The sequence below is a fragment of the Streptomyces sp. NPDC004667 genome, from assembly GCF_040609475.1.
GTDB lineage: Bacteria > Actinomycetota > Actinomycetes > Streptomycetales > Streptomycetaceae > Streptomyces.
Window position 1 is genome coordinate 1 of sequence record NZ_JBEXKC010000028.1, and the last position, 55274, is coordinate 55274.

The window sequence follows — 55274 nt, forward strand, 5'->3', positions numbered from 1 at the left end:
CGTGAGTCACGCGTCCCTGTCACCCCATAACGGGGTGTCTGGACGGAGGAGCCAACCCAGCCGCCAGTTGGGCGCTACCTCCAAGCCCGGTCCTTTAAGGCCGGGTCAAGTTGACATATCTGCGCATACCCAGGTCCGACTGGGTGGAGCGTGAGGATCCGCTCGCGGAGATCTTGAAGGTCCAGGACATGCTGCTGGCCGAGGGCCGCCTGGTCTGGGGCGCCCTCGTGCAGGCGAACAACGATCTGTTCGGGCGCGGCTGGGTCGACCTCCCGGCCGCCGTGATCTACAGCCCTGACACCGCGGTGTTCGACGACAGCCCGGACCTGCTCCTCGACATCGCGTGAAAGCTGTACCGGCTGAAGGGGACCCGGCAGCAGGATCCCGAACTCGCCGCGTTCTCGCGCATGCTCGCCAGCGAGATGGACCGGGAGATGCGGTTGGAGGTTCCCCGGCGACTGACGGGAAGTGCCGCCGTCTACTGCACCGACGTCATCGTCGCCCGCAGGCATCTTCCGGGCCGCGTACTGAAGGACTCGCTCTTCCCCCTGCTCATCGCTCCGGAGCGCACTGCGATGACGATGATGCTGCCGAGCCGCTTCTGGCCATCGCCGGCCTGACCCCGCCCCACCGGGGCGGGGCCGCTTCCGTTCGCCCGGCCCTCCCCGGTCACGGCGGCTGCCCGGTTCCGGATCACCGGTGCGCCTATCCGGGTCACTTCCGGACGTCCCCCGAGCGGGAGGCGCTCGGTGGGGGTAGGTCGTTCCGGGCAGGGTGACCCCGGGACGCATGAGGAGACCAGCTGTGTACGCAGTGATTCGGCGTTACGAAGGAGTGACCGACTCCGCCGAGGCGGGACGCCTGGTGGACGAGGGGTTCGTGCCCCTGCTCCGCCGGGTCCCCGGTTTCGTGGCGTACTACTGGGTGGATGCCGGGGACGGGGTGATGGTCTCCACCGGGATCTTCGCGGACCGGTCCGGGGCCGATGAATCGGTCAGGCAGGCGGCGGACTTCGTAAGGGACAACCTCGCACCGCTGCTCCCCAACCCCCCTCAGGTCACGGCCGGCCCGGTCGTGGCCGCCGGGTAGCGACCGGCGAAGCGTGCTCCGGCGGCGGTTCCACTCGCCGCCGGGCGGCCCTTGCCACAGTTCTATCCGGTCGTGAGGCAGGAAGACGCGGTCGAGTCAGGACGACGTCGCCGGCCCTGGGGCAGGCCCGGATCGCCGGGCCCCGGTCGGCGCAGACCGGATCGCCGGCGGGGCTGTACGTGAGACTGCCGGGCCGCAATGTCCTCGGTCTGCCCGGTCGGCCAACGGCCCGCCCGTTCCTGTCCTCGGTCGTCCTCGCGGTGAGCCGCGACGCGGGGGTGGAGCGCCGGCCGTGCCGCACGGGTGGCAGCCGTGCCGCACGGGCGCCGGCCGGATCCCGCGCCGCGTCGGCACCGGCGGCGGCGATACCCGGTCCCCGTCGAGCACCCCTTCGCGTACGTGCCGTCGTCGGAACTCCGGGGGGAGGCGGCGACCGCATGGGCGGCCGATCCCGGCGAGCCACTGATCGGGGCCACCGATCAGGGCCACCGATCGGGGCCACGGTTGCTTCAACTCCCCTGAACCACTGTGAAGTTGGCCCACTCGCCAGTAACATCCGACCGGCCAGTAACCCGCCGGCCCAGCAGCCCCCCGCGAAAGGGTCTCCTGCATGCGCTTGACCTCCCGCGTCGTCCCCGCCGCCCTCGCCGTGGCCGCCCTCCTGCTCGGCGTCCTGCCCACACAGGCCCAGGCCCGTCCCGACCGCGCCCCCGACCGGGTCACGGTCGGCGACCGGACCTTCATCGCCGACGGCCAGGGCCGCGCGCTGCAGTGGCGCGGCTTCAACCTCGCCGACAAGAACAGCCGGGGCGCCGACGCGTTCGCCGACATACACGAGAGCGACCTCAAGGACATGGCCTCCCGGGGCTTCAACCTCGCGCGCCTCGCCTTCTTCTGGGACGACCTCGAACCCACCCCCGGGCACTACGACCGCGGCTACCTCGCCAAGATGCGCCGCATCCTCGACTGGGCCGACCGCTACCACGTCAAGGTCGTCCTCGACGCCCACCAGGACATATACGGACCCCACTTCGGCGCCCGCGGCATCCCCGACTGGGCCACCCGTGACGAGGGGCTGCCCTTCACGCCCATACCCGAGGACTGGTTCTCCGAGTACTTCGAGCCGTCCGTACAGACCGCATTCGACCACCTGTACAAGGACGCCGACCTGCGCGCCGCGCACGCCCGCATGTGGATGACGGTCGCCTCCGCCCTGGGCAGGCACCCGGCGCTGCTCGGCTACGACCTCATGAACGAGCCGTTCGCGAAGTTCCTCGAAGGCGAGGACCTCCCCGCCGCCGCGACCCGCTTCGAGGCCGGCGAGCTCACCGAGCTGTGGAACCGTCTCGCCCGGGCAATCCGCCTGGTCGACCAGAAGTCGTGGGTGTTCGTCGAACCGACCGTCATCGTCGGGCTCGGCGTCCCGACCCGGATGGGCCGCATCGACGACCCGCACGCCGGCTACGCGCCGCACTTCTACGAGACCGCGATGGAAACCGGCGCCGACTACGACCCCAACGGCACCTTCATCCCCGCCTACGAGGCCGCGATCAGCGACTACCCGACCCGTAACCGCATGCCGGTGATCGTGGGGGAATGGGGCGGCAACCCGTACGTTCCGCACGCGAGCCAGTTCGTCACCGACATGACGGCCTCCCTGGACCGCTTCTCCAGTGGCTGGACGTGGTGGCAGTGGTGCCGGGGCGGCGGCTACTGCTTCCTCGACCAGACGGGCGCGGTGAAGCCCAACGCCCGGCTGCTCGTCCAGCCGTACGCGCGAGCCGTCGCGGGCGACCCGCTCCGGTTCGCGTACGACCCGGCCACGCGCACCTACACGCTCACCTTCCGCACCCGCGACAACGCGGAGGGACCCACCCAGATCACCGTGCCCAGGGACACCTACCCGGGCGGCTACCGCGTCGACGTCCAAGGCGGAAAGGCCAGTTGGGACGACCACGGCCAGACCGTCTCGGTGAGCACGCGCGGCAGGGCCGGTGCCACCTACCGGGTCACGATCAGCCCGAGGTAGCCGACCCGGTCCGCTCGGCGGGGCCACGTCCTCACCGGCCGCGGATCCTGGCCGGTTTGCGGCCTGGACTGCACGCGCCGGGTGAGGTTCGCTCGTACACCGACCGGCCCCACCGGGGGGCCGGGAGGAAACGGGGAAACGTCATGGCCCGTTCGATCAAGGCTCTCGCCGCGCTCGTCATGGCCGGGGCATCCATCCTGTGTGCGACCTCGCAGGCCTCCGCCGACCCGAACCCCAACCACACCGGCTCCACCCCGCAGTGGATCCGGCTGAGCACCAGCCACTACGTGGGCGTCTACACCGCCCCCGACGCGGGATCCGGCAAGTACAACAACATCACCCTCGCGCCGGGCAGCGACTGGGTCTTCGCGGACTGCTGGGTGGCCGGCGGGTCCGTCGGCAGCGACGGCAACGTCTGGTATCGCACCGAGACCGTATGGCAGAACAACCGGTCGGTCGCTGTGGGGGTGAGCTGGACGTTCGGACCGTACGTGGACGGCGCGGCGCAGTTCCACAACGTGCCCGGCCTCCCCCACTGCTGAACCAGCCGGTGGACACACGGCGGCCCGCGCACCGTTCCCGGTGCGCGGGCCGCTCCTCGCTCGCGGCAGCCGGACCAGCGCCATGGCCGAATTACGCTCTGTCATTGAATGATCGCCTTCGGTAGCGTTCTGGGACTGGCAAGATCACTACTGAGGGAGTCCGATGAGCGAGACCACGGTGGCCCCTGTGCTGGGACAGCTGCTGACGGCCCTGTCGGCCGGGCCCGGTACGGCAGCCAAGTTCGAGTCCTGGACAAGCCAAGGCGCCAACGAGCCGCTGACCGGGGAGGAAGTGGCCGCTGCCGCTCCCGCCGGCATGCTCGAGCAGCTGGCCGAGCTGGCGCAGGTGAGTGAAGCGGAAGCCGCGGCTTCGCTGGCCGAGGAGATCCCCGCTCTGGTGGACGCGATTCCGGCCGAGACCATCGAGGTGTTCCGGGCGGCTTCGAAGATCGCGGCCCTGACGCCCGAGGAGGAAGCGGCTGCCGAACAGATCGTGGCCGAGACCCGGACTCTCGCGGCCGCCCTGCCGCAGAGCGGTTCCTGGCTCGGTTCCGGCCCCAACGAGCCCCTCACCGAGGAGCAGGTGGTCCAGGCCCTGGGCGAGGACAAGATCGCCGAAGCCGCCGCGGCGCGGGGCCAGGACAGGGCCGAGGTTCTCGCGGAGCTGACGCGGACCCTGCCCGTGTTCATCGACGCGATCTCCCCGTACGGCTGGGTCGATGTCGATGTCCTGCGGTTCGTCCTGGCCCAGGATGACGTGAACGTGACGTCCGCGTAGCTCTTCCCGACACCCCTACCGACCACCGACTGGGAATGATCACATGCTGACGCTCAACACCAACATCATGTCGCTCACCACGCAGAACTACCTCAACATCACCGGCTCCACCATGGGAGTCGCGGCCGAGCGGCTCGCCTCCGGCAAGCGCATCAACTCCTCGAAGGACGATGCCGCGGGCCTGGCCATCTCCGACCGGATGACCACCCAGATCAACGGATCCGTCCAGGCGCCGCGCAACAGCAACGACGCCATCTCCCTCGCACAGACCACCGAGGGCGCGCTGAAGGAGGTCACCAACAACCTCCAGCGCATCCGCATGCTGACCGTCCAGGCGGCCAACGGTATTTACGCCGTCACCGACCGCCGCGCAATCCAGCAAGAGGTCGCCCAGCGGCTGGAGGCCATCGACACGATCTCGCAGCAGACCCAGTTCAACGGGATCAAGGTGCTGGCGAAGGACACCAGCATGAACTTCCAGACCGGCGCCAACGATGGCGACATCATCGCCGTCGCCATGAAGATGCTGAACGTCAACACGCTCGGCCTGGAGTCCTACGACGTCTCCAAGACGCTCGCCTTCACCGACGAAGCCGACCCCACGAAGATCACCTACATCGGCCCGGACGGCCAGCCCGCCACGATCGGGAAAACCGACGCGACCGCGGCAGGCACCTTCCTCATCGACCCGTTGTCCCAGATCGACTCCGCGCTCGTGGAGGTCACCAGCCTGCGTTCGGTCCTCGGCGCCGTCCAGAACCGCTTCGAGTCCAACATCCGCACCCAGGACACCGGCGTGGTCAACCTCAGCGCCGCCCGCGAGCGCATCGAGGCCACCGACTACGCCCTCGAGACCGCGAACCACACCCAGGCCAGCATCCTCCAGCAGGCCGGAATCTCCGTCCTCGCCCAGGTCAACGCCCAGCCCAAGAACATCCTCCCCCTGCTCCAGCAGCTCGGCTGACTCCACCAGACCCTCACACGTACCCGTCAAGCACCCGAGACCGAGCCCCCGGGGCATCAGCGGTCCCGTCCGATGTCCGGATGGCGGGCCACCGGCCCCGGCACGATGCCGGGGCCGTCTTCCTCGTGATCCCAAAGGCGCACCGACCTCGCCCTGGACCTCTTCTGCGAACTCCTCACTCGTGGTCGCGCAGGAAGGCCGGGATCTCGTCGCTGGTCGGGTGGTTCGGCAGGGGTGCCGGCTCGTCCTGGAGGAACGCGGTGATGACGGCGGCGGCTCGGTCGTCGTTGTCGTCGAGGCCGTTCCACATGTGGTGTCCGACTCCGGGCATGTACTGCGTGCGCTGGATGGCGGGGTCATGGGCAAGGACGGCCGTGGCCCACTGACGGACCTGGGAGGAGCACTCGGCGATCATCAGCATCGCGGGGGTCCGGGACCGCCTCAACTGCGGTTCGATGGAGGGCGAGTCCTTGACCGTCTGCTGGACGCGGAGGCTGGCGGCGGGGCTGAAGGAGAAGTTCTGTGCGGTGTCCTCGGCGGGGATGCGCTGCGCGTCGCGCGCGCAGTAGGCGGATGCGGTGTCGCTGCCGAGGTCTGCGGCGGTGAAGGCGTTGTCGCCTTCGGCCTGGCCGATGAGTCCGGTGTCGGGTGTGAGGAGTCCGAGTCGCATGAGGCCGAATGCCACGGCGTACCGGAGGACGTGCGTCGATCGCGGTCCGGCCACGGGCGGCGCGAGGTCCCGTGCGGATTCGCGGCCCTTGTGCCCGGTGACGTGTGCGGTGGGGCCGTCCATGGGGCCCGGTTCGGCGATGATCGCCCGGTGCAGGCGTGCGGCCATGCTCGGGTCGGCCAGGGCTCGGGTGAGCACCGCCCCGCCCGAGGAGAATCCGAGGACGTCGACCTCGCCCCTGTTCAGGTGGTCGACGAAGGCGCCGAGGTCGCGGACCGACCTGGAGATCGTGTACTGGCCGATGGGGAGCAGGTCGCTTCGTCCGCCGCCGGCCTGTTCGTAGGCGTAGACGTCGTAGCCCTGGCGTGCCAGGAGTTGCAGGAACCGGTGGTCGAGCACCGAGATGCCTCGGACCGGTCCGCCGTTGAGGTACACGAGCGGAACGGGACGCCGGGTACCGGAATTGGCGGGCGGGTAGTGGTACACCGCGACCCGGCTGCCCGTGCTCAGGCTCCAGTGCTGCGCGGTCACGAACGGCAGGGCCGGCGGGTACCGCCGGGCAGTCGGCGCGGTCGGGATGCAGACCGCCGCCGTCAACGCCGCCGCGACCACCACCGGCAGGAACGGCACGAACCGCGCCGGCCGAGTGCGGTGCCGACCCAGCCACATCGCAAGGGCAGTTCCGGCTCCGAGGGTGGTCAACCACGCGGCGAGCCCCGAGCCCGCACCGTTCGTGAGGGCGATCAGTGCGACAAAGACGCCGCACAGCAACACGACCACGGCCAGGGCCAGCAGTAACCGACCGGTGAACCGGACAAGACGTATGGCGGACGGGGACACGGCGTACCTCCAGTTTCAGAACGTCGTTTCAAAACGACGTTATCAAAGAAGGTAGGATCCTGATCGTGGGTAGGCCAAGAACGAACGACGAGGCCGTCAAAGAGCGGCTCGTGGTGTGCGCGACCGAGATGCTCGCCACCCGTCCGCGGGAGTCGCTCACGGTCCGCGCTGTGGCCGCTGCCGCCGAGGCGTCGACGACGGCGGTGTACTCGTTGTTCGGCGGCAAGGACGGGCTGATCGGCTCGGTGCGCGACAGGGCCGTCGCCGGCCTGTTCCAGGACCTGTCGGCGGTCCAGACCTCTGCGGACCCTCTCGCCGACCTCTACGCGCTGGCCGTCGCCTACCGCCGCTGGGGGCGCGGACACCGCCACCTGTACTTGGTGCTGTTCGGTGGTGTGCAGTCCTTCGACCCGTCGGGGGAGGTCGGTGGCGGCGATCCGGTCCGTCCGCTCCTCGCGGCGATCGATCGCGCGTTGGAGGAGTCCGTCCTCGTCGGCGAGACAACGTCGATCGCCCTGTCGATCTGGGCCACCCTGCACGGGCTCGTGATGCTCGAACTGGCCGGTGCCCTCGACGCCGCCACGGCCGAGGCGGCATTCCGGTCGGCGGTTCACGCCACGCTGCGCGGATGGACGACCCCCGCGGCGTTCCGCAGTCTTCGCGAAGCCGAACTCGCCCCGTGAGAGGACGTTCCGAGCCGGTATGACCGTCTCGTAGTCAGCCGGGAGGTCCCCGTGCCGTAGCCCCGGACGCTGCGGGCCTCGCCGACGCCCGGCCCCGTCGAGGGGGCGAGCGCTTCCGGCCGACGTCGGGCTGGTCCGAATCCTCTTGGACGGCACGGGGACCGGCTTGCAGCCGCCGTCCGAGGTCAGGTGCTGTGCCTGATGGCCGTACGGATCCAGTCCGCGTAGGCGGGCACGTTGGTGTAGAGGCCCGGCCCGGCCGAGCAGGCGAACCCGGGGGCGCCGGGACCCGAGGTGGCTCCGATGAGCTCCCACCGCCCGTGCCGGCCCTTCTGGAGCTGCGGCCCGCCGGAGTCCCCGAAGCACGCCATGGCCCCGGGCGCACGGCTGATCGTGCACAACCGGGTCCGGTCCGCATAGCCGGGGGCGCACTCCGCATCGGCGCCCCTGCGCGTATCGAGCTCCTGCATCCGCTCCGCGAACTTCAGCTCGGTGTCGACGGTCGTGCCGAATCCCAGGATCCGGGTCGGGGTGCCGGGCCGCCCGGCCCGCTCCGCGATGTGGACCGGCTTCTCGGTGACCGGGCGGTCGAGGCGGACCAGCGCGAGGTCGTCCTTGTTGGCCGCCTTTCCGTCACCGTTGACGTAGCCGGGGTGGACGACGATCCGCGCGATGGCCCGGACGGTTCCCCCGGACTTCCGCTCCTGGCTGCCGATCCGGACGGTGCCGTCCAGCTCAAGGCCGTCGCCCTCCACGCAGTGGGCCGCCGTCAGCACCCACTGCGGATCGATCAGCGACGCCCCGCAGGAACCGTCGTAGAGCCCGTGCTTCGGGGCCGACTCCGGGATCGTCGCCATGAACGGGTAGCGCTCCGTGGAATCGGTCCCGCCCACGATCGCTCCGGCGCTGCCGGACATCAGGGTGGCGCACGTCGCGACCGCGAGAGCGCCGACGGCGGTGGTGCGCGCCGCCCGGCGGCGAGCTGACTTCGAGCCGAACACTGGGGGCTCCTTTCCTCGTGGAACAGGGTGTGTCCGTCCACCCTCCTTCGTTCAAGATCCACCGGACCATCCGGCTGGCGGGCCCGCGTGCGGTAGGGGTACCCCCACCCTTCGGCCGATCCCGCGGCGGTCGCCGGAATACCCCGACCCGTCGGCGGTTCGCCTGCATCGGGTGCGGGCATTCGACGTACGCGAAGACCTCCGAGCGGGGCCTGCGGTTCTTCGCGCACGCGCCGCACGCCCCGGACTGCGGGATCGCCCGCCAGGGGCATCCGAGGCCCACCACCTCCTCAAACTGGAGCTGGCCGACGCGGCCCGGGAGGCCGGAGCCCACGCCAAGTTGGAGGTCCGGTGCGCCGGCCGGGGGGGCGTTCCCGGCGGACGCAGCTCCGGCGGACACGGCTGTGGCGCCCGCGCCGCCACTCCGCCGCGTGAGCGGGAGCGGGACCGGCCGGACGGTGCGTCAGAGCATGGCGAGCCGGTCCACCAGCAGTTCCACCCTCCGCTCGGCGTCACCCGACGGCAGCCGTCCCGCGCGGGTCAGGGTCGCCAGCCCGTGCAGGGCCGCCCAGAACACCTCGGTGAACAACGCCGGGTGGACGCCGTCCCCGGCGACCTCGACGAGGCTCTCCAGCAGGGCGGCGAAGGCGTCCTTCAGGGGCTCCGGGGTGTCCTCCCGCGCGAACGCCAGGCCGCCGTCGAGCCGGAACATGGCGTCGTAGACCGCCGGGTTCCGTTCGGCGAAGCCGAGGTAGGCGCGGGCGAGGGAGGCGACCCGGGCGCGCGGGCCGTCCGCGGCGGAGGCCGACGCCCGCAGCGCCGCGGCCATCTCGGCCGCGCCTTCGAGGGCGACGGCGCCGATGATCTCGCGCTTGCCGCGGAAGTGGCTGTAGAGGACGGGCTGGCTGTACTCGATGCGCTCGGCGAGACGGCGGGTGGTGACCGCGTCCCAGCCCTGCTGCTCGGCGAGTTCGCGGGCCGTCGCCAAGATGAGGCGCTCGCGGCCCGCCCGCTCGCGCTCCTTGCGTTCCTGTACCGACATGATTCGATCCTAGCACCGCTAGACATTCGAGCGGCAGCAGTACTAGCGTTGCCTCATCATCTAGCGGCGCTAGATCCCAGGAGGGGTCATCATGCTCCATGCACTTGAGGTCTTCACCACCGTGGCCGTCGGCGTGATGGTGGGAGTGGAGTTCTCCGTCGCCTTCTTCGTCAACCCGATCCTCGACGGCCTCCCCGGAGACAACGGCCTGCGCGGCCGCACCCACGGGGCCCGGCTGCTCGGCGCCGTGATGCCGTTCTGGTACATCGGCTCGCTCGTCCTCGCCGCGGTCTGGGCCGTCGCCGGACGCAACCACCACGGCGCCGGCCTCGTCGTCACCGCCGCCGCGTTGCTGATCCTCAGCGTGGTCATGTCGATCCTGCTGCTGGTCCCGATCAACAACCGGGTCAAGACGTGGACCGCCGACGGCCTGCCGGCCGACTGGAAGCAGCAGATGAACCGCTGGGACCGCTTCCACTACGTCCGGGTCGCCGTCATCATCGCCGCCTTCGCCCTGCTGGTCACCGCCCTCGGCTGAGCCCGCGGGCCGGCCGGCATCCGCAGACGCGGCGGCAGGCTCGGCAGGCTCGGCAGGCTATGCGCCCTTGCGGAAGAGGCGGTTGAGGAGGAGGCCCACGCGGGGATCCCAGGTGGGACCCGGGGGCACGGCGATGCCCACCTCCTCGGCCAGTCTCCGCAGGTGGACGTCGACCGCGGCCTCCGCCAGCCCGGCGTGCGCCGCGGCCGCCCGGCGGCCGCGCCGCCAGGCGACGAGCCCGGCGGCGGCGCCTCCCACGGCGGCCGGCCACCAGAAGCAGCCGAGCACCAGGTAGCAGCAGGCCCACACCGATCCGGCCACCTCGGCATCGAACCGGGCCCTCGTGGTCCGCAGCTCCGCCCTGACCTCCTCCGGCAGCACCAGCCACAGCCCGGGCCAGCAGGCGGCCAGGTCGATGCCGTACTGGCCCCGCAGGCGGCCCTCCACCCCGGCGAACCGGTCACCGGTGTACGTGGGCCGGGCCGGTGAGGAGAGCCCCATCCGGTCACGGCGGGCGGTGAGGTCCGTGATCTGCCGCAGGTGCGCGTCGTCGCGGTCGTACGGTGGGTTGTCGCGGCGGATCCCGTCGATCTGCCGCTGCAGGTCTCCCCAGACCCCGGCCCGACGTGCGGTCACCCGCCGGGCCAGCCGGCGGGCCGGTCGTGGCCAGTCCCCCGTCCAGACCCGTGCGGCGCCCTCGCCGCACACGCGGACGAACATCCCCATGGCCACGGCCACGAGGAGGGCCACCGCCACGGCCGTGACCTGACCCACGACCGGCCGGTGCGCCACCGTCTCGGCCCAGTGCCGGGCCTTCTCGATCAGGAGACCCGCGTCGAGGGCATGGTCCTGGCCGAGTACGGCGGCGCAGGCGCTCGCCCCGACGAAGAGCAGCCCGGGCAGCGCCAGGGCGGAGACCCACTTCTCTGCCAGTTTCTCGCCGAGCTGGTCCAGGACGGGGGTCACCGGCTCACGCCTCCAGAACGCGCAGCGGCAGGTCCCGCAGCCGGCAGCGCCCGCCGGCCGGCAGCGCACCGCCCGGCTGCCGGACCTCCTTCAGGCCGCACCAGCCGTCGGGGCACGCGTACACCTCACCGGCGGGGTGCGGGGCCAGTCCGGGAACGTCGCCCTCGCCCTCCCCGCGTGTCGTACCCGTGGCGCCGGTCAGCACGTGCTCCGGGATGCCCAGTCCGTCGATCGCCTGCCGTACGGTCGTCGTACCGGCGCGGACGGCCCGCGCGGCGGAGTGGAGTTCCTCGCCCCGGCCCTCGGACGCCATGACGTCCTCCAGCCATGACATCGCCGCGCAGAAAGCCGGGCGCAGCGAACGGTCTTCCTCCATGGTCCTTCCCCCGTTCGTCGTCATGGTCCGCTGTGGATGACCGAAGCCCAGAACAGCGGGTCGTCGTAGTGACCGTGGGCGCGCAGCGCGGCGACCGCCCGGTGCAGGGCGTACGCCGGGCCGGGGCCGTCCGGTGCCCCGAGGTTCCGGTAGACCTCGCGGGCCAGGAGCGGCCCCATGTCGTCCTGGACCGTCCACAGGCTTCCGATCACGTGCCGGTAGCCGCACAGCTGGAACGCGGATGCCACGGAGATGACCTCGTCGGCCAGCTCCTCCCCGGCGGCCGCGCTGTGGCAGGCGGACAGGTAGGCGAACTCCGCGTCCGGCAGCCGCTCGGTGGCCAGTTCGCGCAGGGTCAGCTCGCCGCCGGACAGCAGGAGTCGGCTGCGGGAGGGGTCGCCCGGGTCCCGTACGCCGTGACAGGCCAGGTGGGCGTGGGTGTGCGTGCGCAGGGCGGCGAGCACGGCGTCGGGTGTGGCCTCGGTGTCCCGCAGCTGCTGTCGGCGCCCCGGCATCGCGCCCACCGCCGTCAGCTCGTCGTCCAGGGCCGCCAGATGCGGGTACGCCTGACCGGCGGCGTCGACGGCGACGGTCAGGAGCGAGGCCCGGTCGGGGCCCGGGGCCGGCCGGGAGCGCGCGTGCAGCAGGGAGCCGAGGGTCGGGACGTACGAGGAGACCACCCGGTCCTGGACGTACACGTCGGCGCGGTCGGCGCGGTCGGCGTGGTCGCCGTGGTTCAGGAGGGCCGCGTGCAGCGGCAGCAGGGACAGCGCTCCCGTCGGGCACCACCACAGCCGTGGCAGGGGCTCGCCGGGGAGCGGGTTCCGGCTGAGGCCCAGGCGGTCGAGGACGGGGCCGGCGATGTGTGCGCCCAGCCACCGCAGGGTGTCCTTCATGGCGCGGTCCTGCCGGTACCGCTCCGGGCCGGGGGTCGCCCGGTCGACGAGCGCCGCGACGGCGGTGCGGAAGGTCTCGGCACGGGCGGTGACGTCGTCCGCCGTGACCCGCAGTGGCAGATGCTCCAGGGTCCCCGGGCCGTCGGCGGAGGGAGTCAGCAGCAGGGCGAAGCAGGCCTGCGGCGACACGCTGATCACGACGACCGGCCCCTGCGCCGCCGCCTCGCGCAACTTCTCCCAGGTGGGCGGGCGTTGAAAATCCTCGAAGCCGGTCAGCGCCCGGATCTCCGCCACCAGGGAGTCGAAGTCGCCCGCCGACTGCCGGCGCTGCTGCGGGCTGCGGTGTGATGCCACCAGCTCGGCGCAGACCCGTTCGAAGCGGCCGGCGAGCCCGGGGGCCGCGACCGTGAGCTCGTCGTGCCGGCCGCGCAGTTCCAGTGCCTGGGCCAGCAGGACGCCGCGCCCCTGTTCCAGCCGGACGAGCGCCTCCCGCACCTCTTGGGCCCTGATCGACACGGTCGCGGCGACGGTGGCGAGGTAAGGCAGCTCGCGCAACCGTGCCTCCTGCGACTCACGGCCGAGCGCACGGCCCGTCAGCTTGGGCACGAGATCGCTCAGCGCCAGGTCGAAGGCGGTGCGGGACCGTTCCAGGTCGCCCAGTTCGGCGGCTCCCGCGCCCCACATGGCGGCGCAGTGCAGCCGACTGCGGATGTCCTGGGCGGGTGCCAGGGCGGTGGCCTCGTACTGGTCGACCGCGTCGGCGAGGTCCTCGACGCCGCCCAGCATCCGGGCCCGCGCCTGCAGGACGTGTCCCAGTTCCAGCCGGGCCATCAGCTGGTGGGGGCCGGCGTCCGACGGCTCCCCGGCGAGCGGCCGCAGGAGCCTCTCGGCCGCGTGGAGGTCGTCGGGCTCCTCGGCGTGCGTCCCTCGCTCGAGCAGGGCCACGGCGAGTTTGATCGCCATGACGGGGTGGTCGGGTTGGGACGGCGGCGTCGCCGACACCGCGAACGTCAGATCGTCGATGGCCTGTGTGATGTCGGCGAGGTCGTGGTGGCTACGGAAGCGTGCGGTGAGGACGGCGGCCCGGTTGGTGAGCCGCTGGGCGTGGTGGGGGGAGGCTGCCGCCCGTGCGACGGCCGGATGGTGGACGGCTGCCGCAGCGGCTTCGAGGTCGGCCGCCCGTTCGAAGGTGTGGTAGCGGTCCAGACGGGCCAGGCCCAGGAAGGAGGACGTCGCGGCGAGCGTCTCGTCGTCCAACGCCGTGTTCGGAAGGACGGTTTCGAGGACGGAGATCGACGCGTCGAGATCGGCGATCTCACCGGTGAGCTCGAAGCGCATCCTCAGCGCCTGCCCCAGTTCGGCGCGGCGTCGGCTGCGGTGCGGCTCTTCGATCCGCGGCGCTTCGACGGCCGCGCGCAGCATCTCGACGGCCCGGTCGAGCCGCTCCCGGCCACCGTCCCGCATGTATGCGGTCAGCTCGGCTTCCGGGCTGTCGTCGGGATGCACGGTCGGGGGCTCTTCGGCCAGCGCCCGCCTCAGTCCGGCCAGCATCCCGGCGCGGGCGGGGTCGCCGTCGGGCAGGAAGGCGAGGGCCCGGCGCATGTGGTCGATGCCCGCCCGCCGGTACTTGTGGGGCTCGCCCGCGACACCGGCCATCGCCAGTACGGCCGATCCCAGGTTGAACGTGATGTAGGGCTCGGACTGCGTGCCCTCGGCCCTCTCCCGCGCCCAGAGGAGGCACACGGTGGACGCGGTGATGCCTTCCTCGTGGCCCTCCTCCACGCTGGCGAGGAACAGGGCGACGCCCACGGCGTGCACGATCTCGTACACGGGGGCCACTCCCCGCGGATCCCCCTCGTGCAGGTCGCGCAGGTGCTCGGGCACGAGCTCGGGCCGCACCGCGTGCACGACATCGAAGAGGAACCGGGTGGCGTTCACGCTCCACTCGCGCATTTCCTCGGGCAGGTGGCGGCACCGGGCGAGGTAGTAGCAGGCGGCCAGGTAGACCTCGTCGAAAGCGAGGTCCCCGGCCGCGCCCGTCTGTTCCGGCGTCAGCCGGTCGCGCACGTCGTAGAGCGTCATGGCGACGTTGTAGTGCGTCCGGCCGGCCAGCACGCTGTCGCGCGCGTCGGCCGACCACGGCGCGGGTCCCTGCGGATCCGCCATCGCCTGACGGACGCGAGCACGCAGATTTGGATGTAATCCGGCCATTGCCGTTCCCCCGATCACCCGAAAACCCGCCCGCATCGGCTCCTGCGGTGACGGCAAACGCTAGCGAGCGGGGGTCGGGGGAGGGACGCGAATCCTGAAACATCCGCCTGCGAACGGTCTTTCGAGGGGCCCGGTCGGCGGGGCGGGCGGCACCGGTCGCTCCGGTGCGGGCCTCGTCCGCCCGGGACCGGGCAGCCGCCCCGTCACCGGACTTCTCGGCGGCGCTTCATGTACGAGAAGGTCACGGCCGCCAGCAGCGCGGGTATGGCGGCGAGCGGGGCGAAGAGGAAGGCCCAGACGACCTGGGCCGGACCGTTCGACAGGTACGTGTGGCTCTCGACGGTCAGGGCGACCACGACCTGCCACAGTGCCACCGCGACCAGGACGGCCGCGGCCGTGCAGGCCGTCGCGGCAAGGGTCCGGGAGCGCAGCAGCCGCTGGCGCCCGCTCACGAGCAGGAGCGGGAAGAGGGCGGCCAGTTCGGCGAGGACGGACAGGCCGCCGACGTACGCGATGCCCCACCCCGGGATGGCGTAGACATCCCGCAGGACCTCGTCGCTGTAGCCGACGATCGCGGCCACGTCGCCGGTCCCGGTCCGACATCGGCACTCCTCACGCCCGGTTCCCGCCGGGCGGCCGGGTCGCGTTCCGCGATGTGCCGGGCGGGGTGCCGTCCTGCGCGTCGTGGGTGGGGACGGCGTGGCGGAGCCGGTGGAGCGTCCAGCCCTCCAGGCCGGCGAAGTCTTCGGGGCCCGCGAGGGGGTTGGCCAGCAGCCGCGTGCTCTCCTCGAAGATCTGTTCCGCCCGGCGGTAGGACAGCCTGGCGCGGCCGGTCGTCGGGCAGGTGTCCGGGACCGGGGTGCGGGCGGGGGCCTTGCGGTCGGTGAGGAAGAGCGGGCCGTGGGCGCGGCCGGCGACGAGCCGGGGCAGGAGCCGGGCGGTGCCGGACCGCCAGTGGATCCACTCGGGGGTGCCGCCCTCGGAGACGACCCGGCCGCGCTTGTCGGCGGGCGACAGCTGCTCGACGTTCAGGCGCAGGATCTCCTCGGCCCGTGCGGCGCTCTCGTAGAGGAGCAGCCAGAACGTCTTCTCCCGTAAGGACGCCTCCAGCGCCCACAGGGCGGCGATCTGAGGCTTCGTCAGCCCCTTCTCGCGCGGCGGCACCGGGCGACGTTCGACCCCGATCGTCGGGTCTGCCTCGATCCACCCCTGGGCCTGCCACCAGCCGATCGCCTTGCGCGCGATGGACACTTCGCGGTTGACGGTGTCGGCGTCCATCTCGTCCGCCCGCGCCGCCGCGAGTTCGGCGAGTACGGGCGGCAGCCCGGGGTCGTCGATCGCCGCGAGGCCGAAGGGCGGGGGCGTCGCACGGCGGCGGGCCGGCCCGGTCGGGGCTCGTTCGCCGCGCAGCATCCAGCCCCAGGTGGTGAGCGAGATCCGGTAGATCCGTACGGAGGAATCCGCGATGCCCGCACCGGTGAGGTAGCGCTCGACTGCCGCGGCGTACGTCTGCGGCACGGCCGCTCGTTCGATGGCCACCCGTCCGCCCCTTCCGGTCCTCTCCCAGTGAATGTGCACACCTGGCCCCGGGCGAGAATATCGGCACTGCCGCAGTAAATCCGGCGTTTACTGCGACAGCCACTGAATACTCACACCAAGTCCGGCTTTCCTTGGCGCACTTGACTGGATATCGATCTTAAAGGTGCGCTACTTTCTAAAGGCCCTTTAGTTCAGGGGTTGACCAGTTGACCAGTCGTCCCGGATACGGGGAGGAAAAAGTGGTGGAGCTCGGGATCCTGGCGGCGGCAGCGGTCGGCATCGCGGGGGACTTCCTGTCCGGAGTCCTCCAGAACATGGCCGCCGGTTCCGTCACCGACCTGGTGAGGCAGCGCCTGCGGTCCACGGCGGACGGCGCGAGGGTGCTGGAGCGGTTCGAAGGGACTCCGCAGGATTCAGGGCGCCGGATGGAGGCCGCGGGCCTGCTCGCCACCTCCGCTCGGAGCGACGCCTCGTTCGCGCGGGAACTGGAGGACGCGGTGAAGCTCCACCAGCACAACACCCACCAGGGCACCGCCACCTCCGGCTCGTCGCACCACCAGGTCAACATCAACGGTGGTGGCGTCAGCGGGAAGAACGCCCAGGTCGCAGGCGGCAACATCGACAGCAGAGGAAACGCACCACCCGCATCGGTTTCGGCGCCCTCGCCGTCCTGGCCGTCGTGCTCGGTGGCTACGGCGTCACGCAGTGGGTCGGCGGGGATGACGGCGCCGGCCCGGGGCAGGTCGATGCGCGTGGTGGCGGCGGAGGCGGTCGGATCTCCACGCGCAGCGTGGCGTCCATCGGCGCGGACCCGGGGGAAGACGGCGTGAGGGAGACCTGGGACGCGTTCGGCGCTGCGATGAAGGACCGGGACTTCGCTCGCATGTGCGCTTTGTACACCCCGGAGGCGCGGCAGACCCTGGAACAGGCGAACGGGGACTGCGCCACGTACATGGAGACGGCCTCACAGAGCTCCGACGCGGACTTCCTGACGGACAGCGGCCGCAGGATGCTGGTGAAGAAGGTGCAAGTCAAAGGAAAGGCGGCACAATTGACCCTGAATCCGCAGGGAAAGCCCGAGGACGTCAGCCATACCTTCATGGATCGGTTCGTGGACCGCTGGCGGATCTCCGCCAAGGACCACCGCGCAGAATTCCCCGACGAGGGATGACGTAGCGTACTCCCCGAGGTCGGGGCGCGAGGAGGGCGAGCGGATGGCGGCATCGGGGCGTCGTGAACGGCAACGGGCTCAGATGTCCGCGGAAGTGCGCTCCGCCGCCCGCCAGGTGATCACCCATCAGGGCGTCGAGGCCCTCACCCTGGCCGAGATCGCCCGGCGCGTCGAGGTCACCCCCGCCGCCCTGTACCACCACTTCGAGGGCGGACTCCCGGAGATCGTGTACCGGGTGGCGGATGACATCGTCGACGATCTGGTGAACGAGCTGCAGGCCGCGGCCCTCTCCCATCCCGCGGACAATTTCGCGATGCGGATGATCGAACCGGTGCGTGCGCTGCGCCATTGGGCCATCACGCACCAGCCCGAATTCAACCTGCTGTTCGGCACGCCGGCCACGGCCGCCGGCGACGCGCACCGCGAGCTGACCAGTTCCTGGGTGCGGCGGCTCGCCGCCCTCTGGGGGCCGGTCTTCGTGCGGCTGTGGGCGGAACGCCCGTTCCCGGTTCTCGCCGAGGACGAGATGGATCCGCGCCTGCGGCAGCAGATGCTGGACTACCGGGCGGACACCGGCGTGGACCTTCCTCCCGGCGCGATGGTGGTGATGCTGAGCTGCTGGCGGTCGCTCTACGGCCAGATCGCACTGGAGGTCTTCGGGCACTTCGCTCCGCTCTTTTCCGACCAGGAGCCCATGTTCGAGCTGCTGATGCGGGAGCTGGTGCGTGGCATGGGCCTCGAAGGGCAATACGAGCCGCCGACTCGATGAGCCGGCGGCCCGGAACGGGCACCGTCGCGGGGGCGGGGCCGGAAACCCAGGTCGTGTCCCGCCGCGGGACGCGCGTCCGGACGCGGTTCGCCGCTCGTGCTGAGCGAGCGCCGACACCGCCCGTCACGAGGAGGCTGAACGATGTCCACGTGGTTGATCATCTCGGAGGAGACGAGCACGGCCGAAGGAGCGGCACCGCACCGGCAGGTCACGCTCGTTCGGACCGTCAACGGCAAGACCCGCGAGCAGGCGCTCGTCGAACTGCACGACGTGGCGAAGAAGCACAGGCCCGACTCGCTGAAGAGCGCGTCGACCGTGGTGGGCCGCGACAGCGACGGATCGTTCTGGGTGCTGGCGAAGAACAGCAGGGGCCAGGCGTCCTGCAACCTCCGCCTCATCGAGCGGATAGGTTCCTGAGGCATCAGCTTGTGCCGGTCCCGGAACCGCGTCCGGTGGCGGGGGTCGGTACGGTCCGGGCCGGCGGGGCGTCCCGGGCGTCCTGGGCGTCCTGGGCGTCCTGGGCGTCCTGGGCGTCCTGGGCGTCCTGGGCGTCCTGGGCGTCCTGGGCGTCCAGCCTGAGCAGGCTGTAGCGCCGTTGTACGACGGACAGGCCCGCGACCGCCGTTCCGAGGGCGAGCCATCCGGCCGGTCCGGCCGTCATCACGGCGCCCGTGAGCAGCAGCGGCCCGGCGGACTTCTGTACCGACTGGGCCATGCCCGCCACCCCCAGGTAGGACGCCCGCGCCTCCTGGGGCGCGAGGGACACCGCCAGCTCCCAGGAGCTCACCGACCGCATCAGCTCCGCCAGGGTGACCAGTACCGCCACCGCCAGCAGGACGGCCGAGGCGGTCCAGGTCCCGCCTCCCGTCGACAGCACGAGCAGGGCGCAGCAGGCGAACATCGTCAGCCCGTACAGGCGGACCGCGCCCGCCGCCTGGCGCGGCTCCTCGACCCTGGCGGACACCCGCAGTTGCAGGACGACGACGAGCACGGTGTTGATCACGAGGAAGGCAGGGACCAGCGTGTGGGGTGCGTCCGTGTGGTGGACCAGCCACAGCGGCAGCCCCACGTTGAGGACGGAGTCGTCCAGGTTCATCGGCACGTCCAGCAGGACGAACCGCAGGTATCCGCGGTCCCGCCAAGGGCTCGGTCCGGGCTGCCGCCGCCCGGTCGGTCCGCAGGCCCCATCCCCCTCCCGCGCCTCCTGGCCGGCTTGTCCGGCCGGGCCGCCCGTGCGGGCCGTGCGGGCCGGCACCCGCGGGTGGCCGCCCGCCTCCCCGGTGCGCCACACCAGCGTGGCGGCCGCGACGAAGGACAGGGCGTTGGCGAGTATCAGCACCTGGTAGGCCTCGCGGCTGCCCACCGCGAGGCCGATCGCGGCGAGGCCCGCGCCGAGCGCGTAGCCGGCGTTCGCGGAACTGCGCGACAACGCCTGGTAGGTGGCGCGCCGTTCGCCCGCGACCCGTGTGGCGAAGAGCATCTCCAGGGTCTTGGCCGCCCGGTCGCCCAGGTTGGTGAGGGCGACCACGAGCAGCAGCGCTTCGAAGCGCGTGACGACGAGCAGCGCGCACAGGGTCGCCAAGCGCAGCAGATGACAGCCGATCAGCAGCGAGCGCACCGGGAACCGGCCGGCCAGGTGGCCGGCGAGCGGCGAGCCGGCGATGCCCGCCACTCCGGCTGCGCCGAACAGCAGGCCCAACTGCCCGGCGTCCAGACCGACGACGAAGGTGAAGTACAGGACGGAGGCCGCGGCCCACACCCCCGAGCCGGTCCGATCCAGCAACAGGGCGAGCAGCATGATCCGTGCGGGGCGGCCCCCCGGCGGCCGGCGCAGCTGCGCCAACAGGCCGGCCCCACCGCGCCGACCCGGCCCGCCCTCCCGGCCCAGCCGACCCTGCTCACCTTCACTGCCGCGCCGACCCTGCCGGCCCTTCCCGCTCCCCCGGCCGTCCCCGCCCCGCCACATCCCGAGCCCCCGAATCCTCAGCGAAAGTATCTCGATGTCGAGATATCTGGCGGTCAGCCTGCCCGACATCAATCTCGACGTCAAGATACTTAAGGGGTCGTACAACCGGCCCCACCAGCACTGGTCCCCGGACCGCCGGCCCCTGCCGGCCCCTGCCGGTCGACGGGCGGTCGACGGGCGGGTACCCGGCCGACGGGTGGCGCACGGCAGGACCTCTGCCACCATGGCCCCATGGACGCACCGACCCGTGGCGCGTGGCTCCGCGCCGGAATCAGCCGTGACGGCGGCCCGCTCGAAGAGACCGGGCACATCGTCTGGCTCCAGAGCGGCACCCTGTACGCGGACAGCCGCGGCTTCGCCGGGAGTACCTCCTACGACGGCGAGCAGGTCACCTTCCACCACGACGTGGGCTCCCCCGGCCACGACATCGGAAGCCTGCGGCCCGAGGGCACCGGCATGATCGAGACCGGCACCAACCTCGACGGCAGCACCTTCCTGGAAGTCTGGACACCCCTGCCCGACAGCGACGGCCCGGCCGGCTCCTGGACCGCGGCCGGTACCCAGACCGTCCGCGTGGGCCGCCACGTCGTGCACGTCGACGCCGCCGCCCGGGGCACCCACTTCACCCTGCCCGACGACCTCCCCCCAGCGTGATCTTCAACGTCCGACGCCGAACGATCCTCAGCGGAACTCGTGGACCACCTGGATCTCGCCGACCAGGTGAGCGTTGAAGTCGTCCAGCTCCTCGGCCGGCACCCACAGTTCGAGGATCGTCCGCCCCCCGGCCTGCCGGACGGGGTACCGGCTGAGGAACTCCGACTCGACCTCGAACCGGGTGACGAAGCCGACACCGCTGTGCTTCACGTTCCAGTCCCTCGCGATCCTGATCGCGTAGTCCTCGTTGAGGACCGGGTAGAAGATCGGCTGCTCGGGGAGCCGCGGCGGCCAAGCGCGCCAGTTCAGCTCGCGGACCAGGTCCAGCTCCTCGGGGCCGGTGGGACGCCACAGGGTCGTCGTTGCTCGCCTGCTGGTCATGTGCATCGCTCTCCGAACGCGTGAGGCCGTCGGCACGGCTGGTCCGAGACCGGACGATACCTGCGCCGGCAACTCGACAGCCACGCGGTTTCCGCCCCGCGCCATCGCCGTGACCAGCAGTTACGGACGACTGCACGTCGGCGCCGGTCAGAACTCGACGGTGACGAAGCCGTCCTCGTCCGCCGCGGCGGGTTCGACCACCCGGTACCCGAACTCGTCCTCAAGGGCGGCCAGATCCCAGTTCGCGGCCCGTTCGCGGTAGTTGAAGACCAGGTCCTTCGACTCCCCGCCGTGCTGGAGGATGCGGGCGACGGCGATGTCGTCCGGGTGTCCGTGGATCTTTCCGTTCGTGGAGACCAGGTAGCGGCCGCAGTCGAGGAGGCCGAGGAGCTCGTTCGAGGTGTTGTGGGCGCTGCCGTGGTGGGCGAGCTTCAGGGCGTCGATCCGCAGGCGCCCGCCCGCGGCCTCGGCGCGCGGGCGGAGCGAGGCCGCCAGCCGCCGGTCGTCCGCGTCGCCGGTGAGGACGATCCGGATGCCCTCGAACGAGAAGAGCAGGCCGATGCTGGTGCGGTTCGTCGCGGAGCCGTCCCGTTCGAACGGCGCGGCGGCCAGAGCGGCGACGTCGACCGCGCCGAAGTGCTCGATGCCGGGCACCGGGTGCCTCTCCTCGGGATCCACTCCCGGGATCAGGCCGGCCTGCGCGCACTTCGTCTCCCACGCCGGGATCAGCGCCTCCAGCAGACCGCGGTCCGGCGCCAGCACCTCCATCGTGGAGCCGTCGTCGAACCAGGTCAGCGGATGGCCCACCTCGATGCTGCGCCCCTGGAACGCCTTGTTCCACGGCAGGTTCCGGGTCATGAGCGTGGTCGTGAGCAGTTCTCCTTCCACCGCACCGAAGACGTCCCGGTCGTGGAGGTGGTCGAAGCCGTTGAACCACACGTCCCCGAGCTCCACCGGCTCCTGCCCGTCTTCGAGCAGCGCCAGCACGCCGAGGACGTGGTCCTGGTCGACATGGGTCACCACGAGCACGTCGATCGTGCGGTCCAGATCGGCGAGGAGGGGCTTGATCCGCTTGTACGTGTCGTGGCGTCCGCCGTCGACGAGGATCCGCCGGGTGAAGTCGGCGTTGCCGTATTCGAGGAGCAGGCAGTCGCCGTCCTCCGCGGGCAGCATCCTGAGCCGGATCATCATGTCCTCCTTTGCCGCAGGTCGAGGATGAGGAACGGCTCGCGCGTGTCGACCAGCCAGGAGAGCCGGCGCGCCTCGTCGAGGCGGCGTGCGCACGCGGGGTCCTCGGGGAAGGCCGCGAGCCCGTCGACGAGCCAGGAGAGCCCGAGCGTGTAGAAGGGGATGCCGCGGTCGAAGGCCTCGATCAGAGCGTCCCGGCCCCGCCGCACGTCCCGCCGGTCCCCTCGGGAGCGGCGCAGCAGGCGTACCGCCCGCAGGATCGCCCCGTCGCCGAGCCACGGGAACCCGTCGGCCAGCCGCTCCAGCCAGGGGTCCCAGCGCGTCTCGCCCGGCGTGTGGTCGGTGCCGATGAGGACGTAGCACCCGGCCGCCGCCGCGAGGGGGTTGTCGAGCCCGGAGTAGAGCGTCGACTCGACGTCGGTGAAGAGCCGGGCCGCGGTGTCCAGGGCGCCCTGGGCCAGGTACGCGAGCCCCGCGCCGACGTCGGCGTCGCGGACGGCCACGGAGACCGCGCTGCCGGTCGGGCTCTGCCGGAGGTTGACCAGCACCTCCACCTCGGCATCGCCCCACGGCAGGGGAAGGGTGACCAGCCGTACGGACCCGGCGGCCTCCACGACGAGGAACTGCCGCTCGCCGGCCGGCCCGCCGGAAGCCCCGAGGGGGCCGGCCGGGCCGAACCGGTACAGCGGCGTGAGGGCTCCGCCGGCGTCGAAGGGCTCCACCGGGACGCCGGGACCGCCCGAGCCGATGGACGCGGCGACCGGGGTGCCCGGCGGGGCCTGCGCCAGGGTCAGCACCGCCGCGAAGGAGCAGCGCGCCGGCGGGCAGTCGCCGATCCAGGTGGCGAGGGCGGTCAGGTCGACGGCCGCCCCGGGTACGGGGCCGTCCGGCGGGGAGGCGGCGGCGACCGTGGAGCGCGGGGCGACCGGCTCCGCGGTCGGGCTCGGGGCCGCGCCGTGGTAGACCGCGCCCGGCTCGATGTTGCCCATGAGGTACTGCCAGGCGTGCGTCTCGTAGGGCGAGTCCGTCATGGTGAAGTCCACCGGTGTCTCCCGGCCCTCCACCGCCACGGCGCTCCGCGTCAGCACCAGTCCGGAGGGCAGGGACGCCGACACGACGTAGCGTCCCGGACCGACCGGGTAGGGCCGGGGGCTGGGTGAACCACCGCAGGGGATGAGGATGTCGTACTGGGACGCGCGGGTGAGGTCGGCCGAGCGGATGTCCCCGACGATCACGGCGTCGTTGGGCTCCCCACCGGGCGGGAGGAGCAGCCTGATGGCGAGTACGGCGCTCACGGCCGGGCCAGTCGGAGGTGGAACAGGGGCGGGCGGGCGTCGAGTTCGTCCCTGCGCACGTCCGCGGGGCCGAGGACGGCCTCCACCTCGTACTGTCCGAACGGCAGGAGCAGGGACCACTCGGTGAGGTCGGGTTCGTCCCCGGCCGCGGGGGGCGGGCGCCGCCGGTCGTCCTGCCCGGGGTGCCGGCAGGCGAAGTCGGCGAGCGCGTTGTCCGTCTCCGGGACGCAGCCGATGTACACCGGGACGATCGGGTCGCCCGGCAGCTCGTGGAAGACGAAGTCGAACGACTCGGAGCTGACGGGTACGGCCGCGTTCGTGAGGGATCCGGCGAACGCCGGCTCCCTCATGAAGTGGCCGATCGCGTGCGTCAGGGTGCCCGTGGTCACCCGCCACACGCTGCCTTCGGTGTTCTCGCTCGCGGCGCCCTCCACGCTCTGCAGCAGCGCGGAGGTGAACAGACTGGCCTCGCCGGCGCGCCCGAAGGTCTCCTCGCCGTGCAGGGTCGCGTAGATGACGGCGTGCTCGCGCGGTACGAACCCTGCGGGCCGGAACATCTCGTTGCCGTCGATCGGGACCCGGCCGAGCGAGGCTCCGCCCACCGTCCTGCCGAGCGCGTCGGAGCCGGCCCGGCAGGCGTCGACGAAGAAGACCTGCTGGCCGGCCCGGCAGCTGTTGAGCCCCCTCTTCAGTCCTTCGAAGTGCAGGGCGCCGTTCATCGGACTGTTGAGGTCGGCGAACATGTCCGCGGCCAGGAGGGAGGTGTCGAACCCCAGCGAGACGCCGTGGCCGCAGAAGTAGAAGACCAGCCGGGCCTGGTCGTGGTCGCCCCGGTCCTTCCACTCCAGGACGGCGGCCACGATGTTGTCGATGGTCGCGGCTTCGACGGCGTGCTCCGCACCGGTCCGCGGATGGACGAAGGGGCCGGGTACCTCCTCGCCGAGCAGGAGCGCCAGGCTTGCGAGCGGTCTGCCCCCGTCGTGGTACCTGTCGATCATCCAGGTGGCGAACCGGCGCGCCGAGAGGGGCGGCGAGGTCAACTGCCGCATGCCCGTGGCGCCCGGATGGGTCGTCGGCGAGGCACCGCCCGCCAGGTGCGCGTACGCCCCGATCCCGATGACGAGCGCGTGCGTGGCCGCGGGCCCCGCGTTCTCGTCGAGGTGCACCGTGAAACCGGCCATGGGACCCTCCGCGGCGCGATGCATCGGCAGGCCAGCGCGAGGCTTTCCTCTCATTATAGGAATGGGTACGGCATATGTCCCCCGGAGGCTCTGGCGGGCGGGGGCAGTGGGCGGAGGCGGTGGGCGGCGGCGGGTGGTCGGGGCGCAGCGGATTCCCGGTTGGCGGAAGGCTTCCGGCCGGACATGATCGGGGGCGTGATCCTTTCTCATGACGCGGCCGGTTCGGGCCCTGCTCTCGTGCTCCTCCACTCCGGTGTCTGCGACCGCCGTATGTGGGACCCGCAGTGGGAGGCCCTGCGGGCCGGCGGATACCGGGTCGTCCGCGCCGACCTGCGCGGTTTCGGCGAGACGCCGGCCGAGGCGGGCGACTACGACCCCGTCGCGGACGTATGGCGGTTGCTGGACTCGCTCGGCATCGAGCGGGCCGCCCTGATCGGCGCTTCGTACGGGGGCAAGCTGGCCCTGGCCGCCGCCGCGCGCCACCCGGAGCGGGTCACCGCCCTGGCCCTGCTCGCCTCCGGCCTCCCCGGCCGCGCGCCGAGTGCCGAACTCCGCGCCTGGGGCGCCCGGGAGGACGCCCTGCTGAACGCGGGCGACCTCGACGGTGCGGTGGCCCTGAACGTCGACACCTGGCTCGGCCCCGACGCCACCGCCGAGACCCGCGCGGCCGTCGCCGACATGCAGCGGCACGCCTTCCGGGTCCAGCTGGCCGCCGAGGCGGCAGCCGAGGCCGACGGGTCGGACCGGCCCGAGGCCGACGGGTCGCAAGGGGCCAACGAGGTGCACGCGGCCGACGAGTCGCAAGGGGCGGACGCGGCGCAGGAGGCGGACGCGGCGCCGGAGACCCCGCAGGCGGCCCCCGAGTTCGACCTCTCCGGGATCGCGGCCCCCGCCCTCGCCGTCGCCGGCGCCCATGACTTCGCCGACCACCGCGAGATCGCCGTGGACCTGGCCGGACTCCTGCCGAACGCGCGCCACCTGGAACTCGGCTGGGCCGGCCACCTCCCCTCCCTGGAGCGCCCCGAGGAAGTCACCGCCCTCCTGCTGGACTTCCTCACCGAAGCCGGCGTGACCGCTCGGGCGTGACCGCTCGGGCGTGACCGCGGCCGGTCGACCCGGTCCGGACGGCCGGCGTCACGCCGCCGCTCTCCTGAGGGTGGGCCGGGTGGTCGTCGCGGGCCGGTGGGCGGCTACTTCCGGCCGGCGCAGGGGTCGCAGCAGGAGGGGGCCGGTTCGACGCAGACGCTGACGGTGTCGGTGTTGTCGGTGGTGTCGGGGTCCTTCTCGTTGGCGGTGGCCGTGGCGGTGTTGGCGATCAGGCCCGCCTCGGTGGCCTTGGCCCGCAGCACGAGGGTCGCGGTGGCTCCCTCGGCCAGGCCTCCCGGCCTCCACAGCCCGGTGGCCGGGTCGTAGCTTCCGGGGCCGTCGGCGGACAGGAAGGCGAGCCCGTCAGGGAGCCGGTCGGTGACGGTGACCCCGGTGGCACCGTTCGGACCGGCGTTGCGGACGGTGACGCGGTAGGTCACCGTCTGGCCGACCGTGACGGTCGTCGCGTCGGCCGCCTTCGTCACCGCCAGGTCGGCGGCCGGTTTGACCTGCGTGACCTGTTCGTTGGAGGTGGACGTCAGGGGTTCCGGCCTGTCGCCGAGCCGGTTCTCGTACGAGGCGGTCGCGGTGTTGCTGATCTGCTTGCCTCCGGCGGCCCGGTCGATGGTGACCCGGTACTCGACCGTGGTCCCCGCCGGCACCGTCTCGGTACTGGGCAGGCTGCCCCCGTCCACGGCGGTGGCGCCGTTGCCGAGCCGGAAGACGACCCTGTTCGCCTGGCTGTCGTAGTGCGCCTGGTCGTCACCTTGGGCATCGCTCTTCGCCCCGGCGTTCGGGCCGTCGAGGATCCGCAGGGAGCCGGGCAGATACGTCGTCCCCCGTGGGACGGCGTCGGTCAGGGCGAGGTTCTCCGCCGCGCCGCCGCCCTCGTTCCTGGCGGTGATGCGGTAGGTGACGACGTCGCCCACCTCCAGCGGTCCCGCGGGGGCGGCGATCTTGTCCAGCACGATGAAGGGCGCGGTGCCGAAGAAGATGCCGTCCAGGAAGTTGCCGATGCCCCGGTTCCCGCCGGCGGCGGAGATGGAACGGAACGCGAAGCGCGTCAGCGTCTGGCCCGCCGGAACGGTATAGGTGCCGGTGTAGTAACCCCAGGCGGTGTTGCCGTCGGTGAAGCGCCGCTGCTCCACCGGGGCGCTGGGTGTGCCGATGTCCAGCGCCATGGTGTCGTCCCCCTGGCGCCCGCGGTGGTACAGCCGCCAGTACAGCTTGGTGCCGGGGGTCGTCGGCAGCTCCTGGTAGAGCGTGGAGACCTCGTTGGCGTTGAGTTCGGCGAACTGGGTGCCGTCGGCGGCCGGAACGCCCTGGAACCCCGACTGCCACAGCTCGATCCTGTGATCGGAGGCAGTGGTGAGCCAGCCCGGGACCCGCTTGGGGGCCTGCGTCTGTGAGGAGTCCGGCAGGATCTCCACACCGGCGACGACGGGCTGCTCGAAGCTGCCGTTGGCCAGGGCGACCCGGAGCGGAGCGGGAGGTGTTGCCATGGTTCTTCCCTTCGATTCGACGCTGCCGAAGCGCACCGCCGATCGGCCTCGACTGCCGAGTGCCGTGGCGGAGCGGAACACTCCGCAAGGGCATCGCATGCGGCTGAACACGTAAAGTGACGAATGGAGGGGCTCGGCCAATCCCGCGGGGCGGGTTTGCGCAATCCGCCCCCGGAACGACTCCCGCATCGCCGTCATCCATGACGACAAGGACGCGTCGCCTCCACCACACCCGCCTCCCGGCCCCCTCCCGCCCGCGCCGTCATGACCGAAAGCCCACGTCAATCCTTGCGCGACCGCCCCACTTGAGGGTGAATCAGCCACCGTCGGAATTGACGCTCCCGCTCAACGGCGCCGCCCCCTGAACGCCTTCGGCCGAACTTCGTTCACCATGCACGTACCGCGTGCCACCATGTGGCTGACGGGATCCGTCGTCTGCTCAGCGGACAGACACGAAGGAGCACGTTCTTGAACACCGACCCCAGGCGCGGTGCCGGACCGAGGATGTTACGGGCGCTGGTCGCCGCCCTCTGCGGGATCGTCGGCATCGCCACGCTCGGCGCGACCCCGGCAGCAGCGGCCGACCAGCGCCACCCGATCTACGCCATCGCCCACCGCGTGGACACCCTGGCCGGCGTGGACGCCGCGCTCAAGCACGGTGCCAACGGCATCGAGATGGACGTGTGCGCATGGTGGAACCCGAACGAATGGCGGGCCTATCACGACTGTTCCTCGGCCGGTGACAACCGGCTGGGCCCCGGCTTCGACAGCATGGTCGACCGCATCCTCTCGAACGCGAACGCGGGGCGCCGGCTGTCGCTGGTCTGGCTGGACATCAAGGACCCCAACTACTGCGGAGAGCAGGAGAACCGCGGGTGCAGCGTCGCCGGACTGCGCGACAAGGCGCAGCGGCTGACGGCTGCCGGGATCCAGGTGCTCTACGGGTTCTACGAGTACCACGGCGGCAGCACCCCTGACGTCGGCGGCCGGGGGTGGAAGAGCCTGGAAGGCAGGCTCGGCAGCCTGGAGGGCATCACCTCGACCGGCACCCGCGACCAGGTCCAGGGCGCGTTCAACCGGTCCGGTTCCGGATTCCCGGCCGGCCGCCGGGTGATGGACTACGGCGACAGCGACATCACCAAGGGCTTCGGCAACTGCACGGAAGCGTCCTACAACACGTGCGCAGAACTGAAGAAGGGCGCCGGGGACCGGGACGCCGGACGACTCGCAGCCACGCTGTCCTGGACCACGACGTACAACGACCCCTGGTACGTCGACAAACTGCTGGGCGACGGGCGCGTGGACGGCATCATCGCGGGCTACGGAGCCTTCACCGGAGTGCGCGAGTACGACGACAGCTGGCAGTGCGCCAACGCCGTCAACCTCGTCCGCGACTGGGTGAACCACCATGGCGGCACCCACCGCATGGCCACCTCCGGCGACCGTCTGTTCAGGTAGAACGGGAGGCCGCCGGCGGCCCGCCAGAGGCGCCGCCGGCGGCACCGGTTCGCGCCGCCCGCGCCGGATCACCGCATCGGGCACGGGCGGGGCGGCGCTCCCCCACGGCACCCCGTATGCCACAGCCCCTCAGGTGCCGGGGGTGACGGGGCGCTTGTAGTACCGCCACGGGAACCACCCCGCGCCGACCGGGATCCAGCCTTCCGACTCCATCCGCCGGTGTCGGGCGGCGGAAGGGAGTGCGACCCGGCAGTGCTCCCAGGGATGGGAGGACGCCTCCACCTCGTGGTAGAAGGGGCCGTATCCGACCACGTGCCAGCCGTCGCGGCCGGCCTCCTCCAGGGCCGCCATCTCGTCGAACGCGGTCAGCCCGCCGAGCGTGCGGCGCTCGGGGGCGTTCGATCCCCCGCCGGGCGGTGCCGACGAGCCGGCTTCTCCGGCCTTGCCCGAGAAGCGTTGCTGGGCGGCCTGGCGGCTCACCCCCAGAACGCGGCCCACCGTGTCCCAGCTGTGCCCGGCGGCCCTGGCACCCTGAACGGCTTCGCGCAGGAGCCGACTCGACTCCTCGGCACCGACGCGCGAGGCGTCCAGCAGACGCAGGTACCCGTGGGCGTCGTGTTCGAGAGAGTCGGCCAGCCCCTCGGGTGCACCGAGGACGGCTGCGGCGATCCCCTCCCGGATCCGGTCGATCTCCGTCGGACGGAGCAGCGGTTCCCCGCCCATCAGCGGAGTCCGGCAAGGGGTTCGAGGGCGTCGAGGAGTTCCTCGTCGCGGCGCGCCCGCTCGGCGCGGTCATGGGCCGCCGAGCGGGCGGCCAGGCCTGCGGTGCAGGCGATGAGTGCGAGGCCTCCGACGATCAGGGCGACCGTGCCGGCGGTCCCGAACCGGTCGCCGAACATCACCGTCAATGCCGGGAGGATGACGGCGAGCGGCAGCACGCCCGCCATGGGTGCGGTGGCAGGAAGGGCCACCCGGCTCCGAGCCGTCGACTTCAAGATCAACATGCGTCAAGGAAACCTTGACATCGCCGACTTGTCAAGGATTTCTTGACGCTCGGCAGTTCGGCAGCTCGGCCTCGTCGGCGTACGCGCGGGTTTCACCCGGTCGGGCCGGGAAGGGCGGCAGGACGGCGCGAATGGCCCAGCTCCGGGCCACCGGACGGGCCGTTCTTCGGATGGGATGCCTAATGTCGGTACGAAAGACACCGGTTCCCGAAGCGTGTGGAGGCACCATGTCCCGTCGAGGCCGCCGCCTGGCGGGCGCCTGTACGAGTGCGATCGCCGCCTGCCTGCTCGTCACCGGGGTCGCCCTCACCACACCGCCGCGCGCGGATTCCGACGGTGGCTCCGACGAGGGGGTCGCGGTGGGCGCCTACCTCCACTACGGCTCGCCCGGCGTCGAGAGGATGCGGGAGCTCTCGCACTGGCTCGGGGGCACCGAGCTGCGCGCGGGCCACACCTACCTGCCCGGCGACACCTGGGCGAACATCGAGGGGGCTCCCGATTCCCTGCGCACCTGGGCGCGGTGGCGCAGGGAAAGGCCCGACCGGCTGTTCGTGCTGAACGTGCCCATGCTGGATCACAACGAGCGCGGCGTCCCCGACACCCGGGTCGCCGAGCTGCTCCGCTCCGGCGCCCGCGGTGAGTACGACCACCATTTCCGGCGGCTGGCGAAACGTCTGGTCGCCCTCGGGGTGCCGGACACGGTGATCGTGCTCGGCTGGGAGATGAACGGCTTCGACTACACCCACCGCTGCCGCCCCGACCCCGAGAGCTGGAAGAGGTACTGGCGGCGCATCGCGGCTGCCATGCGTTCGGTGGAGGGCCAGCAGTTCCGTTTCGACTTCGCCCCCAACCGCGGTGGCGACGCGATCGCCTGGACCAGGTGCTACCCCGGCGACGACGTGGTGGACATCATCGGCATGGACAGCTACGACCAGCCGCCCGGCCACACCTTCGAAGAGCAGGTGAACCAGCCCTACGGACTCCAGCAGCAGGTCGACTTCGCGAGGGAGCACGGGAAGCAGATCTCGTACCCCGAGTGGGGGCTGTTCCGCAACGGCGACAACCCCGAGTACATGGGGCGCATGCTGGAGTGGATCGAGCAGCACCGCCCGCTCTACCACAGCATCACCGACTACTGTCCGCACGGCGTGTGGCAGTGCACCCGGAACCCGCGCTCCGCAGAGGTGTTCCGGGACTTCCTCTCCGCCGAGGGGGAGCGCGGCCGGGTGTTCGGCTTCGACGGTGAGGTGCGGACGAGGCGCTCGTGACGCGAGTGGCCGGCGTGACGGACCTCGCGCGCCGGAACTCGCACGCAGGACCTCGCACGCAGGAGCTCGCGCGGCGAAGGTCAGCTGACGATCTGGTCCCCGTCCGGTATGTCCTCGACGGTGACGAGCGTGCGGGACGCGCCGAGCCCCCGCGAGACCTCCCGGGCGATCCCCCCGGCGTCAGGGCCCGACGGGACCGGCACCTGCTCCCCTTCGCCGTAGCTCTCGATCGCCTTCACGAAGTAGCTCGGATGCCACGCGCCGACGGCCCCCTTGACCTGGACCGCGGTCACGTGGCGGTTGCCTACGCGGTCCTTGAGCGCGGCCAGGATCTCATCGGACCGCAGTTCGCCGGGTACCTGGAACAGGCTGGCGTGAGCGCCGACGAGCCCGCCGTCCCCCAGCCGTACGGTCACGGTGAGGCAGCTGGTGACGCTCGGGTACGTGATCACACCTCCGGGCGCGACCTCCTTGACCTGTCCTTCCGTGACGGTCGCCGTGTCCGGCGCAGCCGGGCCTCCCGCCGCGGGGGCGCCCGCGCGGGTGGGCTCGTACGGGGCGCGGTCGGCGGCTGCGCCCGGTGAGGTGAGGGCCGCGGCTCCGACGAGGGCCACTGCGAGGACGGCGATGACACGCTTGAGTTCGATCACGACCTTCGCAACGTCCGGGGCGTGCGGAAGGTGCCTCGATCCAGGGGCACGGTCCCTTCGGTGTCGGTTCCTCAGGCCTCGTCGGCCGGGGAAGCGACGGCCGGGGAAGCGACGGCCGGGCGGCGGGGCCCGCGGGGGCGGCCGCGGTTGCGGCCGCGGCGGGTCCGTCGGCGGCTCACCCGGAGCCAGGCCGCGGCCTGGGGGTCGCGCGCCACCAGCTCGGTGAGCGCCGGATGCGCGTCGCCGCGGGACGCCGCTGCGCCCGGCCCGGCCTCCCTGCGACGGGCGTCGCGGCGCCTGCCGTACCCCACGAGCACGACGATCTGGGCGACCAGCGCGCACCAGGTCGCGGTGGCCGCCGCGCCCTCCACCGGCCCGTGGGGGTCGGTCCGGATCAGGGCGACGGTCGTCACCACGATCACTGCCAGCACGGCCCACACGGCCCACACGGCTCGCGCGGCCGGCGCGACCGGACGGCCGGTACCGCCGGGCACCACCGGACGCCGGGGCCCGGGACGGTCGCGGCAGGCGGCGTGGAACTCCGCCCGCGCGGTGGCGAATTCGACGTCACGCGATACGAGGTTGCCCAGGGCGACGGGCGCCGTGCGCCGGCGCAGGGCGGCGAGCAACGCGTTCGGCACGGGGTGGCCCGCGTCGGCCCGCGGGTCCGCGCCGGCCGCTGTGACGGCGAGGTTGCCCCGGTGGTTCACCGTGGCCAGCCCGTCGAGCAACAGGCCGGCCGCGGCTGCCTGGACGTCGTCCCCGAGCAACCAGCGGTCGGCGGCAGCGTGGTAGGGGTCGACCGGCGCGGCCCGCCGCCCGGTGACGACCCGCCACCACCTCCGTCCCCGAGGGGTCCGCAGGCCGAGGATCCCGTACAGCAGGGCTGTGACGGGCAGTACGACGCGGGCGAGTCCGACGGGGTCCACGCACCGAGCGTAGGCGGCGCCGCCGGGACGCGTACATCCGATGCACGGGGACGGGCACCGGCCGGAATCCGGTCCGCCCGGGTGAATCCGGTGAATCTTCGGACCGCGTTGTGCCGGGGACGGGCTTCGCCGCCGGTCTACCCTGCAGACCCATCGTCCCGGAGGAGCGGCAGATGACCGACACGACGACCCTCGGCCTCGGGCCGCAGGCCGGGATCGTGGCCCGTCTCGTGGCGGGCGTCCCGGACACCGGACTCGGGGACCGGACGCCCTGCCCGGCGTACACGGTCGGTGACCTGCTGGGCCACCTCGCGGGACTGGCCGTCGCTTTCCGGGACGCCGCCCGCAAGGACCTGGGTCCCACGACGGACACGGCCCCCGGCGCGGCCGCACCCGCCCTCTCCGCGTCCTGGCGCGCGGACCTTCCCCGGGTCCTCGACGAACTGGCCGAAGCCTGGGAGGATCCGGCCGCCCGGACCGGCATGACCCGCGCGGGCGGCGTGGACCTGCCCGGCGACATCGCGGCCGCGGTGGCCGTCGACGAACTGGTGATCCACGGTTGGGACCTGGCCAGGGCCACCGGCCAGGAGTACGTACCCGATCAGGCCGCGTTGCGCGCCTCGTACGGGTTCCTGCTGGCCGCCGCGCAGGACGAGAGCCGGGGCGGGGGCATCTTCGGAGCCGTCGTGCCCGTACCGGACGACGCTCCGCTGCTGGACAGGGCCGTGGGGCTGAGCGGGCGGGATCCGGCCTGGACGCCGCTCACGGGGAGGGGGACGCAGCCATGACCGGTGCCTTCGTTTCACGCACCGTGGACGTGACGACCGGGGACCGGGAGACCGTCCACGACCTGACCGCCGCCTGCGCCTCCTTCCTGGGAGAGGTGGCACGGGGACGGAGCGGACTGCTCAACGTCTTCACGCCGCACGCGACGGCCGGACTCGCCGTCATCGAGACGGGCGCGGGCAGCGACCACGACCTCCTGGCCGCTTTGCGGTCGCTGCTGCCCGCCGACGACCGCTGGCAGCACCGGCACGGCTCCACCGGCCACGGGCGCGACCACGTGCTGCCCGCGCTGGTCCCGCCCCATGTGACGCTCCCCGTGATCGACGGTGCGCTGCGGCTGGGCACCTGGCAGTCCGTCACCCTGGTGGACACCAACCGGGACAATCCCCACCGCGAGGTCCGGCTGTCCTTCCTCGGCGGCTGACCCCGACCCTCGAGCCTGCCGCCCGCAGAGCGTCAGCGCAGGGCGGTCTCGCCGCTCCGGACGGCGCGCAGGGCGCGTTCGACGGTCTCCTGCTTCTCGCCGACCGGAGCCACGTAGTCGATGACGTCGCGCGCGGCGTCCTCCCCGAGCGTCCGGGCGACCACCCAGGTGGCGAGGTACTGGGACGCCAGGCAACCGCCCGCCGTGGCGATGTTCCCCTCCGCGTGGAACGGCGCGTCCAGCACGGTGACGCCGGCGGCTTCGACATGGGGCCGGCTCGTCATGTCGGTGCAGGCCGGCATGCCGTCCAGCAACCCGAGCCGGGCCAGCACCAGGGCGCCGGAGCACTGCGCGCCGATCAGCTGTCGCGAAGGGGCCAGGACCAGCCGGGAGATCAGCCTGTCGTCGGCGACCACGTCCCGCGTCTTCACTCCGCTGCCGATCAGCACGACGTCGGCTTCGGTCACGAACTCCATCGGGCGCTGCCCCGTCACCTCGACGCCGCCCATGGACGTGACCACCGGTGTCGGCGTCGTGATGAAGGCCTCCAGGCCGTCCTTGCGGCACCGGTTGATCAGCGCGGAGGCGATGAAGCTGTCGAGCTCGTTGAACCCGTCGAAAGTGACCACGGCTACCTGCATGACGACTCCCTCACGTACGGTGGCGGATCTTGAGCCTCCCCGGCGCACGGCCGCGCGTCGAGGGCCAATCAGCGGCCGGTGGCACTCCTTCCGCCCGCCTGCGCCGCGCCGTCGGCACGCCTGCCGAGGGTGGCGGCGTCGGCCTTGACGACGTACACCTCCCACGGTTTACGGGAGCGGGACCGCCGGGTCCGTGCCGGTGGCCGGGGAGCAGCGGACGGGGCCGCCGGTGAGCCACGAGCCGTCGCCCAGGGGCACCAGTTCGTAGGGGCTGGTCACCTCGACGGCGATCTCACCGGTGACGGTGCCCGTGCGCACGTCGACCAGGTGGTAGCGGAACCACTCCTCCTCGTCCCGGGTCTCACCGCCCAGGACCACGACGGCGGTGTCCGGGGTCAGGTAGCCGCCGCCCCATTCCACGAAGGTCTCCTCCGGGTCGTACCCGAAGGCCTCGACGGGGAGGGTGAAGAGGACCTCGCCGTCGGGGTGGCGGTGGAAGGCGACGTCCTCCTGCCCGTGGTCGACGGTCATGAACTGCTCCCCGGCCGGCGCGAGGTCGATCAGGCAGCGGTCCCCCCACGGGTACGCCGTGAACTCCACCTCACCGTCGGCTCCGGTCGTGCCCCGGAACACGACGGAGCCGTCCTGGCCCTCCCCGACATCGAGGTAGACGCTGCCGTCCACGGGGTGCACGTGGTGGCCGGCCCCGTGCCCCACCGTCTCCAGCTCCCGGCGGGCGAGGACCGCCCCGCTGTCGGCGTCGTACACCACCCACTGGTCCCCGCCCCCGCGTCCCGCCATCGCGTCGGGCCGGTAGACCCACGCGGTCCGGCCGTCCAGGGACAGCGCGCAGCCGGGCCGGTGGCCGTGGCGCACGTCGGAGTGCGGCTCGAAGTCCGAAGCCCACAGCGGGTCACCGGCGCGCGTGAGGCAGACGACACGGTTCAGCGTGGTGTACACGACCCGCTCCAGTTCGGGCCGGACCGCCGACGCGACCACCTCGTCGCCGTCCAGCGGCCGGAACACCGCGGCGGGCTCCAGCGTCCCGAGGGCCTCGGAGTCGATCACGTAGGCGTGGATCCGTCCGTCGCGGTGACGGGTGATGGCCTTCAGAGGCCGGGCAGGAAGCATGCGCCGAGGCTAACGACCGGCTCGGACATCCGATGCGCGGGGTCGGCGCGGTGCCCCTACGCTGAGCGGGGCACGTCGAGCCGAGCACGTGCCGCGGTGGTGGAGGGGGGACGGGTTGGGCCGGCAGGAGAGGTACCGCAAGGTGCTCGGGCCTCTGCTGAGGGCCGGGCTGGAGGTGATACCCGACGCGGTTCCGGCCTCGGCGATACCGCATGTCCTCGGCTACGAACGGGAGAGGCACGTCGGCGGCTTCTTCGTCGAGTACGAGGACCCGCGACTGGTGCAGCGGCTCAACGACGGTTGGTACGACCTCGCCGTGTCCGTCGGCCTGCTCGACGAGAACCGCGAATTCCTGGTCATGTTGCCGAGGGGCACCCGGACGGCCGCGGAAGACCGCCGGCTGCGGCACGGGATGCGGGTCTGGCACCGGGTCCGTCTGCTGGAGCGGTGGGACGTCATGGGTGCCGGCGCTGCCTCCTTCCTCGGCATGCGCGCCGGTCACCCCGGCTTCGCCATGCTGGCCCTGGACAACGGCGTCTGGCTCCTGGCGGACACGTACGAATCGGGTGTCGGCGTGTACGCGGTCCGCGACCCCGCCGGTTCCCCCGGGGTCCTGCGCGGCTTGGAGTGGCTCGCCGGGGAAGACGTCTACCGGGACCGTACGTTCCGCCGTGAGGTCACCGCCTGGCTGGAGCAGAGGCGGCAGCGCTGAGCGAAGGGGCCGGGCCCGGGACGGCGGGGCCGGCCGGGGGCGAGAACCGGCCGGGGACGCGGCCGCGTCGATCGCGCCCCCGGCCGGTCCCCGGGAGCCTCACGGGCGGTCCTGTTGTCCGTCCGCCGGGTGCTGCGGCGTGGCCGTCGCCGCCTCGTTGTAGGCCTTCCAGATCAGCGGCGGGAAGGCGCTTCCCCGCTCGGAATCGGGGCCGCCGACCCCCTGCATGGGCAGCAGTCGCGGTACGTCGGGCTTCGTACGGAACATCGTGACCGAGGTGCTCAGTTCGGGCGTGGCGCCTATGTACCAGGCGGAGTTCATACGGTCGTTCGGACCGGTCTTGCCCGCCCAGGACGGCGGGCTGGTCCCCCAGCCCTTCGGCGGTCCGACGGCGTTCGAGCTCACCTGGCGGAGCGCCGCGCCGACGCGCGAGGCCGCCTCGGAGCTCATGGCCCGCCGCGGTTTGGGGTGGCCCAGGCCGTCCACCGCGACGCCGTTCCGCTCGGCCTTGACCACCGAGTAGGGTTCGGTGGCCCGGCCCTGGTTGACGAAGGTCGTATAGGCGCTGGCCAGCCGCACGGCGCTGGGGGTGGAGGTGCCGATCGAGAAGGTCGGCTCCAGCTTGGCCATGCTCTCCTCACGCAGCCCCGCCCCGACCGCGAGCTCCTTGACCTTCTTCAGCCCGATCCTCTTGCCGCTCTCGACGAACGGCGTGTGGTCGGAGTTCACCAGGGCCGAGTGGAGGTTCACGGACTCCTTCGGCGGCTCCGTCGGCCTGGGTTTCGCGGGATCCTGGTCCTGGTCCCGGTCGGCGCCCTCGGCGGATCGTTCCCCGCCTTCGAGCTCCTTCTCCATGGCGGCGGCGTACACGAAGGGCTTGAACGCCGAGGCCGCCGGCACGCCCGAGGTGTCCGCGTTGTTGGTGAAGTGCTCGATCGCGTCGGAGCCGCCGTAGACCGCGACGACCGCCCCGTCCTTGGGCCGTATCGAGGCGGCGCCGACCTGCACGTACTGGTCCTCCGCGCGCTTCTTCGGGTCCAGCCGTTCCGCGCACACCTGCTCGACGGCCTTGGTCAGCGCGAGCACCTTGTCCTTCTCGAAGGTGGTGTAGACGCGGTAGCCGCCGCCGGCCAGGTCCTTGTCGGTGATCCCGCCGCGGCTCTTGAGGTACTTGTTGGCGATGTCGACGAGGTAGCCGATCTGCCCGGCCTGGCTGGTCGGCTTGACGGGAGACTTCGGCTCGGGGAACACCGTGTACTTCGCGCGTTCCTGGGCACTCATCGAACCCGTCGCGACCTGACGGTCCAGGATCCAGCTCCAGCGGTCCTCGGCCCGTTGGCGGTTCTCGGCGCCGAGGGACGGGTCGAAGCTCTCCGCACCCTTGAGGACGGCGGCCAGCAGGGCGCCCTGGCTGGGGTTCAGCTCATGGGCGGGGATGCCGTAGTACGCGTACGAGGCCGCCTGGATGCCGTACGCGTCCCGGCCGAACCAAGAGGTGTTGAGGTACCCCTCGAGGATCTCCGTCTTGGGCCGCTGGTTGCTGACCTTCAGGGCCAGGAAGAGTTCCTTGACCTTCCGCTGGACGGTCTGGTCCTGGCTCAGATACGTGTTCTTCACGTACTGCTGGGTGAGCGTCGAGCCGCCCTGGGTCTCCTCGCCCTTGACGATGTTGACGGCGGCGCGGCCGATGCCGGTCACCGACACCCCCGAGTCGGTGTAGAAGTCGGCGTTCTCCGCCGCGATGACGGCGTGCTGCACGAACTCCGGCACCTGGTCGAGCTTCACGTCCTGCCGGTTCACATCGCCGACGCTCACCATCCGGCTGCCGTCGGCCCAGTAGTAGAGGGTGGCCTGCCGACGTGCGGAATCGTGCGGGTCCGGGATCCGGACCTGCAGGTAGACGGCGGTGAAGAGGGCGGCGAGGGCGCCGGAGAAGAGCAGGAACAGGCCGGAGGCGAGTTTCCAGGACGGGGTCCAGCGCCGCCACCCCCGCCGGCCGCGCCTGGGGAAGTCGATGAGGCGGCGACGCGCCTTCCGGGCAGCTCTCCTGCGGCTCTTCGCCCGGCCCGCGGCGCGCCGCCCGCGTTTCGGCCCTTCCGTCCGCTCCGGGCTTCCGGTCTCGTCCGTGGCACCTCGGTCCGCGCGGTGTTTTCGGGACAGCGTCATGGGGGATGCGGACCTCCTCGATCGCGGTCCGTCACCTCGGGGGCGGTGACGGACTCGACCGAGAAGATGATCAAACCCCCGTCGGGGTTGGGCCGTTCATGAAATCTCCATATCCGGCACGGGGCTTGAGAAGTGGCGGATCGTCAAATCATCCGATTGATGCCGGTTTGGGTCGGGGGGCTCGATACGAGGCAGCGCGATCGGCGGCCTCGTGTTCACGCAGTGGTCTCCTTCGGGGTGCGCTGGCCGGGGACGGTGCGGTCGTTCTGCAGTTCGAGGAGCTCGCGGAAGAGTCCCTCCGCCCCGGACAGTTCGGCGAAGGTGCCTTCCTGGACGACCCTGCCGTGGTCGAGGACGACGATGCGGTCCGCGACGGCGACGTTGGCGAGGCGGTGGGTGACCAGGACCACGGCGCGGTCACGGGCGGCCCGGCGCAGGTTGGCGAAGATGCGGTGTTCGGCGCGGGGGTCGAGGGCGGAGGTGGGTTCGTCGAGGACCAGGAGGCCTGCGGACCGGTAGAAGGCGCGGGCCAGGGCGACGCGCTGCCACTGGCCGCCGGAGAGTTCGGCGCCGTTGAGCCACTCGCGGGCCAGGAGGGTGGACAGGCCCGAGCGGAGTTCGTGCACGACCTCGTCGGCACCGGCCGCGGCGGCGGCGTCCCAGACGTCCTGCTCGTCGTCGCTGCGGGGCTGCCCGAGGGTGATGTTGTCGCGGGCGGTCATCGGCCAGCACGAGAAGTCCTGCGGTACGAGGGAGACGTGCTTCCAGGCCGCGTGGGGGTCGAGCGCGGTCGTGGGGTGCCCGTCCCAGGTGACCGTGCCGGCGGTGGGGAGGTGGAGGCGGGTGAGGAGCTTGGAGAGGGTGCTCTTGCCGGATCCGTTCTCGCCGACCAGGGCGACGATCTCGCCGGTGCGGACGGTGAAGTCGATGCCGTCGAGGGCGTTGCGGTCGGCGCCCTCGTAGCGGTAAACGAGGTTCTCGGTGCCGATCTCGCGCGGGGCGCCGGGGACGACCTCCCCGGCGGTGAGGCGGTAGCCGCCGGTCTCCTCCAGGAACGTCGACCAGTCGTCCATGTACATGCCGGTACGGAAGATCATGGCGGCGTTGCGGACGACGCCCTGGACCGAGCCGGTGACCGTGCGCAGCGCGAGCACGGCGGTGCCGGCGGCGGCGACGGTGAGGTGGCCGGTGGCGAGGAGGGCGACCAGGACCCCCCAGACGACGGCGGAGGCCAGGCCGCCGCCGAGGGCGCCGAGGAAGGCCATGCGGGCGCCTTCGGTGACGGCCCGGCGGTGGACGGCGGTGACCCGGTCGGTGAGGTGCCGGTACTTGCCGAGGAGGAAGGGCGCCATGGTCCCGGCGCGGATCTGGTCGGCGGAGTGCCGGTCGGCGAGGTGCCAGCGCAGGACGCCGATCATGCGGCCGTGGCCGGTCGTCTTCACGGCGGCCAGGTAGGTGACGCGGGCGCTGTGTACCTGGGCGATGCCCTGGGGGAGGCTCGCGAGGACCAGGAACGGCAGGAGCAGGGGGTGGAGGGTGCCGAGGACGACGGCGCCGGCGAGGAGGGAGGCGAGGGCGGCGAGGAGGTCCTGGCCCTCCTCGATGATGTCCTTGGAGACGACGGCGCCGCGTTCGGCGTTGTCCCACCGGTCCTTGAAGCCGGGGCTGTCGTAGGCGGCGAGTTCGCTGCCGGTGGCCGCGTCGAGCAGCATCAGCTCGTACTCCTGCTGGAGCAGGGGCGAGATGCGGGAGGAAAGCCAGGTGACCACGATGTAGAGGGTGGCCCTGATCCCGGCCGCGGCGGCGAGCACCGCGACGGAAGGCCACGCCTGCCACAGCCGGTCGGTGATGTTCCCGGAGGAGATCAGCGCGGTGATCGTCGAGGTGGTCGCGAACAGGCCCAGGGCCGCCGCGATGCCGGAGACGACCTGGCAGGCCAGGAGCCCGGTCACGGACGCCCGGTCGACGCGCCACGCGATCGACAGGGAGCGCTTCATCAGGTGCGGGAGACGCCGGGCCATGTGGCGCAGCGTGATGTACTTCGCGGCCTCCCAGCGGGTGTCGCCGTCCCACGAGAAGGAGATCTCCTCGTCCGCCCGTACTCCACTGTCCTCGCCGGTCATCGGATGCGCCTCCGTGCATGAGGGGGAGCGTCAAGACTCGGTCCGGAACGGGTCGTTCGGAAGACCTCGGTACGGCGATCACCCGAAGGTGTCACCGTCCGTGCCCGTCATGCGGGGGCGCGGGACCGGACCCGGGACCGGCCCCGGCCCCGGGTCTCGCCCGCAGGCGTACGACCGGCGCCCCGCGGTGCGGCCGGCTCCGGTGGTCAGCCGCGCACGTGCAGCCCGAATCCCGTCCGGCCGGCGGGCTCCAGACCCTCCTTCAGGTGCAGCGAGGGGATCTCGTAGTCGCCGAAGTTCTGCTTCCGGAACGCGATCGGCTCGGTCGACTCCAGGGTGAGCAGGCGCCGCCGCCAGGCCTCGGCGACGGGCGCGTACTCCTCGTCCGTCATCCTGTCCACGCCGTGCAGCACGAACGGCGGCAGCACCTCGATGCCCGGGTAGTAGAGGACGCCGTGGTGGATCGGGAACAGCAGGTCGTCGATGGGGCCGTTGATCCCCCGGGCGGAGTAGTGCGACTCCGGGCCGCCGACGGTCACCGACAGCAGGGCCCGCCTGCCCGCGAGGGTGCCTTCGCCGAAGCGCTCGCCGTACTTGGTGTCGCTGTGCTCGCCGACGCCGTACGCGAAGCGGTAGGTGAACACCCGGTCCACCCAGCCCTTGAGGATCGCGGGCATGCCGTACCACCACAGCGGGAACTGGAAGATGACCGTGTCGGCCCACAGCAGCTTCTCCTGCTCGGCGAGGACGTCCGGCGTGAGCGTCCCCGCGTCGAAGGCCCGGCCCGAATCCAGGGCGACCTTCAGCGGACTCGACGCGGCGGGGCCGTAGTCCGCGGCGTCCACGACCGCCTTCCAGTCCATCGCGTACAGGTCGCTCACCCGCACCTCGTGCCCGGCGGCCTCCAGGGTGGACACCGCGAGGTCCTTGAGCGAGCTGTTGAGCGACTTCGGCTCGGGGTGGGCGTGGACGATCAGCGTCTTCACGGGAACTCCTTCGGATCGGATGCCTTCGATCCTGGGCGACGCGGCGCCCGGCGTTCAGGGGCTCCTCTTCCATCGGACCGGGGTTCCTGGTATCGGCAGGGCCACCCTCACGGGCATCTCCGAGGCCATACTGGGGACATGGACGATCTCGCGGGTTTCCTGCGGACCCGGCGTTCCCGGGTCGACCCGGCGGCCGTCGGCATACCCGTCGACAGCCGCCGCCGGGTCGAAGGGCTGCGCCGCGAAGAGGTCGCGCACCTGTCCGGAGTCAGCGTCGACTACTACGTGCGCCTGGAGCAGGGCCGCGCGACCCAGCCCTCCGATCAGGTCCTCGACGCGCTCGCCCGCGTCCTCGGCCTCGACGAGACCGAACGCGGGCACCTCTGCCGGCTCGCCCGGCAGCGCGGGCGGCGCGCGAAGTCGCCGGGCGGGCGGGTGCGGCCGGAACTGCTGCGCGTGCTCGACCTGGTCACCGGCGCACCCGCGCTGATCATGGACCACCGGCTGGACGTGCTCGCCGGGAACCGCCTCGCCGGGCTGCTCTTCGGCCGGCCGCTGCCGGGCCTGAACATCGCCCGGCACATCTTCCTGGAGGAGGGCGAGCTCGGCCTCTACGCGGACTGGGAGCAATGCACCCTCGACGTGGTCGGGCACCTGCGCCTGGCCGCCGGGAAGTACCCCGAGGACCCCCGGCTGGCCCCGCTCGTCGGCGAGCTGGCGATGGGCAGCGAGCGCTTCCGCCGCCTGTGGGCCCGTGCGGACGTGCGCGCCCGTGCGCACGGACTCAAGGCGTACCGGCACCCGCTGGTCGGACTGCTGGAACTGCACCAGGAGAACTTCGCGCTGCCGGACGGATCGGGAGTGGAACTGCTGGTCCTGTCCGCGGCCCCCGGCAGCCCCGCCGAGGACGGGCTGCGGCTGCTCGCGGGCCTGGGCGCGGACGGCGGCGAGGCGTCGTATCCCCCGGCGGACGCCCGGCTCCGCGAGTGACCCGACGCCAGCCGCCCGCCGGCCGGGCCGCCCGCCGCGTTCAGCCCGTCGGCCGATCCGGCGCGGTCCGCCCGTCGCCGAACACCTCCTTGACGAGCCGCTGCTTCACCTGCTCGAACGCCCGGACCGTGGCGGCCAGGTCGAGCTCCGCGTCCCCGCAGGTCACCGAGCCGGTCATGGTCCTGCTGCCGTCGGGCGTGCTGTACATCAGCGCCGCCCACCCCCAGAAGCCTCCGTTGTGCTGGTAGAGGGTGGCGCCGTCGTCCGTCTTCTCCACGAACACCCCCAGGCCGTAGCCCATCTTGGGGTGCGGCGTGCGCATCTCGGCCAGCAGCGGGGCCGGCAGGAGCCTGCCGGCCATCAGCGCGGAGAAGAAGGCGTGCAGGTCCCGGGTGGTCGAGATCATGTCGCCGGCGGCGGAGATCCAGGAGGGGTTGAAGCGGGTGGTGTCGGCCACCGTCCACCGGCCGGCGTCCTCGTAGCCGTAGTAGCCGTGGGCGTGCGGCTCGGGGATCTCCGGTGAGGCCTCGGGCACCACGGTGCCGCTCAGCCCGAGCGGATCCAGGACCAGCCGGTGCATCTCCTCGGCGTAGGAACGTCCGGTGACCTTCTCGATCAGCAGCCTGGCCAGTACGTAGTTGGTGTTGGAGTAGCTCCAGTCCGTCCCCGGCTCGAACCGCGCCGGACGGGACAGCGCGGGCCGTACCAGTTCCTCCGGCCGGTAGGTGCGGGAGCGGTTGTCCATCCACTCCTTGCCGATCCCGGGAACTCCGCCGGGCACGACCGTCCCGTCCTCGTAGACCTCTCCGGTGAAGCTGAACAGTCCGCTGGTGTGCTGGAGCAGCATCCGTACGGTGATCCGTCGGTCCAGCCCGAAGCCGGGCAGGTGGTCGTCCGCCGGCGTGTCCAGCCCGATCCTTCCCTCCGCGACCAGCCGGAGCACCAGGACCGCCGTGAAGGTCTTGGTGACGCTGCCGATCCGGAAGTGTCCGTCGGCCGGGGGGCCGGCCGCCCCGCCCAGCTCGCTCACCCCGGCGGTGCCGACCCATTCGCCCCGCTCGTCGTTCACCCGCAGCTGCACTCCGGCGAAACCGGAATCGACGATCTCCTGGATGGCCTCGCGCAGTTCGGGCCGGTCCGGCCCGGCGGCTGCGGTGGTCTCGACGGTGTGGAGGGACTCGCTCATGGTCGTTCCCCGTTCCTCGCTCATCGTTCCTCGTTCCTCGTTCTTCGTTCTTCGTTCTTCGGAAGCAGGTGTCCGGCACGGCTCGACGGCGCGGCGGTGACCCCGGTGGGCACCGGCCCCGTCGAAGCGGCCATACGAGGAGCGTGCACCCTGACCCAAGGTCAACCTCAAGCCCTGTCCGGGCGTCGGAGGGACCAGTACCGGTCGCGAGGGGTGAGGGGATCCGAACTGATGCGCGCTACCCTCCCCCCTGGGAGGCGGCCGTGCGGGTCGCCGGCGACCACGACCCGGTCCCGGGCGAGGACCTACGATCCGGAGGTGCACCGAGCCGATGGCGAACGGGCTCACGATCGGTCAGGCGGCGGCGTACGTCGGCGTCACGATCAAAACGGTGCGGCACTACCACCGGCTCGGCCTGGTCGCCGAGCCGGAACGCGACGGTTCCGGCTACCGGCGCTACGGGTCGGCCGACCTGCTGCGGCTGGTCCAGGTACGGACGCTGGCCGGGGCGGGCGTACCGCTGGCCGGGATCGGTGGGCTGATCGACGCCGGACCCGAGCGGTTCGCCGCCGCCCTGGACGACGTCCACCGCCGGCTCACCGAACAGATCGAGGACCTGACCGCGCGGCGCGACACGCTGCACCGGCTCGCCCACGGCGACCGGGCCCTGCTGCCCGACCGGGCCTGCGCGGTCCTGGACCGGCTCGCCGGCCTCGGCCTCGGCGCCGACTACGCGGCCACGCAGCGGGAGGCGTTGGTACTGGCCCGGGCGCTGGTACCGGAGGTCTTCGACAGCTTCCTGACCCAGCTCGAACGGTGGCTCGACGACCCCGCATGGATCGCGCTGACCAAGCGCGGCTGGGAGGCGATGTCCTGGGATCCGGACGACCCCCGGATCGACGCACTGGCGTCGGAGCTGGCCGACAGGCTGCTGGCCGAGCGCGAGTCGCTGGCGATGCCGGACGGGTTCCGGAGCCGGTCCGACACCGCCTCCCGGTACGGGCTGGTCAACCACCACCGGGAAGAGCGCTCACCCGCCTTCGTCCGGTTGAACGCCCTGGTCGAGGCGCACCTGCGCGCGGCCGGCATCGACGTCCCGCGTCAGTGAGGGCCGTACCGCGCACGAACCCCGTCCGGCTCAGGCGGGCCGGCGCCAGTCCGGGTCCAGGCGGTCGGCCAGTCCGGCGGCGGTGAACGCGGCTTCCAGTTCGGCGTGGCCCTCGGTGAAGTGGGCCCAACTGTCGCAGTGGACGGGAACGACGCGACGGGCGCCGAGGATCCGGGTGGCCTCGGCGGCCTGGGCGCTGTCCAGGACGAGCAGGCGGCCGTCGAAACGCATGGGGAAGCGGGGGGCTCCGGCGAAGAGCACGGCGGTGTCCACCCGGGCGAAGCGGCCGGCGATCTCCTCGACCGCGTCGAGCGATGCGTTGTCGCCGCTGACGTAGACGGTGGGCAGGCCTTCGCCGGTCAGGACGAAGCCGATGACCTGGCCGGTGACCGGCTCGACCTCCTCGCGCGCTCCGGGTCCGTGGACGGCGGGTACGCCGGTCACGGTGACCGTGCCGCCACCGGGGCGGTCCAGCTCGACGGATTCCCAGTCGGCCAGGCCCCTGGCCGTCCCGCCGAGGCGCTTTCCGCCGCCGGGGGTGGTGAGGGTGAGCGGCACGTCGGCGAGCAGGGCCCGGCCCGAGTGGTCGAGGTTGTCGGGGTGTTCGTCGTGCGAGAGCAGGACCACGTCGATGGCGCCGAGGTCGCCGGGGGCGGCGGCGGAGGGGGCGGTCTTGGTGAGCTTCGTGCCGGGTACCGGGTAGTCGCCGGGGCCGTCGAACGTCGGGTCGGTCAGGAAGCGCAGGCCGCCGTACTCGAAGAGGGCGGTCGGGCCGCCGAGGACACGGACGGGGAAGTGGTCGGTCGATGCGGGCGCAGCAGACACGGAAAGAACACCTCACGGATAGATTCGGATTAACCGTGAGATGACCGTAGCCGGTTCTCACGGATGGCCGCAAGCCGTACCATGAGGAACATGAAGGAGTCCGTACGGGAAGAACCCCTCGCGCCCCCCGCCCGGGGCGAGGAGGAGCACATCTCCCTCGCCCTCGCCAACAGCGCCGTCGCGCGGCCCGGCGGGCACACCGTCGATCTCCTGGGCACTCCCGCACGGGCGAACCACTGGCTGACGGAACGCGGACTCGCCCCGGCCGACGCGGGCATGCGGGAGATGTGCACGACGCAACTGCGCGCGCTGCGCGAACAGGTCAGGTCGTTGTTCGCGGCCCGCGCCGCCGGGCTCCCCGCCCTCCCCGCCGCCGTCCGGGCCGTCAACGACGCGATGACCCGCGTCCCGACCGCCCCACTGCTGGCCTGGGACGACGAGAACGGCCCCTACCGGGCCACCACCCACCCCACCACCGCGATCGTCGACCACGCCCTGGCGGCCCTCGCCGCAGACGCCGCCGACCTCCTCACCTCCCCGGACGCCGAACGCCTCACCGCCTGCGGCTCCGCCCCCTGCAACCGCTACCTGCTGCGCCACGGCCGCCGCCAGTGGTGCTCGACCCGCTGCGGCGACCGGGCCCGCGCGGCCCGCGCGTACGCCCGCCGCACATCGGTCGACACCACATCGGTCGACAGCACGGCTTAACACCCGTGCAGCAAGCGGCCACTTCTGCTGGCGACGGCCGGTGCCGAGGATGGGGGCATGCAAAGGATCTGCGTCATCGGCGGAAGCCGATACTTCGGAAAGCTCCTGGTGAAGCGCCTGCAAGCGGACGGCCACCGGGTCACAGTGATCAACCGCGGCTCCACCCCGCCGCCCGCCGGCGTCGAGCACCTGGTCGTCGACCGCAACGACGAGGCGGCCCTCGTCGCCGCACTCGGCGCCCGCACCTTCGACGTGGTCGTCGATCAGGTCTGCTACACCCCGGTACAGGCCGCGATCGCCGCCCGCGCCTTCGCCGGCCGCACCCGGCGCTACGTCATGACCTCCACGATCGAGGTCTACGACCCGGCGGGCGCCACAGTGCCGGAACCGGAGGGCGCCGCGGTCCCGGAGGAGAGCGTGGACCCGGGTGCCTGGCCCGTGGCCATGGACCTGCCCTGGCACGACGAGGCCTACCTGGAGGCGCACTACGCCGAGGGCAAGCGCCAGGCGGAAGCCGTCCTCACCCGCGCCGGCGGCTTCGCGTTCGCCTCCGTACGCAGCGCACACGTACTCGGCGGCGGAGAACGGGAATTCACCGGCCGGCTGGCGCACTACACCCGGCGCATCACCAACGGCGAGGAGATCACCGTGCACGCGAGGGCACTGCCCACGGTGTTCATCCACTACGCGGAACTGGCCGACCTGCTGCGGTGGGCGGCGACCGGCAGCGCGTTCACCGGCCCGCTCAACGCCTGCTCCGACGGCCTGCTCGACGTGCGCGACCTGGCCGCGGCCGTCGCCGCGCAGACCGGCCGGGAGCCCGTCTACCGCACCGTCACGGCGGGCGGGACCGCCTCACCGTTCTCCTTCGACCGCCACTACGCCATGAGCAACGCCCGCGCGAAGGAACTGGGCTTCGCCTTCTCCCGTACGGCCGACTGGCTGCCCGGCGCCGTCGCCGAGGCCCTCGCCCCGTCCGCCGCCCCCACCACGTGAGGAAACACAGCCACCATGCGGTACCGCACCCTCGCCAACACCACCGTCAGCGCCATCGGCCTGGGCGCCATGCCCCTGTCCATCGAGCACCGCCCGGACGAGGCACGGGCCATCGCGACCGTCCACGCGGCCCTCGACGCCGGCATCACGCTCATCGACACCGCCGACAGCTACCACTGGCACGCCGACGAGACCGGGCACAACGAACTGCTCATCGCCCGCGCCCTGGCCCGCTACGGCGGTGACACCTCCGACGTCCTGATCGCCACCAAGGGCGGCCGCGGCCGCCCGGGCGACGGCAGCTGGAGCGTCACCGGCAGCCCCGCCCACCTCAAGCGCGCGGCCGAAGCCTCGGCCAGGCGCCTGGGCGTGGACGCTATCGGCCTGTACCAGCTGCACAAGCCGGACCCGGCCGTGCCCTGGGCGGAGTCCGCCGGCGCCCTGCGCGAGCTGCTCGACGCCGGTGTGATCCGCGCCGCCGGGATCTCCAACGTCACCACCGCCCAGATCCGCCAGGCGCACGCGATCCTCGGCGACGGACTCGTCTCCGTCCAGAACCGGTACTCGGCCGCCGTGCGCGACAGCGAGCCGGAACTGCGGCTGAGCGCCCGGCTGGGCCTGGCGTTCATGCCCTGGAGCCCGCTCGGCGGGATCTCCCGCAGCTCCCTCGACGGCCCTTCCGGGCAGACCTCGGCGGACACCGCCTTCCACCACATCGCGGCCGACCACGGCGTCAGCCCGCAGCAGGTGGCCCTGGCCTGGCTGCTGGCCCGCTCCCCGGCGGTGATCCCGGTCCCGGGAGCGAGCCGCCCCGCCTCCGTACGGGACTCGGCCCGCGCCGCGACGCTCAGACTGAGCGCGGAGGAACTGACCCGGCTGGAGACGCCCTGCCGGCCGTAACCGTCGAACCGACCGGGCGGGTGGTGATCCGGCCGTCGTGGAGGCGCACGTGCTCGGCGGCGGCGCCGGTTCAGGGCCGGGGCGGGTGCGTGGCGAGCCAGTGGCGTGCGATCTGTTCGCGCGTGGCCACCCACGCGCCGCCGCGTCGCGCGACGTGTTCCAGGAAGCCGTCGAGGGCGCGGATGCGGCCCGGCCGGCCGATGATGCGGCAGTGCAGGCCGACGCTCATCATGCGCGGCCGGTCGGCGCCCTCGGCGTGGAGCGTGTCGAAGGTGTCGACGAGGTAGGCGAGCATGTCGTCGGCGGTGGTGAAGCCGTGGACGATGAGGAACTTGAAGTCGTTCGCGTCGAGGGTGTACGGCAGCACCAGGTGCGGGCGTCCGGCCGCTTCGACGTAGAACGGCAGGTCGTCGGAGTAGTCGTCGCAGTCGTAGAGGAAGCCGCCCTCCTCGGCGACGAGGCTGCGCGTGCGGGGGCTGGTGCGGCCGGTGTACCAGCCGACGGGCCTGCGGCCGGTGAGCCGCTCGATCGTCGCCACGCAGTGCGCGATGTCGGCGCGCTCCACGTCCTCGGGAACGTGGCGGTAGTCGATCCAGCGCCGGCCGTGGCCCGCGACCTCCCAGCCGGCGTCGCCCATCGCGCGCGCGGCCCGCGGATTGCGTTCGAGCGCCTGCGCCACGGCGTACACGGTGACCGGCGCACCGTGCGCCGCGAGCGTGCGGTGCACGCGCCAGAACCCGGCGCGCGCACCGTAGGCGAACAGGGACTCGACGTTCAGGTCGCGTCCGCCGACGACGGGAGGCGCGCCGACGAGTTCGTGGAGGAAGCCCTCCGAGGCCAGATCGCCTTCCAGGACGTTCTGTTCACCGCCCTCCTCGTAGTTGAGGACGAGGCTGACGGCGACGCGTGCGCCGCCGGGCCAGGCGGCGTACGGCGGCTCGGCGCCGTAGCCGACGAGGTCGCGCTGCTGCTGCTCGGACACGGGCGGCACCCTACCGCCGATGGCGCGTCAGGCGCGGAACCCCGCCCGCGGGGGGTGGATCATTCTCCCGGGACGCCCTCGGCGAGCGCGGTATCCGCGGTGACCGCGCCGTCCTCGGCTTCCCAGCGCAGCAGGTCGCCCGGCTGGCATTCCAGGACCTCGCAGAGCGCGGCGAGCGTCGCGAAGCGCACGGCCTTGGCACGGCCGTTCTTGAGGACCGCCAGGTTGGCGGGCGTGATCCCCACGCGGTCCGCGAGTTCCCCCACCGACATCTTCCGCCTGGCCAGCATCACGTCGATGTCGACGGCGATCGGCATCAGATCACCTCGTCCAGCTCGGCCCGCATCCGCGCGGCTTCGCCGTCGCGCGCGACGGCCTGGGCGAGCAGCATCCGCAGCACGAGCACGATGAGCGCGACGCCCAGGATGGCCACGCCGACCCCGCCCATGATGACGGTGACCCCCGGGTCCTCCCGCTGCCCCGGCGCGTTGACGATCGTGACCGCGAACCACACCAGGGCGGCCGCCACGATCGCGCCGATCACTCCGTCTACGTACCGGAAGGCGGCGTGGGAGAACACGGTTCCGCGTCGCACCATCGCCACCAGCCGCCACACGCAGACGAGGGCGACCTGGGCGGCCACCATGCCCAGGATCGTGATCACCCGCAGCGGGGTCAGCGGGAGCGACCCGTCCTCGGGATCGTTCCCGGTCGCCAACGCCCACACCATCGACGCCTGCACGAACACGGTGCCGACGAGCACCACCGCGAGCACGGCGCGCAACGCACCCACTGCCAGCTTTCCCATGACCCACCCTTCCATCGACTTACGATGTGAATCTATCGATTTTCGATAGATGAGGCAAGGTCCGGGACGGAGGGCGGCTCAGACACGGGGGGCGGTCCGTACGAGGGTCAGCTCCCGGTCCGTACGAGGGTCAGCTCCCGGTCCGTCAGGGGCGGTGCGCTCAGGGGCGGGCGCAGGGGGCCGCGCAGGGCGCCGAGGAGGACGCGCGGCCTGACCAGGGTGGTCAGGGGGGCCTGGAGGGAGGTGACGTCGAAGAAGTCCCTGGTCATGGTGAAGCTGCCGCAGCAGGTGTTGAGCAGGCGGTAGGTGTAGCCGGACAGGACCTTGTCCTTGCGCGTCGGGGCGCTCTGGTCGCTTCCCTGCGCTCCCGGATAGAACACGTCGTGTCCCAGGGCCAGGTCCCAGGCTGCCGCGACCGGTCTGGCCATGGCCTTCTGGACCCGCCGGGAGAGCCGGGGCGCGTCGATCCCGTGCGCCGACGCGAGATCGCGCAGCGCCAGCGCGGCCTGGGCGGCCACGGACATGGCGTGCCCGTAGATGGGGTTGAAGGCCGCCAGGGCGTCGCCGAGCACGACGAACCGCTCCGGCCAGTTCCTGACGTTCTCGAAGTAGCGGCGGGTGTTGCGCGTGCTGCGGTTGACCGTGACGTCGGTCAGCGGCTCCAGTCCGGAGATGATCTCGCCGATGACGGGGTGGCGCAGTCCGCGGGCGAACGGCTCGAAGTCCTCGTTGACCGCCGTGGGCTCGCCCCCTCGCGTTCCGGCCGCGGTGACGATCCACCGGCCGTCCTCGATGGGCAGGATGCTGGCGCTCTGCCCGGGGCGTGCCGTCCGGGGGTCGGACTGTACGACGACCATGGGGAAGCCGACCGTTCCCTCCGGCGCCCGGAAGACCCGGCTGGCGTAGGTCAGGCCGAGGTCGAGGGAGCGCTCGGGGGCGGGTCTGACCCCCAGCTCCGCCAGGAACCGCGGGGCCCGCGAGCCCCGCCCGCTCGCGTCGACGACGAAGTCGGCCTCCAGGGCCGCTTCCCGGCCGTCCGCCCCCCGGGTGCGTACGCCGGTGATCCGGTCGGCCGTGCCGGTCAGGCCCTCGACGCGGGTGTGCTGGAGGACGCTCACCCTCGGATCGGCCAGCACGAGCTCGCGCACCACGTGGTCCAGCACGTCACGGCTGCAGGCGATCAGGAAGGCCGTCTCGGCGCTCCAGCGGCGGAGCCAGCCCTCGGCGGTGAAACCGACCATGCCGGTCGGGATCGGGATGCGGTTCGCGCCGGCGGCCATCCACCGGTCGGTGACGCCGGGCAGGAGGGCTTCGGCGGCGTGCACTCCGCTGCTCCAGAACATGTGCGCGTGGCTCGCCTGGGGAAGTCCCTTGCGGGGGCCCGGGGCGGCCGGCAGTTCGTCGTTCTCGACGAGGAGGACCTCGTCCACCGCCTCGCGCAACGCGGCAGCCGCCAGGGTGCCGGCCAGGCCGCCGCCGATGACGAGGGCCCGGCGCCGTATCGCCGCCGTGGGGGTGTTGCCGGAGTGGGTCATGTGACTGCTCTCTCGCGGGCCGCCGAGGTGCGGATGCCGTCTTGGTCAGGGGAGCGGGGCCGCCCGGCGGTGAGGCGTCCGCACGGGCCCGCCGGACGTGTCGGTGAGTGGTCAGACGCGGTCGGAGGTCCTCTCCAAGAGCGACGACCGGCCGGAATCAGGGCTGCCGGTATGGTCGGGGACGGCCAGCACGCGCAGGGCGTCCGAGAGCCGCACGAGCAGCTCGTCGTCACCCGAGAGCATGCTCTCCAGGCTGCATTCCCCCGCGTCGGCCCCGGTGCCGTGCAGGGTGTCGAACGCCGCGACCACCAGGGCGACGTGGCGTGCCGCATCCGGATGCAGCGTGGCGGGGAGCGCGTCCGCCCGTCCCCCTTCCTGCGCGTGGTGGTCGAGTTCCTGCGCGTGGTGGTCGAGGCGGGGCGCGATCAGCCGGAGGCCGTCGCGGATGTCGCAGGTCCGGCGCAGCTGGCGCTTGCCGAGCGAGGAACCCCAGGGAATGGGCACCAGTTCGTACGGGGTCACCGCGCGCATGGTCAGCCACAGCGGGCGCAGGCGCCGGTACCGGGACCACCGGCGCCACAGGCTCATCACGCACTGGCTCGCGGAGGGCAGGGCGAGGCCGACGCACTGGAGGAGCGAGGCGAGTGAGGAGACCGTCGGGGCGACGGTGGTGCTGACGCCGTCCCAGTCGTGGCCGGCCCATCGCGCCCCGATGGCCGTGAGCTTGCACGCGACGTATCCCAGGCTCAGGGCCGAGCCGGTGACGATGAGGAGCAGCCCCGTCCGCAGCAGCCCCGGGACCTCGCGGGACCAGCGCCAGCACAGGCGGGCCAGGACCAGGTTCGCCAGCCCGTAGGCCAGTACGCACAGGACGACCATCTCGCGGACGTACGGGGTGGTGGCGTAGTAGGTGTCGAAGTCCCGGAGGCGTTCCTCGGACGCGTCCCCGAGGGCGAACAGGGTGAACTGCGTCGCGATCAGCGCTCCGTAGACGCCGACGCACCAGCGGGTGGCGGTCCGGCGCCGGTCCCGCGGGCCTCCGCGCCAGGTGATGGTGAGGTTGATGAGGGCGGCGCTGGCGGCGGTGACGATGCCGTAGACCAGCGGGACCGAGAAGTTGGGGATGCCCGTGAACGCGTTCACCTGGGAGATCGTCGGCGGCGCCGCGAAGAAGAAGACGGCGGCGCCCAGCGGCAGGAGCAGGGACACGGAACGCACGAGGGGATCGCGCCAGTGTCTGACGAGTGCGGGCGCCCTCAGGGCGAAGGCGACCGAGAGGACGCCGACGAGAAGGTAGAAGTACACGGTGGTCATGCGTGCTCCCTCTCCGGCGCCGGCCCGCCCGGACCCCCGGAGAGGATCCGGGCCAGCGCGTGCGATATCCGTACCAGATCGCGCTCTTCGCCGGGTTCCGTCCGGAGTTCACGGGAGGACGCGATCACGTGGCGCTCGGGGTCGGCGCGCAGCGCGTCGACCGCGGCGACGACCATGACGGCGTCCGCGTCCGCGGCGGCGTCGTCGTCAGTGGCGCCATGGGCCAGCGCGTCGGCGAGTGCGCGGGCCCGCAGGGTGAGGTCGAAGTAGGGGTTGAGGGTGAGGAGTCCGTCGTGGATGCCCGATTCGCGGTGCAGCCGGCGTACGCCCACCGTGGAGAGCAGGGGCATCCTGACCACCGGCGTGGTCGGCGTCAGCCCGTGGAGGAGGCGTGACAGGGTGCCCAGCCGGCGGTACCGGGTCCAGTCCCGCCAGGGTCCCTTGAAGCGCTGCACGGCGAGGGGGAGGCCGAAACCGAGGAGGATGAGGCAGAAGGAGACCGTGACGAACGGCCGGGCCACCTCGGTGCTGAGGACGTCCCAGTCCGTTCCGGCCCAGCGCGCGCCGACGGCCGCGAACTTGCACACGTCGAAGCCGAGGGTGCTGGTGTAGCCCGCGATCAGGAGGGCCAGGCCCGCACGGAGCTCCCGGGACACATCGCTCAGCCAGCGCCGGCACAGTGACGCCATGATCACCGCCGCGGCGGAGTGGCCCACCAGGTAGAGCACGATCATTTCGCGGATGTACGGCGTGTTGGCGTAGTAGGTGTCCAGGTCCTCCAGCCGTTCGACCGGCGCCTCGCCGAGGGCGAAGAGCGCGTACATCGCGACGGCCAGGGCCGCGTAGGTTCCCGCGCACCAGCGTGTGGACCGCCGGATGCGGGCGGGCGGGCCACCTCGCCAGTTGATGATCAGGATGATGCCGGAGCCACAGCAGGCCATCAGGAGCGAGTAGAGGAGGGGCGCGGCGAAGTTCGGCACGCCCGTGATCTCGTTGACGTTGACGATCGTCGAGGTCGCCCCGAAGTAGAAGACCCCCGTGGCCGTCAGCAGGAACACCACCACGGCCCGGAGGAGGGGATCGCGGGCGTTCCTGCGCAGGCTGGGGAGCCGGACGAGGACGGCCACGGTCCCCAGCGCGGCCGGAATGAAGAAGGCCAGATCGGACACGGTTCAGCCCCGAATGCCGTGGTGGCCGAGGGCGGCCGCGATGCGGCCGGAGGTCGTGCCGCGGTCGAGTACGGGTGCGTCGGGCGCTGCCAGCAGGTGCCGTACGGCGTGCGCCAGTTCGAGGCCGTAGCGCTCGGCGGCCTGCTCCTCTCCCGCGTGCTTCCTGGCGGCGGCCCTGTCCTGCTTGAGGAGGGCGGGACTGTGGCGTCCCGCGACCGCCAGAGCCGACTCGACCACCTCCCGTAAGTCGGCGTCGTGGCGCAGGAGGCGAGCGGCCGCGGAACCCTCGCTCACGTGCAGGTGGCAGTGGCCCAGCTCCAGGTGGCGCAGCTCGTGCCCGGTGATGACGATCTGGTGTTCGGCCGCGGTCTTCTGTTCCACGACCACGAGGTCCCGGTCCCCGAGGTCCAGGGCGAGACCGCTGGCGGTGCCCGGGGGGAAGGGCGTGGTGTGGAAGTCGATCCTGCGCCCCCGGCGCAGCCCCATGGCGTCGCAGAGCGCGCGGCAGACCTCCTCGGCCGGAGCCGGAGACTTCAGGTGTCCGATCCCGTCCGTGAGGGCGCCGATGGACCGCCGTATCTCCCGCTGCTTCAACACGTGTCTCTCCCCTGCTCCTGCCTCTGCTCCGGCTCCTGTTCCTGCTCCGGCTCCGGCTCCTGCCCTTGGCCCCGGCCCTGTTCCGCGACGGGCAGGAGCGCGAAACGGACGGCGCGTCTCAGGACGCGTCGCCGGGCGAGGGCCGGTTCCCTTCGGCGCTCCTCGCGGCGTTCTCGTCCGCGGCCCCGTCGGCGTACCCGTCCGCGGCCGCACGCTCGTCCATGTAGTTGTCGAGCCACTCCAGCAGCCTGGTGCGCCCATGGTCGGGCAGCAGGGCCGCGCGCAGCGCGATGCCGTCGACGCCGTGCCGCTCGTAGAGGGTCGGCCGCCGGGCGCCGGACGGGGCCGCCGCCAGGACGCCGCGTTCGCTGTGCTCCCGGTACTCCTGGAGCAGCGCCTTCTCGATGACGGCCAGGACGCAGCTCAGCGCCTCGGCGTCGTCCGACTGGAGGAAGCCGGCGGGCCGTTCGAAGAACCGTTCCAGCCGGGAGCAGTGGTCCATCGTCGGGCGGCGGTCTCCG

58 protein-coding genes (1 of these 58 running past the window's edge) are annotated in these 55274 nt (G+C 72.1%); 25 read left to right on the forward strand and 33 right to left on the reverse strand.

The genetic code is table 11. From position 1 onward, the window contains the following. Positions 1-143: 143 nt before the first annotated feature. The 7 genes from ABZW32_RS17710 to ABZW32_RS17740 all read left to right on the forward strand — a co-directional run bounded on the left by ABZW32_RS17710 (position 144) and on the right by ABZW32_RS17740 (position 5402). Entirely contained in the window at positions 144-347 is a 204-nt protein-coding gene (locus ABZW32_RS17710) for a hypothetical protein (RefSeq protein WP_356216796.1), read from the forward strand. Positions 348-407: 60 nt separating this feature from the next. Continuing rightward, positions 408-620 (forward strand): hypothetical protein, encoded by a 213-nt coding sequence (locus tag ABZW32_RS17715; protein WP_356216799.1) that lies wholly within the window; start codon positions 408-410, stop codon positions 618-620. Positions 621-804: 184 nt separating this feature from the next. After that, positions 805-1089 carry a hypothetical protein gene (locus ABZW32_RS17720; RefSeq protein ID WP_356216802.1) on the forward strand — a complete coding sequence of 95 codons (285 nt, stop codon included), beginning with the start codon at positions 805-807 and terminating at the stop codon, positions 1087-1089. A gap of 610 nt (positions 1090-1699) precedes the next feature. Beyond that, positions 1700-3118: a cellulase family glycosylhydrolase gene (locus tag ABZW32_RS17725; protein WP_356216805.1), complete on the forward strand. Its 1419-nt coding sequence runs from the start codon at positions 1700-1702 to the stop codon at positions 3116-3118. Positions 3119-3261: 143 nt separating this feature from the next. After that, a complete protein-coding gene (locus tag ABZW32_RS17730; RefSeq protein ID WP_356216807.1) occupies positions 3262-3660 on the forward strand; it encodes a hypothetical protein in 399 nt (132 codons plus the stop codon). Between the two features lie 163 nt (positions 3661-3823). After that, positions 3824-4438: a YidB family protein gene (locus ABZW32_RS17735; protein ID WP_356216810.1), complete on the forward strand. Its 615-nt coding sequence runs from the start codon at positions 3824-3826 to the stop codon at positions 4436-4438. A 43-nt stretch (positions 4439-4481) separates the two neighbouring features. Then, entirely contained in the window at positions 4482-5402 is a 921-nt protein-coding gene (locus tag ABZW32_RS17740; RefSeq protein WP_356216812.1) for a flagellin, read from the forward strand. Between the two features lie 175 nt (positions 5403-5577). Here ABZW32_RS17740 and ABZW32_RS17745 read toward each other — a convergent pair whose 3' ends face one another. Continuing rightward, complete coding sequence (locus ABZW32_RS17745) at positions 5578-6702, reverse strand: alpha/beta hydrolase (RefSeq protein WP_356216815.1); 1125 nt, start codon at positions 6700-6702, stop codon at positions 5578-5580. A 275-nt stretch (positions 6703-6977) separates the two neighbouring features. Between ABZW32_RS17745 and ABZW32_RS17750 the strand changes: the two genes are divergently transcribed. After that, positions 6978-7595: a TetR-like C-terminal domain-containing protein gene (locus ABZW32_RS17750; protein WP_356216818.1), complete on the forward strand. Its 618-nt coding sequence runs from the start codon at positions 6978-6980 to the stop codon at positions 7593-7595. 185 nt (positions 7596-7780) lie between these two features. Here ABZW32_RS17750 and ABZW32_RS17755 read toward each other — a convergent pair whose 3' ends face one another. Both ABZW32_RS17755 and ABZW32_RS17760 read right to left on the reverse strand, forming a co-directional pair. Beyond that, positions 7781-8596 (reverse strand): serine protease, encoded by an 816-nt coding sequence (locus ABZW32_RS17755; RefSeq protein ID WP_356216820.1) that lies wholly within the window; start codon positions 8594-8596, stop codon positions 7781-7783. A 463-nt stretch (positions 8597-9059) separates the two neighbouring features. Next, a complete protein-coding gene (locus tag ABZW32_RS17760; RefSeq protein WP_356216823.1) occupies positions 9060-9638 on the reverse strand; it encodes a TetR/AcrR family transcriptional regulator in 579 nt (192 codons plus the stop codon). A gap of 91 nt (positions 9639-9729) precedes the next feature. Between ABZW32_RS17760 and ABZW32_RS17765 the strand changes: the two genes are divergently transcribed. After that, complete coding sequence (locus ABZW32_RS17765; protein WP_356216826.1) at positions 9730-10176, forward strand: DUF1772 domain-containing protein; 447 nt, start codon at positions 9730-9732, stop codon at positions 10174-10176. Positions 10177-10233: 57 nt separating this feature from the next. Here ABZW32_RS17765 and ABZW32_RS17770 read toward each other — a convergent pair whose 3' ends face one another. From ABZW32_RS17770 to ABZW32_RS17790, 5 genes are all read right to left on the reverse strand, one after another. Next, positions 10234-11142, reverse strand: coding sequence for a hypothetical protein (locus ABZW32_RS17770; protein WP_356216828.1), 909 nt, complete (start codon positions 11140-11142; stop codon positions 10234-10236). A gap of 4 nt (positions 11143-11146) precedes the next feature. Then, positions 11147-11518 carry a hypothetical protein gene (locus ABZW32_RS17775; RefSeq protein WP_356216831.1) on the reverse strand — a complete coding sequence of 124 codons (372 nt, stop codon included), beginning with the start codon at positions 11516-11518 and terminating at the stop codon, positions 11147-11149. Positions 11519-11538: 20 nt separating this feature from the next. Next, positions 11539-14580, reverse strand: a complete 3042-nt coding sequence (locus ABZW32_RS17780) for a CHAT domain-containing protein (protein ID WP_356216833.1) — start codon at positions 14578-14580, stop codon at positions 11539-11541. Between the two features lie 248 nt (positions 14581-14828). Continuing rightward, the gene (locus ABZW32_RS17785) at positions 14829-15206 is read right to left on the reverse strand and encodes a hypothetical protein (RefSeq protein WP_356216836.1); all 378 of its coding nucleotides are present in this window, start codon (positions 15204-15206) and stop codon (positions 14829-14831) included. A 31-nt stretch (positions 15207-15237) separates the two neighbouring features. Beyond that, entirely contained in the window at positions 15238-16164 is a 927-nt protein-coding gene (locus ABZW32_RS17790) for a tyrosine-type recombinase/integrase (protein ID WP_356216839.1), read from the reverse strand. 242 nt (positions 16165-16406) lie between these two features. Between ABZW32_RS17790 and ABZW32_RS17795 the strand changes: the two genes are divergently transcribed. From ABZW32_RS17795 to ABZW32_RS17810, 4 genes are all read left to right on the forward strand, one after another. Continuing rightward, the gene (locus tag ABZW32_RS17795; protein WP_356216842.1) at positions 16407-16994 is read left to right on the forward strand and encodes a hypothetical protein; all 588 of its coding nucleotides are present in this window, start codon (positions 16407-16409) and stop codon (positions 16992-16994) included. Then, positions 16991-17335: a hypothetical protein gene (locus ABZW32_RS17800; protein ID WP_356216845.1), complete on the forward strand. Its 345-nt coding sequence runs from the start codon at positions 16991-16993 to the stop codon at positions 17333-17335. Before ABZW32_RS17795 ends, ABZW32_RS17800 begins: the two co-directional genes overlap by 4 nt. A 43-nt stretch (positions 17336-17378) precedes the next feature. After that, positions 17379-18104: a TetR/AcrR family transcriptional regulator gene (locus ABZW32_RS17805; RefSeq protein WP_356216848.1), complete on the forward strand. Its 726-nt coding sequence runs from the start codon at positions 17379-17381 to the stop codon at positions 18102-18104. A gap of 141 nt (positions 18105-18245) precedes the next feature. Beyond that, positions 18246-18521: a hypothetical protein gene (locus ABZW32_RS17810; protein WP_356216850.1), complete on the forward strand. Its 276-nt coding sequence runs from the start codon at positions 18246-18248 to the stop codon at positions 18519-18521. A gap of 4 nt (positions 18522-18525) precedes the next feature. Here ABZW32_RS17810 and ABZW32_RS17815 read toward each other — a convergent pair whose 3' ends face one another. Next, a complete protein-coding gene (locus ABZW32_RS17815; RefSeq protein ID WP_356217054.1) occupies positions 18526-19992 on the reverse strand; it encodes an MFS transporter in 1467 nt (488 codons plus the stop codon). Between the two features lie 309 nt (positions 19993-20301). Between ABZW32_RS17815 and ABZW32_RS17820 the strand changes: the two genes are divergently transcribed. Further along, positions 20302-20724, forward strand: a complete 423-nt coding sequence (locus ABZW32_RS17820) for a hypothetical protein (protein ID WP_356216853.1) — start codon at positions 20302-20304, stop codon at positions 20722-20724. A gap of 27 nt (positions 20725-20751) precedes the next feature. Here the strand turns inward: ABZW32_RS17820 and ABZW32_RS17825 are convergent, their stop codons facing one another. The 4 genes from ABZW32_RS17825 to ABZW32_RS17840 form a co-directional block, all read right to left on the reverse strand. Next, positions 20752-21111, reverse strand: a complete 360-nt coding sequence (locus ABZW32_RS17825) for a hypothetical protein (RefSeq protein ID WP_356216856.1) — start codon at positions 21109-21111, stop codon at positions 20752-20754. 141 nt (positions 21112-21252) lie between these two features. Then, positions 21253-22296, reverse strand: a complete 1044-nt coding sequence (locus ABZW32_RS17830) for an MBL fold metallo-hydrolase (RefSeq protein WP_356216858.1) — start codon at positions 22294-22296, stop codon at positions 21253-21255. Beyond that, on the reverse strand, positions 22293-23588 hold the full coding sequence (locus ABZW32_RS17835; protein ID WP_356216861.1) for a hypothetical protein: 1296 nt from the start codon (positions 23586-23588) through the stop codon (positions 22293-22295). Before ABZW32_RS17835 ends, ABZW32_RS17830 begins: the two co-directional genes overlap by 4 nt. Next, positions 23585-24769, reverse strand: coding sequence for a caspase family protein (locus ABZW32_RS17840; protein WP_356216862.1), 1185 nt, complete (start codon positions 24767-24769; stop codon positions 23585-23587). The genes ABZW32_RS17835 and ABZW32_RS17840 overlap by 4 nt, the downstream gene beginning before the upstream one ends. Positions 24770-24964: 195 nt before the next feature. Here ABZW32_RS17840 and ABZW32_RS17845 point away from each other — a divergent pair, with 195 nt between their 5' ends. Then, entirely contained in the window at positions 24965-25855 is an 891-nt protein-coding gene (locus ABZW32_RS17845) for an alpha/beta hydrolase (protein ID WP_356216865.1), read from the forward strand. Between the two features lie 104 nt (positions 25856-25959). Here ABZW32_RS17845 and ABZW32_RS17850 read toward each other — a convergent pair whose 3' ends face one another. Beyond that, positions 25960-27357, reverse strand: a complete 1398-nt coding sequence (locus tag ABZW32_RS17850; protein ID WP_356216867.1) for a hypothetical protein — start codon at positions 27355-27357, stop codon at positions 25960-25962. Between the two features lie 504 nt (positions 27358-27861). Here ABZW32_RS17850 and ABZW32_RS17855 point away from each other — a divergent pair. Beyond that, a complete protein-coding gene (locus ABZW32_RS17855) occupies positions 27862-28815 on the forward strand; it encodes a phospholipase (RefSeq protein WP_356216870.1) in 954 nt (317 codons plus the stop codon). Positions 28816-28944: 129 nt separating this feature from the next. Here the strand turns inward: ABZW32_RS17855 and ABZW32_RS17860 are convergent, their stop codons facing one another. Next, complete coding sequence (locus ABZW32_RS17860) at positions 28945-29538, reverse strand: hypothetical protein (RefSeq protein WP_356216873.1); 594 nt, start codon at positions 29536-29538, stop codon at positions 28945-28947. After that, positions 29538-29819 carry a hypothetical protein gene (locus ABZW32_RS17865; RefSeq protein ID WP_356216876.1) on the reverse strand — a complete coding sequence of 94 codons (282 nt, stop codon included), beginning with the start codon at positions 29817-29819 and terminating at the stop codon, positions 29538-29540. The genes ABZW32_RS17860 and ABZW32_RS17865 overlap by 1 nt, the downstream gene beginning before the upstream one ends. 227 nt (positions 29820-30046) lie before the next feature. On the opposite strand from ABZW32_RS17865, the gene ABZW32_RS17870 reads away from it, so the two are divergent. Then, positions 30047-31087 (forward strand): glycosyl hydrolase, encoded by a 1041-nt coding sequence (locus ABZW32_RS17870; protein ID WP_356216878.1) that lies wholly within the window; start codon positions 30047-30049, stop codon positions 31085-31087. An 80-nt stretch (positions 31088-31167) separates the two neighbouring features. On the opposite strand, the gene ABZW32_RS17875 is transcribed toward ABZW32_RS17870, so the two are convergent. Then, entirely contained in the window at positions 31168-31737 is a 570-nt protein-coding gene (locus ABZW32_RS17875) for a hypothetical protein (RefSeq protein WP_356216881.1), read from the reverse strand. 71 nt (positions 31738-31808) lie between these two features. Continuing rightward, positions 31809-32666, reverse strand: a complete 858-nt coding sequence (locus tag ABZW32_RS17880) for a hypothetical protein (protein ID WP_356216884.1) — start codon at positions 32664-32666, stop codon at positions 31809-31811. 173 nt (positions 32667-32839) lie between these two features. Here ABZW32_RS17880 and ABZW32_RS17885 point away from each other — a divergent pair, with 173 nt between their 5' ends. Further along, a complete protein-coding gene (locus ABZW32_RS17885; protein WP_356216887.1) occupies positions 32840-33454 on the forward strand; it encodes a TIGR03086 family metal-binding protein in 615 nt (204 codons plus the stop codon). Next, complete coding sequence (locus ABZW32_RS17890; protein WP_356216890.1) at positions 33451-33876, forward strand: secondary thiamine-phosphate synthase enzyme YjbQ; 426 nt, start codon at positions 33451-33453, stop codon at positions 33874-33876. Before ABZW32_RS17885 ends, ABZW32_RS17890 begins: the two co-directional genes overlap by 4 nt. Positions 33877-33908: 32 nt before the next feature. Here the strand turns inward: ABZW32_RS17890 and ABZW32_RS17895 are convergent, their stop codons facing one another. Together ABZW32_RS17895 and ABZW32_RS17900 are read right to left on the reverse strand one after the other, a co-directional pair. Beyond that, positions 33909-34517 (reverse strand): DJ-1/PfpI family protein, encoded by a 609-nt coding sequence (locus ABZW32_RS17895; RefSeq protein WP_356216892.1) that lies wholly within the window; start codon positions 34515-34517, stop codon positions 33909-33911. A 168-nt stretch (positions 34518-34685) separates the two neighbouring features. Continuing rightward, positions 34686-35648 carry a hypothetical protein gene (locus ABZW32_RS17900; protein WP_356216895.1) on the reverse strand — a complete coding sequence of 321 codons (963 nt, stop codon included), beginning with the start codon at positions 35646-35648 and terminating at the stop codon, positions 34686-34688. Between the two features lie 142 nt (positions 35649-35790). Here ABZW32_RS17900 and ABZW32_RS17905 point away from each other — a divergent pair, with 142 nt between their 5' ends. Then, the gene (locus ABZW32_RS17905; RefSeq protein ID WP_356216898.1) at positions 35791-36360 is read left to right on the forward strand and encodes a hypothetical protein; all 570 of its coding nucleotides are present in this window, start codon (positions 35791-35793) and stop codon (positions 36358-36360) included. 99 nt (positions 36361-36459) lie between these two features. On the opposite strand, the gene ABZW32_RS17910 is transcribed toward ABZW32_RS17905, so the two are convergent. The 3 genes from ABZW32_RS17910 to ABZW32_RS17920 form a co-directional block, all read right to left on the reverse strand. Beyond that, positions 36460-38526 carry a transglycosylase domain-containing protein gene (locus ABZW32_RS17910; protein WP_356216901.1) on the reverse strand — a complete coding sequence of 689 codons (2067 nt, stop codon included), beginning with the start codon at positions 38524-38526 and terminating at the stop codon, positions 36460-36462. Positions 38527-38741: 215 nt separating this feature from the next. After that, the gene (locus ABZW32_RS17915) at positions 38742-40649 is read right to left on the reverse strand and encodes an ABC transporter ATP-binding protein (RefSeq protein WP_356216904.1); all 1908 of its coding nucleotides are present in this window, start codon (positions 40647-40649) and stop codon (positions 38742-38744) included. A 206-nt stretch (positions 40650-40855) separates the two neighbouring features. Beyond that, the gene (locus ABZW32_RS17920; protein WP_356216907.1) at positions 40856-41635 is read right to left on the reverse strand and encodes an NAD(P)H-dependent oxidoreductase; all 780 of its coding nucleotides are present in this window, start codon (positions 41633-41635) and stop codon (positions 40856-40858) included. A 138-nt stretch (positions 41636-41773) separates the two neighbouring features. Here ABZW32_RS17920 and ABZW32_RS17925 point away from each other — a divergent pair, with 138 nt between their 5' ends. Further along, positions 41774-42625, forward strand: a complete 852-nt coding sequence (locus tag ABZW32_RS17925; RefSeq protein ID WP_356216910.1) for a helix-turn-helix transcriptional regulator — start codon at positions 41774-41776, stop codon at positions 42623-42625. Between the two features lie 40 nt (positions 42626-42665). On the opposite strand, the gene ABZW32_RS17930 is transcribed toward ABZW32_RS17925, so the two are convergent. Next, entirely contained in the window at positions 42666-43811 is a 1146-nt protein-coding gene (locus tag ABZW32_RS17930) for a serine hydrolase domain-containing protein (protein WP_356216913.1), read from the reverse strand. 331 nt (positions 43812-44142) lie between these two features. Here ABZW32_RS17930 and ABZW32_RS17935 point away from each other — a divergent pair, with 331 nt between their 5' ends. Beyond that, a complete protein-coding gene (locus ABZW32_RS17935) occupies positions 44143-44919 on the forward strand; it encodes a MerR family transcriptional regulator (protein WP_356216916.1) in 777 nt (258 codons plus the stop codon). Positions 44920-44949: 30 nt separating this feature from the next. Here the strand turns inward: ABZW32_RS17935 and ABZW32_RS17940 are convergent, their stop codons facing one another. Continuing rightward, positions 44950-45744, reverse strand: coding sequence for an MBL fold metallo-hydrolase (locus ABZW32_RS17940; protein WP_356216919.1), 795 nt, complete (start codon positions 45742-45744; stop codon positions 44950-44952). A gap of 90 nt (positions 45745-45834) precedes the next feature. Here ABZW32_RS17940 and ABZW32_RS17945 point away from each other — a divergent pair, with 90 nt between their 5' ends. The 3 genes from ABZW32_RS17945 to ABZW32_RS17955 are packed head-to-tail and all read left to right on the forward strand — an operon-like array spanning position 45835 to position 48348. Beyond that, a complete protein-coding gene (locus ABZW32_RS17945) occupies positions 45835-46452 on the forward strand; it encodes an ABATE domain-containing protein (RefSeq protein ID WP_356216922.1) in 618 nt (205 codons plus the stop codon). Between the two features lie 57 nt (positions 46453-46509). After that, entirely contained in the window at positions 46510-47448 is a 939-nt protein-coding gene (locus tag ABZW32_RS17950; protein ID WP_356216925.1) for an NAD-dependent epimerase/dehydratase family protein, read from the forward strand. A 15-nt stretch (positions 47449-47463) separates the two neighbouring features. Then, a complete protein-coding gene (locus ABZW32_RS17955) occupies positions 47464-48348 on the forward strand; it encodes an aldo/keto reductase (protein ID WP_356216928.1) in 885 nt (294 codons plus the stop codon). A gap of 70 nt (positions 48349-48418) precedes the next feature. Here ABZW32_RS17955 and puuE read toward each other — a convergent pair whose 3' ends face one another. The 8 genes from puuE to ABZW32_RS17995 form a co-directional block, all read right to left on the reverse strand. Further along, on the reverse strand, positions 48419-49339 hold the full coding sequence (gene puuE / locus ABZW32_RS17960; RefSeq protein ID WP_356216930.1) for an allantoinase PuuE: 921 nt from the start codon (positions 49337-49339) through the stop codon (positions 48419-48421). A gap of 50 nt (positions 49340-49389) precedes the next feature. Beyond that, a complete protein-coding gene (locus tag ABZW32_RS17965) occupies positions 49390-49647 on the reverse strand; it encodes a helix-turn-helix transcriptional regulator (protein WP_356216933.1) in 258 nt (85 codons plus the stop codon). Next, positions 49647-50138: a DUF2975 domain-containing protein gene (locus ABZW32_RS17970; RefSeq protein WP_356216936.1), complete on the reverse strand. Its 492-nt coding sequence runs from the start codon at positions 50136-50138 to the stop codon at positions 49647-49649. The genes ABZW32_RS17965 and ABZW32_RS17970 overlap by 1 nt, the downstream gene beginning before the upstream one ends. A 107-nt stretch (positions 50139-50245) precedes the next feature. Further along, positions 50246-51673, reverse strand: a complete 1428-nt coding sequence (locus ABZW32_RS17975) for an FAD-dependent oxidoreductase (RefSeq protein ID WP_356216939.1) — start codon at positions 51671-51673, stop codon at positions 50246-50248. A gap of 111 nt (positions 51674-51784) precedes the next feature. Next, positions 51785-52987 carry an MAB_1171c family putative transporter gene (locus ABZW32_RS17980; RefSeq protein ID WP_356216942.1) on the reverse strand — a complete coding sequence of 401 codons (1203 nt, stop codon included), beginning with the start codon at positions 52985-52987 and terminating at the stop codon, positions 51785-51787. Next, positions 52984-54156, reverse strand: a complete 1173-nt coding sequence (locus ABZW32_RS17985) for an MAB_1171c family putative transporter (RefSeq protein WP_356216945.1) — start codon at positions 54154-54156, stop codon at positions 52984-52986. Before ABZW32_RS17985 ends, ABZW32_RS17980 begins: the two co-directional genes overlap by 4 nt. 3 nt (positions 54157-54159) lie before the next feature. After that, the gene (locus ABZW32_RS17990) at positions 54160-54753 is read right to left on the reverse strand and encodes a toxin-antitoxin system, toxin component (RefSeq protein ID WP_356216948.1); all 594 of its coding nucleotides are present in this window, start codon (positions 54751-54753) and stop codon (positions 54160-54162) included. Between the two features lie 118 nt (positions 54754-54871). Next, on the reverse strand, positions 54872-55274 hold the 3' portion of the coding sequence (locus tag ABZW32_RS17995) for a helix-turn-helix transcriptional regulator (RefSeq protein ID WP_356216951.1). Its footprint extends 332 nt past the window's final position; the window shows 403 of its 735 coding nt (coding positions 333-735); its start codon lies off the right edge, out of view; its stop codon occupies positions 54872-54874.

Bases quoted from the DNA above. Each gene is read 5' to 3' on its own strand.
- ABZW32_RS17715 (WP_356216799.1), top strand. From the start codon at position 408: ATGCTCGCCAGCGAGATGGACCGGGAGATGCGGTTGGAGGTTCCCCGG.
- ABZW32_RS17725 (WP_356216805.1), top strand. From the start codon at position 1,700: ATGCGCTTGACCTCCCGCGTCGTCCCCGCCGCCCTCGCCGTGGCCGCC.
- ABZW32_RS17730 (WP_356216807.1), top strand. From the start codon at position 3,262: ATGGCCCGTTCGATCAAGGCTCTCGCCGCGCTCGTCATGGCCGGGGCA.
- ABZW32_RS17735 (WP_356216810.1), top strand. From the start codon at position 3,824: ATGAGCGAGACCACGGTGGCCCCTGTGCTGGGACAGCTGCTGACGGCC.
- ABZW32_RS17740 (WP_356216812.1), top strand. From the start codon at position 4,482: ATGCTGACGCTCAACACCAACATCATGTCGCTCACCACGCAGAACTAC.
- ABZW32_RS17760 (WP_356216823.1), bottom strand. From the start codon at position 9,638: ATGTCGGTACAGGAACGCAAGGAGCGCGAGCGGGCGGGCCGCGAGCGC.
- ABZW32_RS17765 (WP_356216826.1), top strand. From the start codon at position 9,730: ATGCTCCATGCACTTGAGGTCTTCACCACCGTGGCCGTCGGCGTGATG.
- ABZW32_RS17775 (WP_356216831.1), bottom strand. From the start codon at position 11,518: ATGGAGGAAGACCGTTCGCTGCGCCCGGCTTTCTGCGCGGCGATGTCA.
- ABZW32_RS17780 (WP_356216833.1), bottom strand. From the start codon at position 14,580: ATGGCGGATCCGCAGGGACCCGCGCCGTGGTCGGCCGACGCGCGCGAC.
- ABZW32_RS17805 (WP_356216848.1), top strand. From the start codon at position 17,379: ATGGCGGCATCGGGGCGTCGTGAACGGCAACGGGCTCAGATGTCCGCG.
- ABZW32_RS17810 (WP_356216850.1), top strand. From the start codon at position 18,246: ATGTCCACGTGGTTGATCATCTCGGAGGAGACGAGCACGGCCGAAGGA.
- ABZW32_RS17820 (WP_356216853.1), top strand. From the start codon at position 20,302: ATGGACGCACCGACCCGTGGCGCGTGGCTCCGCGCCGGAATCAGCCGT.
- ABZW32_RS17825 (WP_356216856.1), bottom strand. From the start codon at position 21,111: ATGCACATGACCAGCAGGCGAGCAACGACGACCCTGTGGCGTCCCACC.
- ABZW32_RS17830 (WP_356216858.1), bottom strand. From the start codon at position 22,296: ATGATGATCCGGCTCAGGATGCTGCCCGCGGAGGACGGCGACTGCCTG.
- ABZW32_RS17840 (WP_356216862.1), bottom strand. From the start codon at position 24,769: ATGGCCGGTTTCACGGTGCACCTCGACGAGAACGCGGGGCCCGCGGCC.
- ABZW32_RS17850 (WP_356216867.1), bottom strand. From the start codon at position 27,357: ATGGCAACACCTCCCGCTCCGCTCCGGGTCGCCCTGGCCAACGGCAGC.
- ABZW32_RS17855 (WP_356216870.1), top strand. From the start codon at position 27,862: ATGTTACGGGCGCTGGTCGCCGCCCTCTGCGGGATCGTCGGCATCGCC.
- ABZW32_RS17860 (WP_356216873.1), bottom strand. From the start codon at position 29,538: ATGGGCGGGGAACCGCTGCTCCGTCCGACGGAGATCGACCGGATCCGG.
- ABZW32_RS17865 (WP_356216876.1), bottom strand. From the start codon at position 29,819: ATGTTGATCTTGAAGTCGACGGCTCGGAGCCGGGTGGCCCTTCCTGCC.
- ABZW32_RS17870 (WP_356216878.1), top strand. From the start codon at position 30,047: ATGTCCCGTCGAGGCCGCCGCCTGGCGGGCGCCTGTACGAGTGCGATC.
- ABZW32_RS17885 (WP_356216887.1), top strand. From the start codon at position 32,840: ATGACCGACACGACGACCCTCGGCCTCGGGCCGCAGGCCGGGATCGTG.
- ABZW32_RS17890 (WP_356216890.1), top strand. From the start codon at position 33,451: ATGACCGGTGCCTTCGTTTCACGCACCGTGGACGTGACGACCGGGGAC.
- ABZW32_RS17895 (WP_356216892.1), bottom strand. From the start codon at position 34,517: ATGCAGGTAGCCGTGGTCACTTTCGACGGGTTCAACGAGCTCGACAGC.
- ABZW32_RS17900 (WP_356216895.1), bottom strand. From the start codon at position 35,648: ATGCTTCCTGCCCGGCCTCTGAAGGCCATCACCCGTCACCGCGACGGA.
- ABZW32_RS17910 (WP_356216901.1), bottom strand. From the start codon at position 38,526: ATGACGCTGTCCCGAAAACACCGCGCGGACCGAGGTGCCACGGACGAG.
- ABZW32_RS17915 (WP_356216904.1), bottom strand. From the start codon at position 40,649: ATGACCGGCGAGGACAGTGGAGTACGGGCGGACGAGGAGATCTCCTTC.
- ABZW32_RS17925 (WP_356216910.1), top strand. From the start codon at position 41,774: ATGGACGATCTCGCGGGTTTCCTGCGGACCCGGCGTTCCCGGGTCGAC.
- ABZW32_RS17930 (WP_356216913.1), bottom strand. From the start codon at position 43,811: ATGAGCGAGTCCCTCCACACCGTCGAGACCACCGCAGCCGCCGGGCCG.
- ABZW32_RS17935 (WP_356216916.1), top strand. From the start codon at position 44,143: ATGGCGAACGGGCTCACGATCGGTCAGGCGGCGGCGTACGTCGGCGTC.
- ABZW32_RS17945 (WP_356216922.1), top strand. From the start codon at position 45,835: ATGAAGGAGTCCGTACGGGAAGAACCCCTCGCGCCCCCCGCCCGGGGC.
- ABZW32_RS17950 (WP_356216925.1), top strand. From the start codon at position 46,510: ATGCAAAGGATCTGCGTCATCGGCGGAAGCCGATACTTCGGAAAGCTC.
- ABZW32_RS17955 (WP_356216928.1), top strand. From the start codon at position 47,464: ATGCGGTACCGCACCCTCGCCAACACCACCGTCAGCGCCATCGGCCTG.
- ABZW32_RS17965 (WP_356216933.1), bottom strand. From the start codon at position 49,647: ATGCCGATCGCCGTCGACATCGACGTGATGCTGGCCAGGCGGAAGATG.
- ABZW32_RS17970 (WP_356216936.1), bottom strand. From the start codon at position 50,138: ATGGGAAAGCTGGCAGTGGGTGCGTTGCGCGCCGTGCTCGCGGTGGTG.
- ABZW32_RS17975 (WP_356216939.1), bottom strand. From the start codon at position 51,673: ATGACCCACTCCGGCAACACCCCCACGGCGGCGATACGGCGCCGGGCC.
- ABZW32_RS17980 (WP_356216942.1), bottom strand. From the start codon at position 52,987: ATGACCACCGTGTACTTCTACCTTCTCGTCGGCGTCCTCTCGGTCGCC.